This window comes from Corallococcus sicarius, assembly GCF_003611735.1.
GTDB classification, from domain to species: domain Bacteria; phylum Myxococcota; class Myxococcia; order Myxococcales; family Myxococcaceae; genus Corallococcus; species Corallococcus sicarius.
The window spans coordinates 1-49,908 of the sequence record NZ_RAWG01000034.1; the positions used below are offsets into that span (position 1 = coordinate 1).

The window sequence follows — 49,908 nt, forward strand, 5'->3', positions numbered from 1 at the left end:
GGGAGGGTTCGGGGGGAGGAGGTGGCGCCCGGTGCTGTTCGAGCAGGGATGAGAGGTGTTTCAGCAGCTCCCGGTCCCTTCCCTGGGCGCGCTGTCGCCGTGCTCGCTCCAGGGCGTCCCGGAAGCGCTGGTCGCCATAGGGCTTGAGCAGGTAGTCCAGGGCGTTCGCTTCGAAGGCGCGCACCGCGTACCGGTCGAAGGCCGTCACGAAGATGACGGGCGGCATCCGCTCCACGCCCACTTCGCGCAGGACGTCAAAGCCATCCACCTCCGGCATCTGCACGTCCAGGAACACCAGGTCCGGACGCTCGCGCAGGATGAAGTCCACGGCCTCGCGGCCTCCCTGGCATTCGTGTACGGCGGTGACTTCTGGCGCCTGGGCGAGCAGGTGTTTCACGCTGGCCCGGGCCAGTGGCTCGTCGTCCACCACCAGGACGCGCCAGCCTTCCCGACCGTCTGCCTCAAGCACGAGGACCTCGCGTCATGTCTGTCCTTCCCTCCACGAATGGCAACTCCACCCTGGCCAGCACGCCGCCCCCGGGCAGGTCCTCCAGCGTCAGGCCATAGCGGTCGCCGTAGAGCTGCCGGATGCGGGCGCGGGTGTTGGCCACGCCGATGCCCGTGCCTCCGGCGCCTCCCGCCCGCAGGCCCGGCCCGTCGTCCCTCACTTCGAGCAGCAGGCGGGTTCCCTCCCGCGCGGTGCTCACGTGCAGCCGGCCCCCGTCGGCGCGGCGGGCGAGGCCATGCTTGATGGCGTTCTCCACCAGCGGCTGGAGGATGAGGGCGGGCACCCGGGCCCGCAGCGTGTCCGGCGCGGGCGTCAGGTGGATCTCCAGGTGTCCGCCGAAGCGGAGCTGTTCGATGCCCAGGAAGCGCCGCACCAGCTCCAGCTCGTCCTCCAGGAGCACCTCGTGATCTCCCCGGCCTTCCAGGCTCACGCGCAGCAGGTGTCCCAGCTCCGCCAGGGCCTCCACCGCCTCCGGGTTGCGCTGCTGGCGGACCAGCCCCGCCACCGCGTTCAGCGTGTTGAAGAGGAAGTGCGGGTCCAGCTGCGCCCTCAGCGCCTGGAGCCGGGCCTCCGCGAGCTGGACCGCGAGGCGCGACTCCGCCAGCTCCCGCTCCCGCAGGCGCCGCGTCGTGCGCAGCGCGGACCAGGCGGCGAGGAAGAGCAGGTATTCGAAGTAGCCCAGCGCGCCGCGCTCGAGCAGCAGTCGCCACACGCCCTGCGTGAAGGACACGCCGTGCAGGCTCCATTGCTGGAGCGCCGCCAGGACTGGCGCGAGCAGCAGCAGGTGCAACTGGACGAAGCCGGCTCCCGCGACGAGTAGCACGCCCAGGTGACGTGCGAGGCGAGGGGGCTCCGGGGGAACGCGTTGGAAGACGGCGAGGACCAGCGGCCCGAGCAGGGCCCAGGCGCTGTAGGGCACCAACGCGAGGGCGAGCTTGAGGAGGAAGTCGCGAGGGTCTTCGGCGTAGGCGCGCAGGGCATGGGGGACCGCGCCCAGGAAGCCCGCGGCCATGCCCCACAGCCAGACCCGCCGCATCGAGGCCCGGTGTCCCACTGCCTCCAGCGCTCCCCTGTCCGGCATGGTGTTCCTGGTACCCCCTGGGTTCGCAGCGTAGCGGAGGAACCGGGGGCTGACGGGAAAGGGTGGGGCGCTTCGGCTAACGTCCCACCGCGCCGTGACCCGAAGCCCGCCGGGGCCTGACCCCGATGACGACCTGCCCGCCCGTCCGCCCGAGCCACGGGACGGCACGCTGTACGTGCAGGGCGAGGATGACGACGAGCCGTCCGCCGACGGTCGCGAGGCACGGGGGCGGCGTGCGTCCACGGTGCTCACCGCCCTGCTGGTCGCCGTGGGGCTCGCGCTGCCCGGTGTCGCGGTCTTCCTGCGCCGTCCGCCCGCTCCGCGAGTGCAGGCGGAACCGGCGCGGGGGGAGCTGCTCCCGGCTTCGCTCGCCGTGCAGGGGGGACCGGCAGGAGCGAATGCACGCCCTGGCTTGCCCACCGCGCAAGCCGCAGCCGAAGGCGCGCAGCCACGTGCTGGCTTACCGTCCGCACAGGCCGCAGCTGAAGGCGCGCCGCCACGTGCTGGCTTGCCCACCACGCAGGCCGCAACGGTGCGCCCTGTCTCGCTCTCCGCTCAGGCTGCATCCGAAGGCCTGACGGTGCGCCCTGTGTCGCCCTCGGTGCCGTCCCCACCCGCGCGGGCGGACGCGCGTCCGTTGCCTTCCCCGTCGCGAACACAGGGCGCCCTGGCGCGGGTGGATCCACGGCCCGTGGCCCTCGTGCGCCAGCCCCTGCCGACCCTGTCGGCCCCGGTCGAGCGACTGCGCGCGGTCATCAACGACGCGAGTCTCCCTCCCGCGGAGCGCTCCGCGGCGGCGCTCACGCTGCTCGATGCCCATTCCACCCGGGAGCGCTGGCGCTCGCTCGTTCGGGACGCGGACCTCGTCTCCGGACTGGACCTGCCCCGCCACGAGGGACGCCTTCCGGCCGAACACGCCGCGTGGTCGCGGCTCCAGGCCCTGCGGAACCTGGACCAGTGGGACGCCGTGCTGAGGGACGGCCCTGCCTTCCTGCGGACGTATCCGGACAGCGTCCTGGCGTCCTCGGTGGACATGCTCGTGCGGAGCACCGTCATCCGCCAGGCTTCGGAGGCGCAGGGCCGGCGGGCGATGCAGGCCCAGGTCCATGAGGCGGAAGAAGAGGCCGCGCGGGAGGTCGCCCGACTCGAAGGTCTTGGCCAGCCCACCGCGAAGGTCCGCCGGAGCCTCGACTTCCGGCGATGCGACCTGCCGGGAACCGGGAGGTTCTACCCGGAGGCACTCGCCCCCTGCCGTGCCTTCATCGCGAACTGGGGCGCGGGGACTACCTCCCAGGAACTCAATGAGTATCGGGACGCGCGCGGCCTGGAGATCATCTCCCTCGTCGCCCTGCGCCGCTACACCGAGGCCCGCGAAAAGCTGGCCGCCTTCCTCGCCTCCGACCCGGAGGGCGAACAGCGCACGAGCGCCCGCGCCGTCGTCCTGGGCATCCCCGCCGAAGCAGAGGAGTGACAGCGCGGCGGACCCCCGCCACCGCGCTGCCCTTCCGCTTCAACTCAAGGCGCCGGAAGCTTCGTCACGAACATGTCGTACTGCCCCACGAGCACGTTGCCGTCGAAGTTCCCCTCCGTATAGCCGCCCAGGTAGAGGTTGCCGTTGGACTCCCGGTTCACGCCATTGCTGTAGACGGGGGCCTGCCCTCCCGCCGCCAACACCGCCGGGTTCTGCTGGACCACCCACTGCCGGTTGCCCGCCGTGTCGAACTTCGCGACGTAGTTGTGCCCCTTGATGAACGTGGCGTTGGAGAGGTTGCCCACGTCTCCCTGCGCGCCGCCGCTCACATAGACACCCGTCGTATCGATGAAGATGCCCGAGGCCCAGATGCCATTCGCCGCGCTGAACTCCCGGGTCCACAGCCGGTTGCCCGAAGGGTCGTACTTGGCCAGGTAGACATCCCCTCCCGGGGTGGGATTCGGATTCCCATCCAGACCGCCGCCGCTCTGGCCCGTGAGATAGACATTGCCCGCCGCATCCGTCGCCGAGCCATACAGCCAGACGTTGTTGCCCGAGGACCCCAGCTGCCGGGTCCACTGTTTGGTGCCCGCGGCGTCGTACTTGATGACGAAGAAGTCCTGCGCGCCCATCCGCGTGTTCCCATCCAGCCCGCCGTAGGTCCAGCCGGAGACATAGACATTGCCGGCCGCGTCGGTGGCCGCCCGACGTCCATGCGTACTCTGGCCCGCGGCGCCCACCTGCCGGGTCCACTGCTTGTTGCCCGCGGCGTCGTACTTCGCCACGAAGGCGTCCCTGAGGCCGGTGAGCGTGTTCCCATCCAGGGCGCCCTCCACGGTGCCCACGAGGAAGGCATTGTCCGCGGTGTCGACCGCGACGTCATAGCCCTCCGTGGAGGCTCCTGCCGCGCCAAGCTGCCGGGTCCACTGCCGGACGCCGGTGTAGCGGTACTTCGTCACGAAGGCCTCCCGGACGCCGACCTTCGGCGTGCCGTCCATGGACCCATCCGTGAACCCGCCCACGTAGATCTCCTCCCAGGTCCGGTTCGTCGCGATGCCGTAACCCAGGGTGACGCTGCCCGGCGCGCCGAGCTGGAGCGACCAGATGCGGTTGCCGTTCCAGTCGCGCGCGTTGAGGAAGGCATCCATTCCTCCGATGAGCGCGTTGCCGTCCAGGCCGCCTGTCGTCATGCCGGTGACGTAGGAGCGTCCGGCCGGGTCTCCCACGAGGTCGTGCACGCGCACGGGGACCCCCGCCACGCCGGAGGTCCGCGTCCAGAGGGCCGTGACGGGGTTCGTGATTCCGTCGTTCACGCAGGTGATCAACTCCAGACGGTTGAGGGAGATGACGACCACGCCCGCGCGGGTGTCGTTGTCATCCGTCACGTTCAGGCGGTACTGGCTGTAGGACGCGGGCGCGGCCAGCGTGAACTCACGCCGCTCGAAACCGCCCCAGTTCGTCTGGTTCGTGCGCGTATCCAGCACCACCCAGGAGGAGCCGTTCCATCCCTGGAACGTCCAGTTCTTGGGCGCGCGGGTGACGAGGCTGGGGCCGTTGGCGAAGGCCAGGGCATAGCGGTGGATGGCGGCGGTGCCAGCGGGCACCTGATAGCCAATCCATGCGGGCGTCTGGTTCACCGCGGAGATCCACAGCGAGCCGTTGTTCGCGTCGAACGCCTGCCATGCCTCGTAGGAGGCGTTGTAGACCCCCGAACGCGTCACGCTGCCCGAAGGGGTCGTGGAGCCCGTCATGGCCGGCACCGCGATGGCGCAGGTGAGCGCCTGGGAGGTGGACTGGAGCTCATCCCCCGGCCCGGGGTCCGGGATGTCCTCGCCCTGGCAGCCGGGAAGGGACGTCAGGACGAGCGCGCTCGCAAGGAAGGTGCTTCGGACAGCGCTGAAGACTTTCACGGTGACTCCTCGGGAGTCGTGCGAAGGGCGCACGACGCACCCCGAGGAGTACCGGCACGCCCCGCCGTGACGGGGCGTTATGTGACGAAACCGCCGGGGCGCGGGACGAAAGCGGCAGGCGATGGGGTGACGCTCAGGAGCCCTTCTCCACCTCCAGCCGGTAGCCCACGCCGCGCACCGTCTGGAGGGAGAAGCGTGACGCGCTGGTCCACTTCAGCTTGCGCTTCAGGCTGGAGACGAAGTTGTCCACCGTGTGCGGATCCACCACCACGTCCGTGCCCCACACGGCATCCAGGATTTCATCGCGCCGCAGCGCCCGTTCGCGCTCGCGCACGAAGAAGGCCAGCAGGTCGAACTCCTTGCGCGTCAGGTCCACCTCCGCGCCCTCCGGCGTCTCCACCCGGCGCCGGTCCAGGTCCACGCTGTAGCCCGCGAAGCGCAACAGCTTCGAGGGCGGCGCCATGCCCGCGCGCTTCACCTGCGCCCCCACCCGCGCCAGCAGCTCGCGCAGCCGGTACGGCTTGCCCAGGTAGTCCTGCGCTCCCACTTCAAAGCCTCGCACCACGTCCTCCTCCAGCGTGCGCGCGGTGAGCATCAGCACCGGCACGCTCAGGCCCTCCTCGCGCAGCGCGCGGCACAGCGAGTAGCCGTCGCCGTCCGGGAGCATCACGTCCAGGAGGATGAGCTGGAAGTCGCGGCGGGCCAGGTGCTCGCGCGCCTCCTTCACCGTGGCGGCCTCCTCCACGGCGTAGCCGCCCTGGTGCTCCAGGTTGTCACGCAGCGCGAGCCGCAGGTTCGGGTCGTCCTCCACGACGAGGAGGGTGGGGGCGGTGGTGCTCATGCGGTGCTCCGACTCCGTGCTCCGGAGGGGTACTCGGGAAGGGTCAATTCGAAGGTGGTGCCCTCCGCGCTGGAGGCCACCACGCGCAGCGTGCCCCCGTGCAGCCGGGCGATGCGCCGACACAGCGCGAGCCCCAGCCCGCTGCCGGGCACCTCGCGGCCGCTGCGGCCGGACAGCCGATAGAACTCGCCGAAGACGCGCTCCCACTCGGCCTCCGGGATGCCGGTGCCGTTGTCGGTGAAGCGCACGCGCCCCTCCGGCAGCGTCGCCACGTGCAGGCGCACGGGGCTGCGGGTGTTGTAGGCGCAGGCGTTGCGCGCCAGGTTCGCCAGCAGCAGCTTCAAGAGCTGCGCGTCCGCGTTCAATTCGCGCTCGTCCACGTCCGCCGTCAGCTCCACCGGCACCGGGGCGCCGGACTCCAGGTCGCGGCGCAGCCCGGACACCAGCTCGTCCAGCCGCACGGGCGCGAGCCTGGGCACCCAGCGGCCCTTGTCGATGCGGTTGAAGGACAGCAGGTTCTCCACCAGGAAGCCCAGCCCGTCCGCCTCGCGGATGATGCGCGCCGGGTAGTCCTTCGCGTCCGCGCCCTCCGCCACCCGCCACTCCAGCGTCTCCGCGAGCAGGCGGATGGAGGCCAGCGGCGTGCGCAGCTCGTGCGACACCGTGGCCACGAAGTCGCTCTTCAGCTCCAGGAAGCGGTATTTGCGGTGCTGCGCCACGAAGGCCAGCGCCGCGATGGTGAGCGCCAGCGCCGCGCACAGGGCCAGCATCAGCGACTTGAGGCGGTAGCGGTTCGCCAGCGCCGCCTCGCCCCGCGCCCACGCGGGCGACTCCACCGAAACCGGCAGCGCCGCGAGCGACAACACCGGCGCGCTCCCCGGCAGTGTCACGTGCCCGTCCGCCTCCAGCAGTCCGCGCTCCCGCATCTCGCGGGTGAGCCCCTCCAACAGCCCCGGGAGATTCAACGCCACCCCGCGCACGCCGCGCGGCTCACCGGGCTCCAGGTACCAGCCGGAGCGCACCAGCACAGGCTCCGCGACGGTCTCCGGCAGCTCCAGCGGCGTGGCGGCCAGCTCCCGGGCCCGCGCCTCGAAGTCCGCTACCGGCACGCCCACGCGCAGGGAGAGCGCCGACACCCGTTCGCGCAGGAAGTCGAAGTCCTCGCGCGTGAAGCGGGAGCGCTTGAGCAGCACCCACCGCTGCATTCCCTCCAGCCGCCCACCGCCCTGACCGTCCAACAGGCCGTCGCGCACCAGCCCCCGCATCAGGTCCGGCACCACGTCACCCCGCGCGGCCACGTCCTCCAGCACCACCAGCAGCGACGGCAGGTCGCGCGTGGACGCGAGCACGAAGCGGGTGCGGTGCTGCAACAGCGCCATCAATGCGAGCAGGGTGCCCTTGCGGTCCTTCGCCGCCAGCGCCCGCTCCACGCCCTGCATCTGCTCCAGCCGATCCCTCCACGGCCCCTCGTCCTCGTCCGCGACCTCCGAGCCCGCGCGCAGCCTCGCGTAGCGGTCCTTCGCGGGCGAGTCCCCGGCCGTGTCGAAGAGGGCCAGCCGGGGCAGCAGTTGTTCCTCCTGCTCGCGCAGGTACAGCCCTGGCGCGGCCATCAGCGGATCCTCTTTCGCCGCCTCCAGGGTGGGGCGCGCGGCCTCCAATCCCTCGCGCAGCGCCTGTCCCAGTGCGACGCGGGCGTACTGCTCCAGGACCTCGCGCCGGGACTGGAGCGAGGCCCGGGCATCCTCGCGCTCGGCGGCGAAGATGCGGTGGAGCTGGCCCAGGCCGACCCCGAGCCCGGCAAGGCCGAGCACGAGGGCGACGAGGGTGGGCAGCAGCCTGCGGATCATTCGGGCGGGGGCCTTACTTGAGGGTGGGGACGCGGTCGGCGTCCATGGTGCGCACCGGCGCGATGGACTCGAAGCGGTCCGCGCGTCGGTCCAGCGTCTGGGCCGAACGGATGAGCTTCCCCAACTCCACCACGTCCGGCCGGCCCTTCAACGGCGCGCCCAGCCCCTCCCACAGCGACACGAGCGCATCGTAGGTGAGCGGCCGCGCCCAGTAGGACCCGCGCAGCTTCTCCGCGAAGGCGGCCGCGACGTAGGACAGGCGCGTGGGGGGCGCGGCCTGCGCATAGGCCGGACGCAGCAGCACGGAGGGCATCGCCTTCTCGATGAGCTGCGACTTGCCGCCCTCAGGCGTCTTGTAGCGGATGCGCAGCGTGCCGAAGGCGGGCTGGGACGGGTCGCGCAGCTTCACCTCGTAGAGGGCGGTGACGGCGTGGCCCGCGCCCACTTCGCCCGCGTCCACGGTGTCGTCCGCGAACTGCTGCTTGGTGAGCAGCCGGTTCTCATAGCCAATCAACCGGTAGCGCGACACCGTCTTGCGGTCGAACTCCACCTGGAACTTCACGTCCTTGGCCACCACCTGGAGCGTGCCGGTGAGGTTCTGCACGAAGATGCGGCGGGCCTCGTCCAGCCTGTCCACGTAGGCGTAGTTGCCCTCACCGACCTGGGCCAGCCGCTCCATCAGCACGTCGTTGTAGTTGCCCATGCCGAAGCCCACGGTGGACAGGGTGATGCCTGCCGCCGCCTGCGCCTTCACCCGGTCCCAGATGCCATCCGCCTGGGTGATGCCATTGTTCGCCACGCCGTCCGAGCAGAGGACGATGCGGTTGATGCCGCCCTCCACCATCTGGCTCGCCGCCAGCGCGTAGCCCATTTCAATACCGGCCTGCGCGTTGGTGGAGCCGTCCGTGTGGAGGCTGTCGATGGCCGCCAGCAGCTCCTGCTTCCGGGTGGCGTTGGTGGGGGCGAGCACCTGCCGGGCCTCGCTGCCATAGACCACGATGGACACGCGGTCCCGCTCATCCAGCGCCTCCACGAGCGGCCGCAGCGACTGCTTCACCAGCCCGAGCCGGTTCTCCATGTTCATGGAGCCGGACACGTCGATGACGAACACCAGGTGGCTGGGTTTGCGCTGGTCCCGCGACACCTCGCGCGCCTTCACGCCGATGTGCACCACGTGGTAGCCCTTGCGCGCGGGCGACGGGAAGCCCTCCACGTTCACGCTGAAGGGCGCATCCGGGGCGCTCGCGTAGCCGTAGTCGAAGCTGTTGACGAACTCCTCCACGCGCACCGCCTGCTCATCCGGCAGCGCGCCGCGCTCCAGGTAGGCCCGGGTCAGCGTGTACGAGGCCGTGTCCGTGTCCACGGAGAAGGTGGAGAAGCGCTCCTCCTCCGTGTCCACCGTGGGGTTCACGCCGTAGCCCTTGAAGTACATGTCGAAGAACTGCTTCCCCGCCGGAGCGACGACGCGCTCCGGCGCGGGCTGGGGCGTGGGCTCCGGCGGCGTGGGCGCGCGGTACACGGCCTGCGGCGTACCGTCCGGGACGACGATGTGCATGTACGGCAGGGCCCAGGCGGGAGCGCGCTGCCGGTCGCTGGTACCCGACCCGCGAGCGTTCACGCCGAAGGCCGGGTCGTTCGTGCTCAGGCCCTCCACGACATAGCCGCCCTCGGGTGAAGTCGTGCTGTTGATGGAAACGCCGTACCCATCGGACCGGGCGCCTGGGGCCAGCTCCGCCAGGGATTCGAAGGAGCGCGCCGCGCCACCCTTCCCCGCCGGGCGAGCCACCGCGATGCGCTTCATGAACTCCTGGTCCACGTTCACGCCGGCGTTCGAGGCACCGACGTCGATGGTGGGCGGCTTGGGGACACCGGCACCGGAGACCTCGACCGTGTAGAGAAGTGGGTCGTTCACCAGCTCGACGTTGACCCGGAGGGTCCGTTGCGCCTTGAGCTGGATGTCCCCGCGTGCGTACGGCTTGAGTCCCTCCTTCTCGAAGCGCAGCGTGTAGACGCCCGCGGGGAGCTGGGGGATGCGGTAGATCCCCAGCGCGTTCGTGACCACGGTCTGCTCTCCCTGCAGGGCGGGGGAGGTCGCGGTGATGACCACGTCGGACTGGGGCTGCTTCGTCTCGGCGGAGATGACCGTCCCGATGATGACCCCCATACCCGCGGTGCCCGCATCGGGCTGGGCGAGCACGGGCGCGGCGAACAGCATCAGGAGGGTGGGCAGGGCGCTGCGAAGGAGTGACTTCATCGTGGGCCACCTCGGTGCATCAGGGTGAGGCCATCATCCCGATGCACCCCGCATCGAACCGCACGGGGGGCTCGTCTCCTCATCATCGTTTCATCATGACGGGAACCGGGGCCCGGGTGCGAGCGTCCGGGGCCCCCACCCACATCCCACAGGAGGCACACACGGGAAGTCGTGCCGGTGTCGGGAGGCTTCGTTAAAAAGGGCGCCATGACGACGGCACTCGACGACCTCTTCCCCACCGACGCGCAGATTCCTCCTGGGGTGCGGCTCCCCGCGTATCTCGAGCAGCGCGAGTACCTGGTCGGAGGCGAGCTGCGCGTCTGGCCGGGCGACCTCAACCCGGTGCTGAGCCCGGTGTTCGTCCGGACCCCGGAGGGGCTGAAGCAGAAGGTCCTTGGCGCGACCCCGCTGCTCACCTCGCGCGAGTCCCTGGATGCGCTCGCCGCGGCGGTGAAGGCCTATGACCTGGGGCGCGGCGTGTGGCCGACCCTGCGGGTGGCCGAGCGCATCGAGCACGTGGAGCGCTTCCTGGTGGCGATGCGCGCCCAGCGCACGGCGGTGGTGAACCTCCTCATGTGGGAGATTGGCAAGACGCAGCCGGACTCGGAGAAGGAGTTCGACCGCACCGTCGACCTGATTGTCGAAACCATCCGCGCGCTCAAGGAGTTGGATCGCACCTCGTCCCGCTTCATCCAGGACCAGGGCATCATGGCGCAGATCCGCCGGGCGCCCATGGGCGTGGCGCTGTGCATGGGGCCGTACAACTACCCGCTCAACGAGACCTTCAGCACGCTGTTCCCCGCGCTGCTGATGGGCAACACGGTGGTGTTCAAGCCGGCGAAGTTCGGCGTGCTGCTGGTGCGCCCGCTGCTGGAGGCGTTCCGCGACTGCTTCCCGCCCGGCGTCATCAACATCATCTACGGCCGGGGCCGTGAGACGGTGGGCGCGCTGATGGAGAGCGGCAAGGTGGACCTGTTCGCCTTCATCGGCACCAACAAGGGAGCGAGCGAACTCAAGCGCATGCACCCGCGCCCGCACCGCCTGAAGTCGGTGCTGGGATTGGATGCGAAGAACCCGGCCATCATCCTGGAGGACGCGGACCTGGAGAACGCGGTGAAGGAGTGCGTCACCGGCACGCTGTCCTTCAACGGCCAGCGCTGCACGGCGCTCAAGCTGCTGGTGGTGCACCGGAACATCGTGGACGCGTTCCTGGAGAAGTTCACCGCCGCCGTGGACAAGCTCAAGCCCGGCATGCCGTGGGACCCGGGCGTCGCCGTCACGCCCCTGCCGGAGCCGGGCAAGGCGGCGTACCTCCAGGGGCTGGTGGACGACGCGGTGTCCAAGGGCGCCCGCGTGGTGAACACGACGGGCGGCCAGTCGTCGCGGTCGTTCTACGCGCCCACCGTGGTGTACCCGGTGACGAAGGACATGCGGCTCGCGAGCGAGGAGCAGTTCGGCCCGGTGGTGCCGGTGATGGTGTTCGACGAGGACGACGAAGCCGTGCGGCTGGTGGTGGAGTCGCAGTTCGGCCAGCAGCTCAGCCTCTTCGGGAAGGACTCGGCGCGCATCGGCCGGTTCATTGACGCGTTCTCCAACCAGGTGGGCCGCATCAACCTGAACTGCCAGTGCCAGCGCGGGCCGGACACCTTCCCGTTCAACGGCCGCAAGGACTCCGCGGAGGGCACCCTGTCCGTGGCGGACGCGCTGCGGGTGTTCTCCATCCGCACGCTGGTGGCGACGAAGACGACGCCGGACAACACCACCCTGGTGCAATCCATCCTCACCCGGCGTGAGTCGGACTTCCTCACCACCGACTTCCTCTTCTAAGAGGCGGCCATCAGGCACGTTGGCAGAGCGGGCCGCCGAGCGAGGGTGTCACCGGAATGCATCGACGACGTAGGCAGCAGCTACGGATCCGTCGAGAATCGCCATTCCAGGCTTTGACTCGGGCAGTTTCCGCATCTGGTCCCGGCTGAGCCGGGCCACCGCGCAGATGGGAACCTTGTCACTGTCCGGAGGGTGGGCCTCGTACCAGCGGATGACAACTTGTGGCCCGCTTGTCCAGACCTGCCCGTACAACCGGGTCGTCGCCTCGAGCGTGCCGAGGTCGTCCTTGAGAATGCTCTCGATGGGTCCGTCGTAAAGCGTGATGCGCCTCGCGTCGATCTGGTTCGCATCGAGTTCCGTCAGCGAGGCATCCCCAACACGCAGCTTCAAATACCGCATGACTTCGAGTGCCTTCGCCGAGCATTCCTGTGGACCTGGAGTGCCGTCCGGGCGCAGTGCCACACCTCCTGTCGTGGTGCAGCCGGAAGACGTACCAAGTACGACGATGGAGCTGAGCAGCAGCGCTTTGGTCGTGGGCATGAACGGCACTTCTACTGCCGAATCAGCGTGTGATCCATCGCGACGGCCACCTGTAGGAGCCCGTCCCCACGGAAGATCTGGAGGGCCAGATCGGTGAGCTGTCCGTCCTCGATCTGGAAGGCGCTCTTGTCCACAACGACCGCGATCTTTCCCGACTGACCGGGAACGATCACGGGGCGATCCATGCGAAGCGCGAAGGGTCGAGCCGTGTAGCTGGTGAAGTCGCGAGTCAGGTAGGCACCCTCGAACTTCCAGGACTCGTTGTAGTAGGCGTTCATCAAATGAATCACGACCGCCGCCTTGCTGGGGCCCGAGAAGACCTCGACCACCATGTCCATGTCCTCGTTCTTCGAGCGCCAGAACTTCGCACGCCGAAACGGCGTCTTTTTCGCCTGCCCATTGGCGAGAAGCGTGGCGTAGGCGTGATCGACTGAGTTCTCTTCCTTCTTGAACCGCTCGTTCTCCTCGCGCAATTCACGCTCGCGGTTGAGGGAGTCATGGAGGGATGAGAGGACCGCGTTGTAGCTGTCATGGTCCTTGAACACGTTGACCTGATAGTCGATCCAACCCCAGTCCTTGCGGCTCTTGGGCTTCACAAGGAACGTGAACGTCGTTCCATCAACGAGCGTCACGAGCAGGGGCAGCGCCTCGCCATCGTCAAGGTCACGCAGCGGCTCTAGAACCACCTTTTTGCCGCCTACGAGCGGGGTCTCGAAACGCCCCTCCCAGGCGAGGAACCGCGTCTTCGCGGGATCGACCTCGTTCTCGAAGTGAAGCACCGTCACCACCTGCCCGGAAACGTAGACGGACGGTGCCTCCTGGCCCGGATGGTCTGGCACTTTGAGGGTCCGAATCGTGAGCTTTTCTTCCATGTCCCTGGCCAGCGCCGGGGAAGCCATCAGGACGAGAAGCAGACCACACCTGATTATTCGGAGAGTGCGCATGGTGGGGCCAACGTAACAGGAGGGGTGTCAGGCATCCAATCCTGGTGCGCCTCGCCTGTAGGCTGCAGGAATGACGAAAGTCGAGTCTGAGGCGGTGCCTCGCGGCTCGTGTCAGCGACGGGTCAGGTCCATCTGGATGGCCTCGAATTGTTCCAGGGCGGCGCGCAGGTCTTCGACGATCTCTCCCGCGATGATGTCCGGATCCGGGAGGTTCGCCGAGTCCTCCATGCTTTCATCCCTGAGCCAGACTTGGGCACCTCCGTGCGGCCCGGGAAGATCTCCGTGAAGATCCGCTCCTTGAAGCTGCGCAGGGCGGTGCGGATCTGGTCCTCGGCCACCACCTCTCGAACGAGCACCGGGGCCGCGTAGACAAGTGCATCGTCCAATTGCTCCCAGCGGCGCTCGCGCGTGAGCCGGTCGCGCTTGTCCACGGACATCCCCGCCTCCACGCGGGAGCCCCGCTGGGAGATTTCGGTGAGGATCCGGTACACGTCGAAGTCCACGTTCACGCCGTCGGCGACCGCGTCCTCGTGCCCATACTCCATCACGAGGTTCTTGTTGAAGAAGCCGAGCGTCTGCTTCGAAGGCGTGGCCGTGAGCCCGACGAGGAACGCGTCGAAGTACTCCAGCACCTGGCGCCACAGGTTGTAGATTGAGCGGTGGCACTCGTCGGTGAAGATGACGTCGAAGGTCTCGATGGGAATGGACGGGTTGTAAGCAACGGGCGCCTGCGACGTAGACGACCCGAGGGTCGTGTCGAAGAGGGAGGGCTCCTCGGCTTCGGGGTCGAGGTCCGGCTCACCCTGGAGCATGAAATAGAGGCGCTGGATGAGACGGTAGATGGCGTTCACGGCCGTGAAGGTCTTGCCGCTGCCAGTAGCCATCTGGATGAGGGCCCGGGGACGGTCCTCCGCGAAAGAGGTTTCCAGGTTGCGGATGGCCTGCACCTGGGCGGGCCATAGCCCCTGTGTCGCCAGGGCGGGCAATTGCTGGAGGCGCCCCCTGAGGGAGGAGGGCGTGGAAGTGGATGACGGAGCGGCTGCGCGGCTCCGGGTCCAGCAGCGGACTTTCTTGAGGATAACGGAAGAACGCTGAAGGACGGAGGCGCGCGGCAAAGGGCGGCGGTAGGGCGTCGCGCATCCTGGGGCAGTTGGAGGGCAGGGGAGCGGGCGCGAGCGGGACGGCGGTGAGTGAACGGAGGGCGCCGGAGCGGTTCCGCTCCGTGCGCTCTTGGTGCTAAGCCCTGCGCCATCCCATGGCGCGCACAACGACCATCGAGCTGCACAAAGAAGAGATGAAGTTCTCCGCGGGGCACTTCACCATCTTCTCCGCCACCCACCGCGAGAACCTGCACGGCCACAACTTCACCGTCTATGTGGCGCTGACGGGCGAGGTGGGCGACGACGGCCTGATGGCGGACTACGGTCCGCTCAAGCAGGCGGTGATTGCCCGCTGCAAGGCCTGGAATGAGACCTTCTTCCTGCCCGAGCGCTCGCGGCACCTGCGCCTGGAGCGGGACGCGAACGGCAACCACCGGGCGTACTTCAACGGGGAGGAGCTGCACTTCCTCGCGCGCGACGTGACGCTGCTGCCCGCGGCCAACGTGACGCTGGAGGAGCTGGCGCGCGTCTTCGGCGAGGAGCTGGTGGGGGACGGCGCCGGGATGGCGCGCGACCACGTCACGCGGCTGGTGGTGAAGTGCGCTTCGGGCCCCGGACAGTGGGCCACCTGGGAGTGGAACGGCAATGGCTGACTGGGCCCTCATCACCGGCGCCAGCCGGGGCATTGGCTACGCGACGGCGGCGCGCTTCCGCGCGGAAGGTTGGCGCGTGATGAACGTGTCCCGCCACCCGTGCACGGTGCCGGACGTCGTGAACGTGGAAGTGGACCTGTCCGTCCCGGGGTGGGAGGCCACGTTCGCCCCCGCGCTGCGCGAAGGTCCCGGCCAGGGAGGCGGGCGCGTGTGCCTGGTGCACAACGCCGCCCGCTACGTGCATGACGAGGTGCTGGCGATGGACGCGGACCACTTCCGGCAGGTGCTGGAGGTCAACGTCGTCGCCCCCGCAGTGCTCAACCGCCTGGTGCGCCCGCTGCTCACGGATGGCTCGTCCATCCTCTACGTGGGCTCCACGCTGTCCGAGAAGGCCGTCAAGGGCATCGCGTCGTACGTGGTGACCAAGCACGCGCTCGTCGGGATGATGCGCTCGACCTGCCAGGAGCTCGTCGGGACGCAGATCCACACCGCCTGCGTCTGCCCGGGCTTCACCGACACGGAGATCCTCCGGGAGCACCTGGGCGGGGACGCGGCCGCCCGCGCGAGCGTGGCGGCGCGGACGACCTTCGGGCGCATCATCACGCCCGAGGAGATCGCGGACTTCCTCTACACCTGCGCCAACACCCCGGTGCTCAATGGCGCGGTCCTCCACGCCAACCTGGGGCAGGTGGAGACCTGACGCGTCAGCCCGGCGCCGGGAAGACGGTGCAGGACGACATGCACGTCTCCGCGACCTTGAGACGGGAGACGCGGGCGCCAGGGATGTCCAGGCGCTCGTAGATCCACGCGGCCAGCAGCTCGCTCGTGGGGTTCTCCAGGCCGGGCACGTCGTTGAGCAGCCGGTGGTCCAGCTGCTCGTTGAGCGGCTCCCAGGCCGCGTTCAGCTCCGCGAAATCGACGAGCCACCCGAGCTGCGGGTGGATGGGTCCCTGGAGGGTGATTTCAATGCGGTAGCTGTGGCCGTGCACGCGGGAGCACTTGTGCCCCTTCTCGACGTGGGGCAGGTGGTGCGCGGCCTCGAAGGTGTATTCCTTCGAGATTTCGGTGATGAGGGGGATCTTCTTCAAGGTACGGCCTCCTAGACGGCGGCCTTGTACCTGTGATCCCCACCCCCGTCCATCGGCCGGAGCTGGTGCCCCGGGGGGCCTGGACGCCGGGCCGCCTACTGGCGGAACGCGGTGAACGGGCTGGCCACGCTGCACTTCTCCGCCGCGTCCCGGCTGTGGAAGGAGAGCCAGCCTGAGTAGCGCAACGGCTGGGTGGCGGTCCGCGCCTCCTCTGAAAAATCGCCCGTGACGGTGATGGCAATCCCGGTGCCGTCCGGCGCCGTGGTCTCGGTCGAAAGCTGGAGGCTCGTGTTGGTCGACTCGTAGAGGGTGCCGGTCAGCCTGTGGTCGAGGAGTTGCCCGCTGACGTAGCCGCTGTTGCCCTCGCGCTCGATGACCAGCACCGAGGGCAGCGTCAGGCCCAGGTCCGAGCAGCTCCGCGGCACCGGGTTGTCCATCACGAAACTCAGGGCGTACGTGCCCTGGATGTTACAGCCTTCTTCGCAGTCCGGGACGCTGCTGCTCCCACATCCCGGGTTGCCCATCCCGCTCCCCATGGTCATCACGCCCACGGCCAGCAGCAGCGGGATGCGCAGGTGCTTGAAGGGGCGCGGGGGACGGACACTGCCGGTGGACACGTCGTGCATGGACGCAAGAATACCCGGAATCACATGTTTGGGCGTCATGGCCCTTTTCTCGTGGATGGCGGCGACACAGGCTGACGGCTCCTTCTTCTTGAGTGGAGTCCTGATGCGTCGTTTCTTTGTTTCACGTGCCCTGCTGGGCACGGTGGTGCTCGGCAGTCTGATGGCTTGCGGTCCTGCTTCGGAGCCTGTGGAGCCCGTGGAGTCCCAGGCGCCTGTCTCCCGTGCGCAGGGGCTGCTGACCTCGTCCAACGGGCTCGTCACGCTGGAGGCCGTGGGCACCGGCCGGCCCTACACCTTCGCCACTGCGCAGGTGGGCACGCAGCTCTACATCGACCGGGCGTACACCGTCACCGGCCTGTCCTCGCGGCTGCAGGGCGGGGTGCTGCTCCAGGCGGCGAATGACGACAAGCTCTACAGCGGCGCGTCGCAGGTGCAACTGCGGCTGAACTCCGCCGCCACCGTCTACGTGGCCATGGATCGGCGCAACACGGTGCTGCCAGCGTGGCTGGGCGACGGCACCTGGGCGCTCACCGACGAGGTGTTCGCCACCAACGACCCCTCCGCAACCACGACCAATTCCTCCACCCCGATGAAGGTGTACGTGAAGTCCGTGCCCACCGGGACGTTGGTGCTGGGCGGCGGCATGGCGTCCCCCGCGCAGGGCACCAACGCGCAGTACGCCGTCGTCATGAAGTTCGCCACGTCGGAGCCGGGCGTGGTGGCGCGCTACTTCCCCAACATCCGGATGCAGGGCGTGCCGGTGCTGCGCTACCTGTCCACCGTGAACCTGGATGCCGGGACGGCCGCGCCGGTGCCCGGCATCCCGGCGGACTTCTTCGGCGTGCGCATCGAGGGCTACGTCACGCCTGCCTTCACGCAGACGTACACCTTCCGCACCACCGCCAGCGGAGGGGCGCGCCTGTGGGTGAACGGCAAGCTCGTGGTGGATGACTGGTTCGAGCACGGCGCGGAGCAGCACACGGGCAGCATCCCGCTGGCGGCGGACATCCCCGTCAGCCTGGTGCTGGAGTTCTTCGACGCGGAGGCCGCGGCGGCGGCGCTGGTCCAGTGGCAGAGCCCGAGCCAGCCCTGGCAGACGATTCCCACGTCCCGGCTGCAGGCCCCGTCGCTGCCCCTGTCGCGCCCGCTGGGGGCCCACTGCACGGCGAGCACGCAGTGCCGCTCCAGCCTGTGCAGCGTGCACCCGGTGGGCAACGTCACCATCTGGAACGAAGGCGACGCGGTGTGCACGCCCGAGGTGCCCCAGGGGCAGCCCGGCGTGAAGGCCGAGTACTTCACCTCCGAGTTCCTCTACAACCGCGCCGTCGCGCGGCAGGAGAACTTCGTGGGGACCTTCTGGGGCGCCACGGCTCCAGCGCCCGGCGTGCCTGCGGACCGCTGGTCCGCGCGCTGGTCCGCCACCCTCACGGCGCCCGCCACCGGCACGTACACCCTGCGCACCAACACCGAGGACGGCGTGCGGCTGTGGCTGGACGGCGCGCTGCTCGTGGACGACTGGATGGAGGCGGAGGGCGGACAGACGCACGACGTCGCGGTGTCGCTGGGCGCCGGCAGCGCGCACTCGCTGGTGATGGAGTTCTTCGAAGGCTACGGCAACGCCCACGCCCAGCTGTCGTGGACGGGTCCGGGCATTCCCTGGCAGACCATCACCACGGCGCTCACCACGCCGCCGGACTTCACGTGCCGGCCGCTGGGCTCGCAGTGCCGCTCCAACGAGGACTGCTGCGGCGCCTATTGCTCCGTGTACCCGGTGGGCAACGTGACCATCTGGAACGAAGGCGCCACGGTGTGCAGCCCTCGGTAGGTCGCTGACGTTCGGCAAACATTGCCGACGATGGCAGGGATTGCCGTGGCGGGGACCGGCAGGCATTGCCGGCCCCACGTGCCTCCACGGGGAAGCGTGTCCTGGCACTCGCGTTGCTTTGTCGGGGCCCATGCCGAAGCCCCCTGTGCGCGTCCATCCCCTGCTGGGGCTTCGGGGAGGAAGTGCCTCCAGCCCACCGCCGGGCTGTCCCCCCCGGCGTGAACGTGACAGCATGGGAGGTCGTCTGATGTCCTCCCCCGTCCCCAACGCCCGTGACACGCGTCCTCTCGGAATGGGAGGGGCGGAGCCTCCAGACGCCGGTGCCGCCTACCTGCTGGTGATGGAAGGCGACTCCTCGTGGCGGTTCTCCCTGCCCGCCGAGGGCACGGTGCTGGTGGGCCGGGATGCGCCGGCGGACCTGCTCCTGAGGGATGAGAGCGTCTCCCGCCGGCATGCGCGCATCCTCGTCACGGAGGAGGGGGCGCGCGTGGTGGACCTGGGCAGCCACAACGGGACGCTCGTGAACGGCCGTCCGGTGGAGGGGGCACATCTGCTCTTGTCCGGAGACGTGCTGTCCTTCGGCGCGGTGCTGGCGGTGGTGCGCGCCCGCGTGCGCCCCGTGGCGGCCCGGCGCACGCTGGAGTCCGAGCGGTTGATGGCGCACCTGCGCGAGGAGGTGGACCGCGCGCTGCGCTACAGCCGACCGCTGTCGGTGCTGGTGCTGGCGCTGCCGGAGCCCCTCACCGGAGGCCGGGACGCGGTGGAGGCGCTGCTGACGGCGGAAGCGGAGCCGGCGGAGGCGATGGGGTGGCTGGATGCCGCCCACCTGCTGTGCGTGCTGCCGGAGGTGTCCAGCGAGCCGGGAGAGGACGGGCTCGGCGAGCGCGTGGAGGCGCTGCTGGCGGCGTACCCCCAGGCCCGGCTGGGCACCGCGGCCTGTCCCACGGACGGCTGTGACGCGGACACGCTGGTGGCCGTCGCTCGCACGGCGGCGCAGGTGGCGAAGCCGGGGCGTGCGGCGGCCGCGGCGGACGGGGCGACGCGGCTGGATCTGGCCGGGCGCATGGTGCTGGTGGCGGACCCCGCCATGTCCCAGCTCTACGCCCTGCTGCGCCGGCTGGCGGCCAGCGAGCTGCCGGTGCTGGTGTGTGGCGAGACGGGCGTGGGCAAGGAGAACGCGGCCTTCGCGGTGCACCACTGGTCGCGTCGCAGCGCCGGGCCATTCATCGCCGTGAACTGCGCCGCGCTCCCGGAAGGGCTCGTGGAGAGCGAGCTGTTCGGCAACGAGAAGGGGGCCTTCACCGGCGCCACCACGTCGCGCGCGGGCCTGCTGGAGAGCGCGCAGGGCGGCACCGTCTTCCTCGACGAGGTGGGCGAGCTGCCCCTGTCCGCGCAGGCGAAGCTGCTGCGTGCGCTGGAGGTGCGGCGCATCACCCGCGTGGGCGATACGCGCGAGCGGCCCATCGACCTGCGGGTGGTGGCCGCCACGCACCGCGACCTGGAGGCGGAGGTGGTGGCCGGGCGGTTCCGGCAGGACCTGTACTTCCGCCTGGGCGCGGCCACGGTGTTGCTGCCTCCGCTGCGGGAGCGGCCCCGGGAGGTACCCCTGCTCGCGCGCGACTTCCTGGCCCGTGCCTGTCAGGCGCTCGGCCGGACGGAGCTGGTGTTGGCGTCGGACACGTTGCAGGCGCTGTCGCGCGATGCGTGGCCCGGCAACGTGCGGGAGCTGCGCAACCTCATGGACTTCGTCGCCGCGGCCGTGGTGGGGGACGTGGTGGATCCGCACCACCTTCCTCCGCGCATGCAGGGGCGCAAGGGGGGCGCGACCGTGGCCAGGACGGAGGTCGCGCAGGAGAGTTCTTCGCCGGTGCTCGACGCGGAGGCTCCGGGCTCACGGTTGCCATTGGCGCAGGAGCTGCGGGAGCTGGAGCGCCGCCGCATGATGGAGGCGTTGGACGCGGAGGACGGCGTGCAGACGCGGGCCGCGGCGCGCATCGGCATGCCCATCCGGACGTTCTCGTTCAAGTTGAAGCAGCTCGGCGTGCAGGTCCGCCCCGGACGTCGGGGACCCACGCCCGAATGAGCCTTCCTCCCGGGCCGCGGCTGGAACCTCCTCGCGAGTTCGAGGAGTACCGATTGCTGCGCCCCCTGGGGCAAGGGGCCATGGGGCGGGTGTTCCTGGCGCACGACACGCTGTTGGATCGGCAGGTGGCGGTGAAGTTCATCGCCACGCCCTCGGGCGGGCTGCCGGACGCGACAGCCCGTGCGCGCTTCTTCCAGGAGGCGCGCGCCATCGCCCGGCTCCAGCACCCGAACGTGGTGGCCATCCACCGCGTGGGCGAGGTGCGCGGCCAGCCGTATCTCGTGTCGGAGCTGATCCGGGGCGAGTCGCTCGACCGGCTGTCTCGGCCCGTGGAAGGGGGACAGGTGCTGCGGCTTGGCATCGACCTGGCGCGAGGGCTTGCCGCAGCCCACCGGAGGGGCATCCTCCACCGCGACCTCAAGCCCGCCAACGCCGTGCTGTCGGAGGACGGCGAGGTGAAGCTGCTCGACTTCGGGCTCGCCGAGTGGAGCGTGGGGACGGAGCCCGCGGGGCCGCCGGAGATACTGCCGGAGATACTGGATGGGGCGTCCGTTGCCGGCACGGCGCGAGCCACCGCGGACGTCCGCCCGGTGGCCGCGGCGGCTGACACACGACCTCCTCACGTCGTGGCAGGGGCCCGCGCGACGCAAGACCTCCGGCCACGGCCCACCACGTCCTCCGCGCCCGGTGACGTGGAGCGCGCGCACGTCGGCGCCCGTGCAACCCGTGGCCATGACACTCCTGTTCCGGAGCACGTCGCGCTCGCGGGCACGCCGCTCTATCTGGCTCCGGAGCTCTGGCGCGGTGAAGCCGCGAGCCGCGCGAGTGACGTGTACGCGATGGGCGTGCTGCTCTACGAGCTGTGCGCGGGTGTCGCGCCCCACGAGGCTGTGCCCCTGGCGGACCTGGGCCGCGCGGTACGGGAGCAGCCTCCTCGTCCGCTCGCCGAGGTCGCGCCCTCGCTTCCTCCCGGGCTGGCCTCCGTGGTGGACCGGTGCCTGGCCGCGAACCCGGCCCACCGCTTCGCCTCCGGCGATGCGCTGCGGGAGGCCCTGGAAGCGCTGAGCCTCCCCGACCGTGCGGGCGCGCTGCCCACCGGCAATCCCTACCGCGGGCTCCAGCCCTTCGAGGCCGCGCACCGCGGTGTCTTCTTCGGCCGCGAGAGCGAAGTGCGCGAGGTGCTGGACCGCCTGCGGGGCGATGCCTTCGTCCTGCTCGCGGGGGACTCCGGCGTGGGCAAGTCGTCGCTGTGCCGCGCTGGCGTGCTGCCCGCCCTCGCCGCCGGAGCGGAGCCCGGGGAGCGCGGATCGTCTTGGGCCGTCGTCTCCTGCACGCCGGGCCGGCGCCCGCTGGAATCGCTGGTGGAGGCCCTGGCCCCGCTGCTCGACACGTCCGCGGAAGCCCTGCTCATCGCCGTGGAGACCGAGGAGAGCGGTGCCCTGGCGCGCGCCCTGCGCCGCCGTCCATCGAGCGCGCCCCAGGTGCTCCTCTTCGTGGATCAGCTCGAGGAACTCGTCACCTTCTCGGAGCCCGCCCAGGCGGCGCGTCTCTCGGAAGAGCTGGCCCTCGTGGTGCGCCGCGCTCCCCGGACGCGGGTGCTGGCCACCGCGCGCAGCGATTGTCTCACCCGGCTGGTGGCGCTGCCCGGCCTGGGCGAAGAGGTGCCCCGCGCGCTGCACCTGCTGCGGGCCCTGTCGGAGCAGGGGCTGCGCGAAGCGGTGGTCGGCCCGGCGCGCGCGCTCGGCGTGCGCTTCGAGTCGGCGGAGCTGGAGCAGTCGCTCGTCACCGCCGCGGCGCGCACGGACGGAGGCCTGCCGCTGTTGCAGTTCACGCTCGCCGCGCTCTGGGACGCCCGTGACCGGGAGCGGGCCCTCATCCCCGCCTCCGCGCTGGAGACCCTGGGCGGCGTCGAAGGCGCGCTGGCCCGTCACGCGGACGCGGTGGTCGCGCGGCTGCGGCCGGAGCAGCGCCCCCGCGCGCGTGAGCTGTTCCTGGAGCTCGTCACCCCTGAGGGCACGCGCCTGCGCCGCACCGTCACGGAGCTGCTGCGCGGCCCGGACGATGGCGCGGGCCGCGCGGTGCTGGAGGGGCTGGTCCAGGGCCGGCTCCTCACCGCGGGCGAGGCCGAGGGCGGCGAAGCCAGCTACACGCTCGCCCACGAAAGCCTGCTCACCGGCTGGGACACGCTGCGCGGGTGGATGGGCGAGGACGAACAACGGCGCGCCGTCCGTCACCGCCTGGAGCGCGCCGCCACCGAGTGGCAACGCCTGGGCCGACCCGTGGAGCTGCTCTACGCAGGGCCGCAGCTCGCCGAGGCCCACCACGCGGGGGCGCGGCCCGGAAGGTCGCAGGAGGCGGACTTCCTCGCCCGCTCGCGGCAGGTCGCCCGCCGTCGCCGCGCCGTGCGTTGGACGGGCGCCGTCGCGGTGCCCTTGGCCCTGCTGGGCGCGGTGGGCGTCACGCGCCTGCAGGCGAGGGCACAGCTGGAGGCGCGCATCACCCGCCAGCTCGCCGAGGCCCGAAGCCACGCCGACACCGCGCGCACGCAGGACGCGGAGGCGGAGCGGCTGCGCAAGGAGGCCTTCGCGCACTTCGACGCGCCCGGGCGCTCGAACCGGGAGGCCGCGGAGGGGGTCTGGTCCCGCGCCCTGGAGGTCGAGCGAAATGGGGAGGCGGACGCGCTGCGCGCCCTGGCCTCGCTGGAGACCGCGTGGGGCCTGGCCCCCGGCCGTGCCACCGTGAGGGACCACCTGGTGGACCTGCTCGCTTCGCGCGTGTCGCGAGCCACGCTCCACCAGCAGCCCGAGGTGCGCGAACAGTGGCTGACGCGCCTCGCCGCCTACGACGTCTCCGGGGCGCTCAGGGCAGGGCTGTCCGCGCCCGCGCGCATCCACCTCGTGGCCTCGGCGCCGGGGACGCGGGTGCGCCTGCTCGGCCCGGGACCGGAGGACGCGGCGTTGCCGGGACGCGAGCTGGGCACCGCGCCCCTGCGCGAGGCGGAGGTGCCTCCGGGCTCACACGTGCTCGTGTTGGAGGCCCCGGGCCACGCCCCCGTGCGCGCGCCCGTGATGTTGCGTCCCGGTGAAGTCCTCGCGTTGGACCTGAAGCTGCCGCCGTCTTCCGCGGTCCCCGAGGGCTTCGTCTACGTGCCGCCCGGCCGCTTCCTCCAGGGCGCATCGGAGAGTGAATACCTGCGACGGGCCTTCTTCTACGCGCCGCCCCTGCACGAGGTGGAGACGGGCGCCTACCTCATCGCCCGGCACGAGGTGACGTTCGGCGACTACATCGCCTTCCTCGCATCCCTGCCCGCGAAGGAGCGCTCCGAGCGCCGGCCCGGCAACCGCCACCGCATCACCGTGGTGGACCTGGTCGAGGAGCAGGACGGTCGCTGGCGTCTGGAGTTGAGCCCGGCCTCCGCGCACTACAGCGCGAAGGAAGGCGAGCCCGTGCGCTACGGGAAGCGCAACCGGCGCGCGGTGCAGGACTGGCGGCGCTTCCCCGTGTCCGCCATCTCCTACGACGACGCGCTGGCGTACGTGGCGTGGCTGGACCGCACCGGACGCGTGCCCGGCGCGCGCCTGTGCACGGAGCGCGAGTGGGAGCGCGCGGCCCGGGGCGCGGATGGACGCCGCTACCCTGGCGGTGACTGGCTGGGGCCGGACGACGCCAACGTCGACCTGACCTACGGCCGCGAACCCCTGGGCTTCGGCCCGGACGAGGTGGGCAGCCACCCGCGCTCGCGCAGCCCCTTCGGCGTGGACGACCTTGCCGGCAACGTCTGGGAGTGGACCCGCTCGGATGTGGTCCCCGACCAGCCCTCCGCGCAGGGCGGGAGCTGGTATCAGAGCGACCTGACCGCGCACGCCGCGAACCGGGACGTGGTGGAGCGCACCCTGCGCGAAGCGCTCCTGGGCCTGCGCGTCTGCGCGACGCCGCGCTTCTGACGAAGCACCCCCGCCCCACGGCAGCCCTTGCCAGCCCCCGGCAAGACTTGCCGGCCGGTCCTGCCAGCAAAGGCCCCCGCGGCGCTCGCCGGGCCTCCCTTCACGTCGTGAAGGCCGGGGGCGGGTCCTGGCACGCCGGCTGCTCTAGCGTCCTCCAACTCCATGAACGAGGTGCATCCCGTGAAGCTCGCTCCCCGCTTGTTCCCAGCGTGTCTCTCCGTCTGGTTCCTCGTCGCCTGCGGTGTCTCCGCTCCAGGGGATGACCTGCCGGAACCGCGGCTGACGACCCAGGACTTCGCCGACGGCAGTGACGGCTACCACTCGCAGGGCACGCTGCTGCACGGCACCTCCTACCTGGCCGCGTACCACGCGAACGCCACGGTGTTCTTCGGCGGTCGGCACCGGAGCGCGACCTCGCGGCTGGTCCGGGGGGAAATCGTCGCGGACATGCCGCTCCAGGTGGACGGCACCACCGCCAGCCTCCTGGCGTGCACGTCGTCGGACGGACAGGGCGCCACCCGCGCGTGTGGCCTGGTGGTGGAGGGGCAGGGCACCTGCACGCCGGGCACGTCGGTGACGTTGACCAGCGGTGGCAGCTGTCACCGCAACATCCCCGGGGCCTGCGCGGGCTCGCCGGTGATGCGGGTCTGCTCGGGCGAACAGCCCTGCGAGCACCAGGGCACGGGCTACCTTGTCACGGGAGCGCCGATGTGCGGCTTCTCCGCGTGCCCCTCCGCCGTCTTCACCTGCCCGGCCAGCGGCATCTACACCGTGCTCGCCGGAGCCTCCGCGCCGGGGGCCCCCTGGGGCCTGGACCTGGTCAGCAGCGTGGGCGTCTTCCCCGCGACGACCCGGGAGCTGCGCGCGGAGAAGCTCGTGGGCGCCCGGCTGCGGACGAACGACGGCACCAGCACGGGCCCGCTGCTGGAGGTGTCGGAGGTCACCAACGCCTCCACCGTCCCCATCACGGAGTCCCCGGGCACGTGGGACCCGAGCGGCAACACCTTCCTGTACTCGGTGAAGGTGCTGAACTCGGACTTCCAGCCGCTGGGCACGCTGTGTGGAAGCAACCCGGATCCGCACGCGGGCCCGGGCCTGGCCGTGCCGGTGCGAGGGCTCTACGACCTCCTGGGCAACCGCACGGAGAGCACCGCCGCCTTCACGTTCGGCTGTGATTACGCGGTCATCGCCAAGTGCTACCGCTGGGGCTACAAGCCCTGGCTGGACGGGGCACAGGACGGGCCCACGACGAAGGCGCACTGGAGCTGCACCCGCATGGCGCGCGCCGACTACTGCGGCAACGGCACCTCGTACACGCGTGACGGCACCCCCATCCGCCTGTGGGACGATCTGTATCCCACCATCAACGCGCCTCCCGCCAACCCCATCCCTCCGGCGGGGGTGGAGTTCGAGGCGGGGTGGAAGCCCACCGGCCCCGCGTGTCTGAGCCACTGGCGTTGGAAGTCATTGGACGCGAGCTGCACCAGCCTGTCCTGGCCCATCTATGACAGCACCGGGAAGGTCACCAACGACTGCCGTGACTTCCCGGAGGATGGCTGCGCGCCCATCTGCGACGACGCGAAGGAGGCCGCCCTGCTCTATGGCGCGAACGTCTTCAACGAGTCCTCCAGCCACTGACCCGACGGGGGGGCGGCGCGGAGCTCAGTCGAGCAGTTGTCGGCTGAACTCCGTGCGCCACAGCTTCGGGTCGGCGCCGGACTCCGGGCCCGCGACATAGACCTCCCAGAAGTCCTGGCCCGTCTTGAGGCCCTGGGCCTGGACCCAGGCATTGAACTCGCCCCAGGCGGCCCCCATGCCCTCATAGGGGCCCTGGTAGACGGTGCGAACCACCTTCATGACGGGCCACAGGCCGGGCCGGACGCGCCCCTTGGTCTGGACCGGCGCCGTGACGGGGACGCTGATCTCGAAGTCGAACACCTGCGGGTCGGTGCGCCGGTGGTGCGTGAACCAGGGGCCCGCGGGGGCGATGCCCTGGGCGGCCACCGTGGCCATCAATTCAGAGATGCCCGGGCCCATGACGGTCCGGATCTCGTTCCGGGCCACGGTCACGGGGATGACCGCGGTGAGCTGGGCAACGGTCTGGACGATGCGAGGGGTCTCAATCATGGGGCTGCTCCTCTGTCATTCCTGAAGGGCGTTGTAACCCGGGGCCCTGACCTTCTCCAGGCTGCCGGGGAGCACCCATTCGTGGGCCTCCGCGTCACGGCGGAACGCGCCGGGTGCGACGCCGAGACAGCGCTTGAACGCCCGGCTGAAGGCCGCCTCGGACTGGTAGCCCAGGCGGCTGGCCACGTCCGCCAGCCCGGCGTCTTCTTCCCGCAGCATCGACGCCGCGACCTGCATGCGCCAGTGCACCAGGTACTGCATCGCGGGCATCCCGACGCGCTGGGTGAAGCGCGCCGCGAAGGCGGAGCGTGACATGGCCGCCTCCTTCGCCAACGCCGCCAGCGTCCAGTCGCGCGCGGGGTCGCGGTGGATGAGGACGAGCGCGCGTCCCACCTGCGGATCCTGGAGCGCGCCGAGCCAGCCCGTCCTCGCCTCCGGCGCGTGCGCGAGCCAGGCGCGGATGGTCTGGATGACCAGGATGTCCGCCAGCCGGGTGACGACGGTCTCCCCACCGGGCCGGAGCGCCTCGGCCTCCGCCGCCATGAACCGGATGGTGCCGTGCAGCCACTCGGGGTTCGGCGCGTTGGAGGCGGCGACGCGGATGACCTCGGGCAGCAGGCCGACGAAGTGGCGCGCGGTCGGATGATCGAAGCGGACCGCGCCGCAGACCATCTTCGTCGCGGCGCCGGTGCCGCCGTGGCGCAGGATTTCGTAGCGGTCGCTGACGGCCTCGCGCGGCAGGTCGAACAGCGGGGCGGGCGTGGCGCCGGGTTCGCTCACCAGTTGGTGGCAGCTGCCCTGACGCACCAGCGCGAGGTCGCCGGGCTGGAGCAGGATGCGGTCGTGGCCCTCGACCTCGAGCCAGCACTGCCCCGACGTCACGACGTGGAACATCATGCACTCGGGGATGGCCGGCAGCGCGAGCCCGAAGGGCGCGGAGAGCTCCGAGCTGCAGCAGAACGCCCCGCGCATGCGCAGCAGGTGCAGCGCCTCTCCGAGCGGATCCACCGAGCGCCAGACGTCCCGTTCATCCATGCCGGTGAGTGTGGAGGACGCGGGCGCACAGCGTCCAGCGGGCTGGACGTTCGGGCATGAATCCTGGACCTGCTGTCATTGAGAGACACAGGCGACGCGCGGATATTGGACGGCATGCAAGTCACCCAATCACAGGGAGGTCGCGGAATGATTGCCGTCATGGGAGCCACCGGTCGCACCGGCAAGAAGGTCGTCGAGGGGCTGTTGCGCGCGGGTGAGAAGGTGCGCGCCATCGGACGTTCGGAGGCGTCGCTGGCCAATCTGGCCCGCGCGGGGGCGGAGGTCCGGGTCGGGGACTCCAGCGACGCGGGCTTCCTGACGGAGGCCTTCCGGGGCGCCAGCGCGGCCTACACCCTGTTGCCGTATGACCCGCGGGCGGCGGGCTACCGTGCGCAGCAGGCGCGGATGGGTGAGGCCGTCACCACCGCCATCCGGGAGAGCGGCGTGGGCCACGTCGTCGCGCTCAGCAGCGTGGGCGCGGACCGGGGGGTGGGCACGGGCCCCATCGACAGCATGCACGACCAGGAGGTGCGGCTGCGCAAGCTCACGGGGGTGAACGTGCTGGCGCTGCGGCCGGGTTCGTTCTTCGAGAACTTCTTCGACGTGCTGCCGGTCATCCGTCACCAGGGCCTCAACGCGGACGTCGTGGAGCCCGGGCGCCCCGTCCCGATGGTGGGGACGCGCGACATCGCCGACGCGGCCGTGGCGGCGCTGCGCGCGCGGGACTGGAAGGGCTTCGTGGTGCGCGAGCTGCTGGGGCCGCGTGACCTTACCTACGACGAGGCCACGCGCATCCTCGGGGAGCGCATCGGTCAGCCGGAGCTGCCGTATGTGAGGCTTCCCCCGGACGAGATGGCGGGGGCGCTCGTCCAGGGCGGCTTCTCCGAGGACATGGCGCGCCTCTACGTGGAGCTGGCCGAGGCCCTCAACGAAGGGCGCGTCCGCTCGGTGGAAGGACGCACGCCCGCGAACACCACGCCCACGCGCTTCGAGGACTTCGCCGACGAGCTGGCCCGCGCCTACGCGGCGATGTGAGGCGTCCTGGACGGCCCGCGGGGGGATGGAGGAGGCTCGCGTCCCATGAGCTGGTCCGCGTCGCAGTACACCCGCTTCGAGGATGAGCGGAACCGCCCCATCCAGGATCTGCTCGCGCGGATCCCCACGACGCAGGTGGGGACCGCGGTGGATATCGGCTGCGGGCCCGGCAACTCCACGGAGCTGCTGCGCCTGCGCTTTCCCAAGGCTGTCATCACCGGGATGGATGGTTCAGCGGACATGATTGAAGCCGCGCGCAAGCGGCTGCCGGACGTCCAGTTCGACATCGCTGACATCGCCACCTGGCGCCACCCCGGCCCCTTCGACGTCATCCTGGCGAACGCCGTGCTGCAGTGGGTGCCGGACCATGCCTCGCTGCTGCCGGCGCTCCTGGACAGGCTGGCGGCAGGAGGAAGCCTGGCCGTGCAGATGCCAGACAACCTGGATGAGCCCGCGCATCGCTTGATGCGTGAGCTTGCAGAAGACAGCGCGTGGTCCGCGAGGATGACGGGCGCCTTGAGCGCGCGCGTCCCCCGCCATGGCGCGGAGTGGTACTACCGGACGCTGCGCGATGCCGGCGCCACGGTGGACCTCTGGCGCACGACCTATTTCCACCCGCTGGCCGGGGGCGCGGCGGCGGTGGTGGAGTGGTTCAAGGGCTCGGGCCTTCGTCCCTTCCTGGAACCCCTCGACGAGACCGAGCGGGCGGACTTCCTCGCCCGGTATCAGGCGGCGCTGGCCCAGGCCCATCCAACGCTGCCTGATGGCACGGTGCTGTTGCCCTTCCCCCGGCTGTTCTTCGTCGCGACCCGCTGAGCAACGGAAAGTGGCGCGGGAGTTTCACCGTGACAGTGAATTCAGCTCGCGGTGGCGGCGCGTGGTTTCCGTGCTTCGTCGCCGTGGCGTCGACTAGCGTCACGCCGCATGAACACCCGCCTTGCCTGCTTGTTCCTCACGACCTGCATCGCTGTCTCCAGCGCGGAGGCGAAGCCGTACCGCGCCATGGTGACGCGCACCGCGACCACCACGAAGAGCGGCAACCTGGAGCTGGGCCTGCGCTACCAGGGCTTCTTCGCGCTGGACCTGGACGAGTCACAGCCCTACCAGCAGGTCTCCCCGAGCCTGCGCTTCGGCATCACCGACAACCTGGAGGCGAACCTCTACCTGGAGCTGCTCGCGCTGGGGCTCCCCGGTGACGAGGATTTCAAGGTCGCCTTCGGTGACATCCCGCTGGGATTGCAGTGGACGTTCCTGGAGACGAGCCAGGCGGCGCTGGCGGCGTACGGGCGTGTCACGCTGCCCACGGGCCCCAGCGACGAGGACGGCATCATCCCCAGCCTGTCCGACGGCACCTGGGACTGGGAGGGCACGCTCGTGGGCGAGCTGCGCGCGAGCAAGGACCTGCGCTTCATGCTCAACGCCGGCTACTTCCACCAGGGCACGCGAGACCGGGACCCCCGGCCCGACTTCGACGTCCCGGACGCAGTGCAGCTCGCGGTGGCGGGCACGTACAACCTGGACAAGTTCACGATGCTGGGGCTGGAGGTGGTGAGCCGCTTCTACTTCGAGGACGTCATCACCCCGGTCTGGCGGGACAATGCCAACCAGGTGGAGATCCTCCCGGTGGTGCGTCACGAGGCGTTCCCCGGGCTGGTGCTGGAGGCCGTGGCGGGCATCGCCGTCACCGAGAACCTGCGGGAGATCTACCAGTTCCGCCTGCTGCTCGGTGCCACCTACGAGTTCGACATGGCCTCCGGGCCGAAGCTGCCCAAGAGCCGGGATGAGCTCCGGCCGCCCGCCCGGCCCGCGCCCAAGCGCCGCCGCTAGAAGAGGGAGTCCAGGCCGGTCTTGACCCAGTTCTTCACGGCGTCGGCCTTGTCGCCCCAGCTGTTCCCGTGGGGTCCGGCGATGTCCACCATGCCGTTGACGCCGCGCTCGCGCAGGTCCTCGCCGGCCTTCACGGGATCCTTCGCCTCGCCCCACACGGAGACCGTGCCGGCGGGGAGGAAGGTCTGGATGGCCTCGTCGGTCAGCTTGTCGTGGCGCACCACGAAGGTGGCCGGTCCGCCCAGCTCCCGGGCCAGCGCGACCATCTTCGCCGCGTCGCCCGCCTTCACCTCTCCGCTGGTGGGCGGGTTGATGGCGAGGATGGCGTTCGGGAAGCGCTCGCGGATCTCCGGGCCCCACTTCTTCATGTCGTCGAAGCTGAGGTTGAGCATCAGCCGCTCTTCGGGGATGCCGACCTTCTCCAACTCGTCGAGGACGGCCGGCATCTGGTCGCCCTCCTTGATGTCCAGCTTGAGCCCGCGTCCGGACTCCTTCCCCATCGTCAGCCACTCGTGGAGGGTGAGGTTGTCCCCGTCCTCGTGACCCGAGTCGTGACGCATCTCCGGGGTGTCGCTGTTGATCTCCTTGCGGACGTCGCCCTCGAACCAGTTGGCGCCGCTGTCCAGCGCGGCCTGGAACTGTTCCTTGGTGTTGGTGCGGTGCGCGTTGCGCGCCTCGGAGAGCGGGAGGTCGCCGGTCCAGGTCGTCCCCACGGGACAGGCCGGGCCGGAGGCGCGCACGGCCGGGGTGGACTGGTAGCTGTCCACCCGGGAGTGGCCGGTGGGCGCGGCGGGCGCTGGAGCGACAGCCTTCGCGGCGGGCGACACTGGCTTGACGGTCGGCCTGGGGAGCGGGACGACCGGGGGGCGGATGCGACCGCCTTGTTCATAGGGCAAGGTGTGACCTCCAATTCGCATTATCGGCGCGAGGTCCCGGAAAGGTGTTTGTGGAGGCCTTGTCGGCAAAGCGCTGCCGCGAGAATCCTCGCAGCGCTTACTCTTGAGTGACGCGGCCGAGCAGAACCCCTGGGCGGACCGCACAAGGACGACGGCCATGCGCAGGCGGCTCATCGTGGTGGTGGCGGTCCTGGTCGGGTGTGGCCTTGCGCTGTTCTGGGGTCTGCGCTCCGGCGGGCCGGAGGCCTCGGAGGACAGTGCTGGAGCCGCCCTGGTGACGCGGGAGGGCCCGGTGGGTGCTCCCGTGCCGCAGCGCTCCGGAGGCGCCGAGGGCGTGGGCAGTACGCCGCCCCTGGCGCGGGCTCCCAGCGAGGCGGAGGGCGTCCTGGACGTGGAGGTGCTCGCGGGTGGGCGGCCTTCGGTCGGAGCCCAGGTGCGGCTCTACTGGCAGGACGGATCCGGGGAGCGCGAGTGGCGACTGGCGGGCTCCGGTGTCGCGGATGCGAAGGGGCACGTCCGGCTGGCGTCCGGGCCCGGGAGCTACCTGGTGGCCGTGCGCGCCGAAGGTCAGGCGCCGCTGCTGCGTGACGTGGTGCGCCCCTACGGAGAGCTGAGCACCGCGCTGCGTGTGTCGCTGGAGCCCGGGCAGACGCTCACGGGCCGCACGGTGGTGCACGGAACGAATGAACCGCTGCCGCTCGTGGAGCTCGTGCTCACGGCGCACGCCCGCGAGCTGGCGCCCTGGCAGCGCGCCGAGGCCCCTGACGAGGAGCGCGTGTATGCGACGAGCGATGCGCGCGGGAACTTCCGCGTGGAGGGGCTCGCGCCTGGGGCCTACCTGCTGGAGGCGCGGGCGCTCGGGCACGCGCGCGCGGTGGAGAGCCGCCTGCGGATCCCCCTGGTGGGGCCGCTGACGGTGGCGCTCCGGGTGGCGGGCGTCATCGAGGGCTTCGTCGTGGACGCGAAGGGGCTCCCGGCCGCGGACGCCGAGGTGCAGGTGGGCGGCAGTCCGGCGCAGGTGGTGACGACGGGCGCGCAGGGAGGCTTCTCCGTCGAGGTGGAGCCCGGCGCCCACACCGTGTCCGCGCGGCGCGGCGAGGAGTCCGGCGCGCTCGACAAGCCCGTCATCTCCACCGCGGGCAGCACCGTGCGCGACGTGCGGATCCGACTGGGGCCCGGTGCGGTGCTGGAGGGCCGCGTGGTGGAGAAGTCCTCGGGAGGGCCGGTGGTGGGGGCCCGCGTCGACGTCAGCTTCGCGGAGGGCGATGGGGATTCTGGCTTCGCCCTGTCGGACGCGGAGGGACACTTCGTGGTGCGGGGGCTCGCTCCTGGCAGCTACGACGCGAGGGTGAGCGCTCCGGGCTACTCGCCCACGGCGCGCAACGGGCTGACGGTGGGGCAGGGTGAGCGCTTCCCCGTGGACCTCGTGCTTTCACGGACTGGCGCGGTGGAGGGCCAGGTGCGCGACAGCGCTGGAGCGCCGGTGGCGAACGCCCGGGTGTCGAGCGTCGACAACTGGAGCAATGGTGTGGAGAGCGCTCCGGTGCAGGCGCGCACCGACGCCGCGGGACACTACCGGCTCGAAGGGCTCTCCACCGGACGCATGTATCTCACCGCGCAGCGTGAGGACTCGACGGTGGGCGTCCGCCAACAGGTGGACGTGGGAGAGAACGGCACGGCCCGCGCGGACTTCACGCTGGAGGGCACGGGCATCGTGGAGGGCGTGGTGCGCGCGGTCCGGGGCTCGCTTCCCGAAGGGCCGTTGGAGGTGACGGCGCTCGCGGAGGGAACGACCACGTCCGGTATCCCGGACGTGGGCCGGGTGGGCGTCGGAGCGGGGGGAGGCTTCCGGATGTCTCTTCCGCCGGGCGGCTACACCCTGCTGCTCACGGCGCGCCACCGCTTCTCCTCGGGTGCGCAGCGGCAGGTCCGCGTGGAGGAGGGGAGGACGGTCCACGTCGAGTTCACCTGGGAGGACACGCAGGACGAGAACGAGTACCGCGGCAGCGTCCTCGAACCGGATGGCACGCCCTCGCCGGGGGCTGCCATTACGCTCACGGCCGCGGAGGGACGGGGCATCCCGCTGATGATGGGATCCGCGGATGAAGAGGGCCGCTTCGCCATCTCGCTTTCCCGGAAGGCGGTCCCCGCCACACGCCGCGTGATGTTGAGCGCGCGCAATGGCGGACGCTCGAGTGACGCGGTGCCTGTGAATGCGGAGCAGGAGGTGGTGGTGAAGCTGCGACCCTCGGCCTCCCTGCGAGGCAGGGTGGTGCGCGACGGTGAGCCCGTGCGGGGTTTCACCCTGGCCCTCCAGCTCCAGAAGGGCTTCCTTACGCAGGGACAGGGGCCGTGGGAGTTCGCGGGCGAGCGCTTCGAGCTGCGGGACGTGCCGGCTGAGCCCATCCGGGTGGTGGCGAGGACGGCGGACGGTTCCAGCGGTGAGGTTTCGGTCTCGCCCGGCGTGGGCGCGGCGCTCGAAGTGGACATCCCCCTGAAGGCTTCAGCGACCGTGCGGGGCCGGGTGCTGGACGCAGCCACGAAGGCACCGATTCCCGATGCGTTCATCTTCATCGAGGGCGAACCGAACACGCCGCTGGGCATTGAAGTGGATGCGGAGGGGCGCTTCACCATCAGCGGCGTGCGCGTGGGCGAGCGCGTCCTCATCGTCATGGGCGGCCCGTCCCAGGGGCGCGTGCGGCGTGTGCTGAAGGTGAAGGAGGGCGAGGTGATTGACGTAGGCGACGTGACGCTGGGGACGGTGCCGCCGCCTCCGGATCCGCCCGCCCCCTGAGGTCAGCGCTCAGCCGCGCCCGCGCCGCCAGCCTGGAGGGCAGCCGTCGCGCAGCACCTCGGCCACGGCCACCGCGCAGGCGAAGCTGGTCGTCATGGGGGCCTGCATCCAGTGGCCTCCCATGTAGAGCTTCACCTCGCGCTCCTGCACGACATGGTCGACCTTCACGTCGGGGTGGGCCTGCTCCATGAGCGCGGGGTCGCCCACCGACACCACCGACTCCAGCTGCGCGGGCAGCGTGGGCACTCCCCCCGCGGCGCAGGCGATGACCGCTCCTCGCGCCACCGCGCGGTCGATGACCTCACGCATCGGCGTCTCCAGCGCGCGCAGCGTCGTGCCCAGGCTCAGGTTGAGCAGGTCCACGCCCACCTCGTCGAGCATCCACCCCAGCGCCTCCACGAGGCACAGCGAGTGCCCGCGCACTCCCTGGTCGAGGACGCGCGCCACGTACAGCTCCACGTCCGGCCAGGGACGGACCTGGTCGTAGAGGATGCTCAGGATGGCCGTGCCGTGCCCGTGCGTGTCCTCCAGGTCCAGCGTGCTCGCGCCCGCCCGCCACGCCTCCAGCTCCGGGCGCTCGTAGGCGCGCGTCTCCAGCACCTGCGCGTCCAGGTCGAGCGTGAAGCACGCCGCCCCCGTGAGAGCAATCGCATGCTCGCGCAGGAAGGCCACCTCCACGCCGCTGTCGATGATGCCCACCTTCTTCACGGGGCGCCTCCAGGCCCCGGGGGCCTCCCGTGCCCGAACTGCCGGAACACATACGTCCCCAGCGACACGGACTCCCTGCGCGGCGGGTCCTCCCCCGGCACGAGCACGGTCAACTGGACGAGCGATCCCGCCAGCAGCATCGCCACGCAGAGCCCCGCGACGAGCAGGAGCGTGAGGGTGCCAATCCGCCGCACGACGAAGAGGCCCGGGTGCTCCGGGTCCTCCACCAGGGGCAGGCGCGCGGGGAGCGGCGGGGGAGGGCGTGGAGGCTCATGCGTCATGACAGGTCACTCCCAGCGCCGCGTCACGCGGCATCCGCCTCGCCCACGCCCGCGCGGTACAGCCGCTGATAGGGAGCACAGCGCGCGAGCAGCTCCGCATGCGGGCCCCGGCCCACGAGCCTGCCTCCCGCGAGCATCCACACCTCGTCGGCCAGCGTCGCGTTGACCAGCCGGTGGGTGATGAACAGCACCGTCTGGCCCCGCTCCCGGGCCCGCGCGAGCAGCGCGTGGACGATGGCCGCCTCGGTCTCCACGTCGAGCTGGGACGTCGCCTCGTCCAGCAGCAGCACGGGCGCATCGCGCAGCACCGCCCGGGCCAATGCCAGCCTTTGTCTCTGTCCTCCGGAGAGGCTCGCCCCCGCCTCCGCCACCGGCGTGTCGTAGCCCCGGGGCAGCGCGTCGATGACGGGCTCCAGCCCGCACAGCCGCACCGCGTCCCGCAGGTTCTCGTCGGACACGCCGGGAAGTCCCAGCGTGAGGTTCTCGCGCAGCGTGCCGTGGTACAGCTCCACGTCCTGCCACACCACGGCGAGCTGCCGGCGCAGCTCGGAGAGCTCCAGCGTCCGCGCGTCGTGCCCGTCGTACAGCACGCGCCCCCGGCCCGGCTCCTCCAGCCGCGTCAGCAGCCGCGCGAGCGTCGTCTTCCCCGAACCGCTCGCCCCGACGATGGTCACCACCGCCCCGGGCTCCACGCGAGCGCTCACCTCGCGCAGCACGTCCTGATCCGCCGCGTAGCCGAAGGACACACCCTCCAGCTCCACCCCGCCGCCCAGCCGCCGCGCCACCGGAGCCGGCAGCCGCAGCGAGCCGTTCGGATCCTGCTCCGGCGTCTCGTGCAGGTACTCGAAGAAGCGCCGCAGGTGCACCCCGCGCTGGTGCATGCTGGTGACGAAGGCGATGACCTCGATGACCGGCCCGCGCAGGTACGCGGCATAGGCCACGAAGGCCACGAACCCTCCGAGCGTCAGCTTCCCCTGGAGGATGAGCCGCCAGCCCAGCCACGTGAAGAGGGCCGTCTGGGCCGCCTCCACGGTGCGCTCGAACATCCGCAGCCGCCCCTCCACCCCATGCGCCCGCAGGTGCGCGCGCAGCACCGACCGCATCAGCCCCGCCGCGCGCTGATAGACGAAGGGCTCCAGCGCCAGCACCTTCGTCGTGCGGCTCTGTCGCAACGTCTCCACCTGCAAGGCATTGAGCGAGCCGTGCACGCCCATCACCTCCTGCCACGCGCTCCCCATGGCGCGCCCCATGACGAGCGGCACCGCCACCACGAAGGGCAGCGTGGCCAGCGCCGCCAGCGCCAGCTCCCAGTGGAGGGACGCCAGGGTGAAGGGAATGACAATCACGAAGGTGAGCTGCGAGAAGACGAGCCGCAAGAGGCCCAGCACCAGCGACATGCCGGCCTTCGCGTCCTCGAAGCGGCTGGTCAGCTCCCCCACCTGCCGCCGGGAGAAGAAGCGGTCCGGCAGGTGTTGCAGGTGGTTGAAGAGGTAGAGCGCGGCGGAGCTCTCCAGCTTGATGTTCAGGTAGGACGAGTAGTAGCCCAGCAGCGCGTCCGCCAGCGCCGCCGCCACCGACGCTGCGAAGATGCTGACCACCAGGACGTGGAGCAGCTCCAGGTCCCTCAGGGACGAGACGTGGTCGAACAGCAGCCGCGTGAGGAAGGGCGGAATCAGGCAGAGCAGGGTGATGACGGGGCCCAGCAGCGCGCCCCGGGCCAGCGACCCCCACGCGGGCCGCAACAGCCGCAGCAGCGCGAGCAGGTAGCGCGCGGACTGCCGCAGCCCCGGCGGGGCCTCCTGCATCGCGCCATTGGGTTCCATCACGAGGCCATCACAGGTGCGTGAGCACGCCCTGCGCCAGCGCGTCCGCTTCCTCGGGGATGGCGTAGACGCGCAGCCCGGTCCGCTGCTCCATCCGCCGCCGCGCGTCCTCCAGCACCTCGTCGCGGACGCCCAGGAACCACGTCTCGGTCCACCGGCTGCCGAGCAGCTTGCGCCCGCCCATCATCGCCAGGCCCACCACCGTGCAGGGCACGCCGTGCTCGCGGGCCAGCGTCTCCAGGTATTCGCGTGTCGCGAGCACGTCCTCCGCCCGCGTGTCCACCGACACGCTCAACACCACCAGCCGCGGCAGGAACGTCTCATAGATGAGCGTGGAGGCATTGGTCCGGCGGTCCGCGCCGGCCGGCGAGTAGAGCAACCCGTTCTGCCCGCCGGTGATGACCAGGTCGCAGCCCTGGGCCAGCTCCGCCATCAGCCGCCGCTCGAACGCCAGCCGCTGCGGAGGCTCCACGCGCAGCACGCGCGAGTAGCCGGTGTCCGCGCCCAGCAGGATGCCCGTGGGCTCCGTGGCGTGGTGGCGCACGCGCACGTGCTTCGCCAGCGCCTCGCGCAGGTAGACCTGCGTGGTGAACTTGCCCTGCACCGTGTCCGTGCCGAAGACGCCCAGCAGGTTGCGCGGCCCGTAGTCCACCGGGCCCGGGTGCGCGAGCGCGTCCTGCTCCGGCACCGCCACCCGGAAGAAGAGGGACGGGTCCGGCTCCAGCCCGTCGAACAGGTCGTAATAGAGGATGTCGTCGTACAGCGACACCACCGGCAGGCGCCTGCGCGTGGCCACCTCCAGCAGCGCCCGGACGTGCGGGACCTCGGACTCGAAGTTGAGCGAGCAGGTGAAGATGACCGCGTCGAAGTCATGCTTCGCGATGTCCGCCGGATCGCTGCACACCGGCACGGACAGCGCCCCGGCCTGGATGTACGCGCCCGCATCGCTCAGCGACACCGTGTCGTCGAAGACGACCGACGCCGGCGCGAGGCTCTGGTCGCGGAAGCGCAAGAGCGCGTAGCCCTCCTTGTTGTATTTGAAGACGGCGGTCCGCTTCCCCGCGAGCACCTCCGTCACCCTCGCGCGCGTGTACAGGTGGCGGCTGCGCAGCGTGGGGGCCTGCTGGATGGGCAGGTACTGGTCGCCCTCCCAGATTTCACCCAGCTTCCGGTAGAGCACCTCCGGGTCGTACTTGGGATAGGTCCGGGTGTCCGGCGCGATGAGCAGCGGCACGCCGTAGTCCGGCATCTGGAAGGTGTGCTCGCGCCCGGAGCCCTCCACGCGCAGCGCATAGCGACCCTGCGGGTGCAGGAGGAAGTACTGGAAGCAGACGCGCAGCCCCGCGACGTCCACCACCTCGGGGTCGAGCGTGAGCTCCCGGCGCGCGTCTGTCTTTGAGCCCTCGCGGGACAGCCGGCGCAGGTGGAACGGCGGCGGCGTCTCCTCGCCGGGCTCGCCGGGCTTGCCGACGTGGACGAGCACGCACTTGAACGGGTCCACCGGGAAGGCCGTGAGCAGCTCGGGCGTGAAGGCCGGCAGGCGTGACACGACGTCCGCGAAGCGCGCCAGGAACAGCGCGCGCGCCCGCTCCCGCTGGGACGGGTCCGGCATCATGAAGAGCAGGTCGCTGCCGCTGAGCACCTCGAAGCGGCGCCAGGTCTCCCGCGTCTCGGCATCCACCGGCTCCGGGATGTGGGCCTCCGCGAGCTTGATGAGCGCGTACATCCAGCAGTTGCCCGGCGTCAGCCAGTGCTCGCTGTAGAAGTCCCGCCCCCACGTCGAATAGTAGAGCCGGGGCAGCGACGGGGGCGTGGGCGGCGACGACACGGTGACGGCCGTCTCACGGGGCTGCGCGGGCTGCATCACGCCGTCCAGCCACGCGATGCCCTCGTGCCACCAGTGGCCGAACAGCTCCGTGTCGAAGGCCAGCACGAACGTCTGCCCGTCCTGGACGAGCGAGCGGCGCGACTCCAGCAGGTCCCAGAACGCGCGCACGTGGTGGGGCACCTGGGCGCGGGCGGCCTCGCCGTCGTAGAGCCCCTTCTCGCCCAGCCCCACCTTCTGGCCGCTCACCGCGTGGTACTTGAGGCCCGTCCACACGTGCCCCCGCTTGTGGGCGGGCACGGGCACGCCCAGCTCCTCGAAGTACTCGGGCCTCACGTCGAAGCCCACGTCGCGGAAGAACTCGCGGTAGACGGGATGGGCCGGGAACGTGGAGTCGGGCGACTTCCACAGGTGCAGACCGATGCGGTAGTCGTGGACGAGCACCTCCAGGTCCTCGTGGCGGAACACGCCGCTCGGGTCCTGGGGTTGGGATGCGCCAATGCCATTGAGGCTGAGCGCGGTGCGGCGGATGCCGTGGCGCGTGAGCACGCGCTCGAGCCCCGGCTGGAAGGCACACTCGGGCAGCCAGAAGCCGTCCGGCTCGCGGCCGAAGACCTCCTGGAACGACTCCACGCCCCGCGCCACCAGCCGGTCCGCGGTGGCGGGCTCGAAGAAGGGCAGGAAGTTGTGCTGCGGCGAGGACGTCCACAGCTGCACGCCCGGCAGCCGCGAGCGCCCGAGCTGTGCGAACACGTCTCGCAGGCTGTGCTCCCTCAGGAACGCCAGGCTGTCCTCCACGCGCCGCAGGTACATGCCCGCGGTGTGGTGGACCCGGGCGAGCGCCTCGTCGGAGAGCGACTGCGGGAACTTCTCGTAGCGGTTGTAGAGCTCCAACCGCGACGTGCGCTCCAGCTCGCGCGTGGCGATGCGCCCGAGCAGGCGCAGGTAGCCCGTGTAGCGCTCCTCGCAGGCGAGGAGCTGATCCACGAGGCACGGGGTGAAGGACATCACCAGCGTGCCGTCGAAGCGCCGGGAGTCCCAGCGCTCCAGCATCCGGAACAGCGGGATGTACGTCTCCGTCAGCGCTTCGAAGAGCCAGTTCTCCGGCTCATCGAAGAGGGGGCCCTCGCCCAACACCTGCGGCATGTGGGTGTTGAGGATCAGGGTGAGGCGGGTATTCATGGTGGGACCGCGAGACGGATGAAGCGCAGGAGGCGGGGGAGGCGGAAGGCTAGGAGATGCCGCCGCTGCAGTCCTCGTAGGGGGACGTGGCGCCATCCTCCGAGCACAGCCGGTGGGCCGGGTTGTAGAGGTCCTGCCAGACCGTGCCCGGCCCCGACGCGACGAGCGTGTACGTGGTGGAGGAGAAGTTCGACGTGGCGAAGCCCGCGACGTCCGGCCCCCCGTTCACCTGCTCCAGCAGCTCCGAGACATCCTTGCGCGTGTAACGCATCCGTGGCCTCCGTGTGTGTGATTGCGGCCCTAGTAGCAGTGGAAGGTGGACGCGTCCTCGGCGGTGACGCGGCCCCCGTCCTCGCACACCCAGCGGGTGCCGTAGGTGTCCTGCCACACCTGTCCGCCGCCGAAGGACGGGACCAGGTTCCAGTAGGAGCCGCCAAAGTTCGACATGGAGAAGCCCGAGACATCCGGGCCGCCATTCACCGAGTCCAACAGCTCGCTGACGTTCTTGCGCGTGTATCGCATGGGGGACCTCGTGTGTGTGATTGGAGGGCGCTAGCAGCTGCCGCCAGCGTCCTCGCTGGGGATCTGGCCGCTGTCCTCACAGAGCCTGTGGCTGGGGTGGTAGATGTCCTGCCAGATCATCGCGCCAGCGGAGGGGACCAGGGTGTACGTGTAGCCGCCAATGTTCGACATGGCGAAGCCCGTGACGTCGGGGCTGCCCTGAACCGTGTCGAGCAGCTCGGAGATGTTCTTGCGCGTGTACCGCATGGATGGCTCTCGGGAGGTGGGGGGGGGGCCGCGAAAATCGGAATCCTAGGAAAGGGCGCGGAAGGGGGCAAGCCGGCGTTACTTCACGCCCCCGAGCCACGAGCCCCACCGGACGATCTTCGTGCCGCCCTCGGACTCGAGCTTGCCCCCGGCGACGACGCGCTCGGTGGTGTTGGAGAGCGGCTGGAAGCGCGCTTCGTAGGGCATGCCGGCGAGCGCCGGGGCCCACGGCTCGGCCGGGGAGGTCTCCGTGAAGACGCGCTGGGTGCCCTCCACGTCCTCGCGGCTCTGACGGGTGAGGGCGGGCACGGCGCGGTCCTGCACGGTGAAGGTGGTCCGGGTGGCGGGCGCGGCGGCGGAAGGCCCCTCCTCCGAGGTCAGCGCCTCCCAGGGCAGGCCCATCAGCAGCTCCTCGAGGGCCTCCGGCTCGGCCTCGGAGAAGTCGGTGCAGGGCGCCTCGTCGGTGTCGGGGTTGATGGGGGCTTCCGTGCGCAGGAAGTAGCCGCGCTCGGCGGCGAAGCACACGCGCTGCACCCCGGGCGCGGGGCCCACGTCCACGCGCCGCTCATAGAAGGCGCCCGGGCCCAGGGGCCGGTCCAGCGAAGGCACGGGGGCGTTGGCGCCCTCCGAGCCCTCGCGGAACTCGCGCAGCGTCAGCTTGAAGCCGCCGGGGATGTGGAAGCCCGCCGCCTCGGTGCTCGCCTCGAGCAGGCCGCGGGTGAGGTAGAGCGGGCCCGGCGCATTGGCATACACGCGCGCGCGCAGGGGGCCGTCCACGGGGCGCTGATCACTGACGTAGCGCAGGGCCTCCCAGGTGCGGCCCGCGTGGGTGGGGACCTCCGCGGAGGCCTCGCCCCCATGCGGCACGTCCAGTGGACGCGTCGTCTCAGCGCGCACGGGGACCAGCAGGTCCTGCGCCAGCCGCGGCTGCGGCAGCGGCTTGCCCGCGTCGTCCGTGAAGGCCGCGCGCACCCAGACCCACGGCTGCTTCACCGCCACCACCTCCAGCGTCAGCAGTCCGCCCACGGTGCGCGCGGTGCCGCCGCGGGGGTCGGGGCCCTGGGTCGCGGAGAAGGTGTAGGTGACGCGGTCGCCCACGCGGGCGCGCTTCCAGGCGTCCGCGTCCTGCACGGGCGCGGGCTGCTGGACCTGCGTGTCCGAAGGGGAGGGGCCGCGCGACTTCGCGCTCTCGCAGCCGGGGAGGAACGACAGGGCCGCGCCTAGCAGCACGGCGACAGGGAAGGGGGAGTGGCGCATGGGCATACGGGACGAGATACACCCGGAGTGCATTCATGCGATGGGTGACTGAGACCCCAGGGCAGGTGACTGATTCAAAGACACCACTGTCCGAATTTCGGGGCACCCCCTCACAGCGGGCAAAAATCCCGTCAGGGCAGCCACTTGGGACTCCAAGTGTCACGACTCTTTACAGTCTCGCCCTTCTGGCATGGAGTCTTGGGGCTCCACGCTAATCAACAATTGCCGGCTATTCCCCTCTGGATGCCTGAGTGGCCCGACAGTTGCTGAGTGGGCAGGCACGCGGTCCGCGGCTGACGGGAAGGTCAGGCGGCTGCGCATCCCCCGACTGAGTGGAGAAAAAGACATGTTCAAGAAAGCGGCAGTCCTCGTGGCGAGCTGTGGCGCGTTCCTGTCCGGCTGCGGTAGCGACCCGCAGGTCGAGAACCAGCAGATCGTCTCCAACCTCATCGAGGCTGGTTTCCCCGAGAACGACATCATGGTCGTCGACGACCAGGTGTACGTCGGCCGCGACGCGCACGTGACGCTCGAGGCGTCCGCGGAGATGCTCCAGACGGACCAGAGCACCCAGGAGCAGTACCGGACGACCAACCTCGTCGCCAGCAGCGTGACGAAGATCTGCATCAACCCCACCTCCGGGTTCAACAGCTACACCCGCCTCAGCCAGGGCCTGGACCTGGCCATTGCCAACTACAACGGCCTGGGGCTGTCCTTCACGATGGCGCGCGGCCCGACCACGGGTTGCAGCGCGAACATCACCGCGACGACCATGTCGGGCGCGGGCGGCTCCGCCGGCTTCCCCTCGGGCGGTCGTCCCTACGGGACCATCAACATCGGCACCGGCCTGAACACCTACAGCGTTGACGTGAACGAGCACGTCATCACCCACGAGCTCGGCCACGCGGTCGGCTTCCGTCACTCGGACTACTACAACCGCGCCATCAGCTGCGGCAGCGGCGGCAACGAGGGCACGGCGGGCGTGGGCGCCATCCTCATCCCCGGCACGCCGAGCACGGCGACGGTCGGCGGCTCGGTCATGAACTCCTGCTTCCGTTCGACCGAGTCCGGCGAGTGGACCAGCTCTGACCGCACCGCGCTGAACGCTCTCTACTAAGACATGGCAACAAGGCCCCCCGGTTTCTTCATGACGCTGCGGGGCCGCATCCTCGTGGGCACCGTCCTCCTTGGCCTCGCGGCCTGTGGGGAGACGGTGCCCGCGGTGCCGGAAGAGGAGGAGGATCCGCCCGTCTGTGGAACTCCGACCGTGCCGGAGGTGGGAAGCCTTTCGCAGTGCGGCCCCACCGCTGACTTCACCCCCATCAACAGCTACCAGGGCGAGCTCGCGGACGGCGTCCAGGCCACCGAAGACGCTGTCGTGCTGATTGAAGGGCGCTGCACCGGAACGCTGATTGGCGCGGGCGCGGGACCGGTCGTGGTGACCGCGGGCCACTGTGTCGGGCTGGGCGACCGGGTGCTGATGGTCTTCAACTTCGAGGACGCGTCGGACGGGGACCCGCTGGTGACCGAGGGCACCGTCATCGAGCAGGCGCTCGAACCCGACTACGCGCTCATCGCGCTGGACGTGCTCCCCGCCGTTAGGCCGGTGGTGCTGTCGGCGCGGTCCAGCGAGCGGCTGGCCATCATCCAGCACCCCCGGGGGCGGCCCAAGGTCGTCGCCGAAGGCGGATACCTGGATTCATGCCATCAGCTTGTCTATTACTCGGACCTGGACACCCTGGTCGGCAGCTCCGGCGCGGGCGTGCTCAACGCGCAGGGCCACCTGCTGGGCATCCACACCGACGGCGACTGTGACGAAAAGGGCCGCGGATCCAACCGGGGCTGGACCTCGGAGGCGATCGTGGAAGCGTCGCCCTACCTGCAGCCTGGCGACATCGTCGAACGCTGAGGACCCGCTGGCGCGACGCGAGGAGACGTCACGACCATGTGGCGTCGGTCGGCGTCGGAGCTCGAGCTGGGCATCCGCACGGGCCAGGGGCAGCCGCGTGTCTCCGGGAGCCTGCAGTTCGACCTGATCCCTGCGGTCGTGTACGCGGTGACCGCGAGCGGCGTGTACGGCGACCACTGAAGGCCGTTGTCAGCACTGACGCTCCCATGCCGGGAGCGTGGGAAGAACCGCATCACGAATCGGGGGAACGAACATGTTCAAGAAAGCGGCAGTCCTGGTGGTGAGCTGTGGCGCGGTGCTGTCCGGCTGCGGTACCGATGACCCGCGGATCGAGAACGAGCAGACCGTCTCCAACCTGGTCGAGGCCGGGTTCCCCGCCAGCGACATCCGCATCTTCGAGGACGCGGTGTACGTGGGGAACGACGCGCTCGTGTCGCTCCAGGCCTCCCAGGAGATGCTCCAGCCCGGCGAGGGGAGCCAGGAGCACTACCGGACGACCAATGTCGTCAGCAAGAGCCTGACGAAGATCTGCATCAACCCCACCTCCACGTTCAACAGCTACGCCCGGCTGAGCGAGGGGCTGAACCTGGCCATCGCCAACTACAATGCCCTGGGGCTGTGTTTCACCATGGTGCGGGGGCCCTCCACGGGCTGCAGCGCGACCATCACCGCGACGACCATGCCCGGCGTCAGTGGCTCGTCCGGGTTCCCTTCGGGGGGGCGTCCCTACGGGACCATCTCTATTGGCACCGGGCTGAACAGCTACAGCGCCGACATGAACGAGTACGTCATCACCCACGAGCTGGGCCATGCGTTCGGTCTGCGCCACTCGGACTTCTACTATCAGGCCGTCAGCTGCAACACCGGTGGCAATGAAGGCACCGCGGGCATCGGTGCCATCCACATCCCCGGGACGCCGACCACGGCCACGTATGGCGGGTCCATCATGAATGCCTGCCCCAGGAACCCAGAGACGGGCGAGTTCACCAGCACGGACATCATCGCGTTGACGTCCCTGTACAAGTGCTGATCCGCGGGTACTACTCCACCTGCGTGCGGGGTCGGTGAGCCCGCGCTGATCAGCCCCCAGGTGAATGACATGCCCTCCCTTCATGGACGCTTCTTCGCGGCCCGCGGTGTCCTCGCGGGCCTCCTGTTCGGAGCCCTGGCGGCCTGTGGTGGCGACACGGCTCCGGGCCCCGGCGGTCCCTCCGACGCGGGTGTGTCCAGGCCGGATGCGGGCGTGGATGCGGGCCTGCCGCCGCCGGAGATTGTTCCCATTCCCAGTGAGCAGGTGACGCTCTCCGGGCATGCCTACCGTGCGTACCAGCGCCCCGGTGACACCTTCCGCATCGTCTGCGAGGAGCCCTGTCCCATCGAGGAGAGGTACCTCTTCGCGCGCTACGCGGGCTTCCTGGCGGTGAAGGACGACCTGCTGTCGCTGACCGGGGTGGACGTGCCGTCGCGGCTGACGCCGGTGGACATCCACCTGACGGGTGACAGCCTCTGTGGGCCCCGGGTGGGAACCGTGGCCGGGTCGTCGTTCATGAACGTGACCGACCTCGCGCCGGGGCCCGGGTCGAACGTCTGTCTTTGGGAGCTGGAGGCCTCCCGGGCTCCGCTCCCGGAGGTCGCGCGACCCTTGACGGTGGAGAACGCCCTGGCGCGTGAGAACCAGGTGCTGCTGGCGCACGAGTATTCGCATGTCGTGCTCTTCCTTCGTCATGAGCTGTCCTACGAGTGGGTGGTGCGCGCCATCTCGTACCGGGTGGGAGGACAGGCGGACAGCTTCTGCTCCCCGATGAACCGGCAGTTCGCCCCCACCGCCTGGGAGCTCTGCCAGCGCAACGGAATGGACTACGCGCAGCTGGCTGAGAGCCTGCGGAGGCTGGACGCGCTGTGGGTCGCGGGCGAGGGGCTTGAAGACCTCTACCGGGACGTGCCACGCGCCACGTCGGCGTATCAGTACCGGCGCATCCTGGACGGGCTGGTGGGGAGCGACACGCTGGCGGCGTGCCTGGCGGGCGGTGAGCTGTGGGCGAACCAGTGCGGGGACGCCGCGAGGTTCACGCCCGCGGGGGGCACGGTCACGATGTATGGGGGCCTGGTGCACTGGGACCTGCCCGCGGGGGCGCTGAGCGCGGACGTCCAGGTCGAGCCGGGGACCTGGCGCAAGGGGATGGTCGTGCCGGAGCCGTGGTACCCCTTCATGTTTGCTCACGGCTATTCCTTCGAGCCGGCGTCCGTCACGTTCAATCAGCCGGTGCGGCTGACCGTGCGGTACGACCCGGCGCTCATGCCCGACGCCAGCGCGGAGTCGTCACTCACGCTCTACCTGCGGCCGGACGCCCAGCCGGCCCAGGCCGTTCCCGGTGCGGTGGTGGATCCGGTGGCCCATACCGTCAGTGCGCTCGTCACGAAGCTGGGGCGCTACGTCATCGCGCCCCGGTGAGAAGAGCAGGCGAGCGGACCCATGAGTCACGGGACTGACGGCTTTCCGCTGTCAGCTCCCGTCACTATGCTGGAGACCGGAAACCGGCACGAAACATCGGACCCCTTGTCGGTTCACCCTGAAAGGAAGGGTTGAGATGCGTCTCTCCGTCAAGAAGGCAGGCCGCGTGGTGCTCGCCATGCTCACGGGTGCCTCCATGTCGTTTGGTCTCACGCTGGCATTTTCCACGCCCGCGCAAGCGTCGCAGGTGGAGTGCGGTGCCACGGAGTGCAACCAGAGCTGTCAGAGCAAGGGCTTCCGGTTGGGCAAGTGCGTCAACGGAGCCTGCACCTGCTTCTGAGTGACCTGGTGTGAGAACCCCCTGAATGCGAGGCGAGGCCCGGACGCGCTGCCGGGCCTCGCTGGAAGAGAGGACTGCTCAGCTCTCGGCGGACGCGGTCTGCTCGGTGTCCGGGTGCGCGCCGCCGCAGACAGGCGCGGCGGCCTCGGACTGACGGGCCTCGCCTTCCGACACGGAGGCGGTCGTGACCTGTGATCCGGGGGCAGGCTCAAAGCAGTAGCCCGCCGCCTCACACGTGGTGCGATAGGTCCCCTCGTAACAGCCTGAATCGCAGGTCAACCACATGCAGGTCTCATCGCACTGCGGCGGATAGGCAAAGGCAATCGAGGGTGCGAGGGAAAGAACAGCCGAGACACTCATCAGGGATCTCATCAGCGTGCGCATGTGTGCTCCATGTGAGGGGGACTGCGTTGCGAGTGTGAGCCTCTTTGGGAATGGGGTAAATGCGCCATTTCGCATGAGCCACCGCGACACGGTGGAGTGTGTCTGACGACCCTGGGTCCATGGTTGTCACGAAGTAAATTTCTGCCGTGACGGTTGGCTGATTTTGATGTGCCGCAATGTGTAAAGCCGGCATTTGCGGTAATCCACTGAGGGTGATAGATGTCTTCACGCCGCGTCCCTGTTGGGCGTGCGCTCGTGGCAACCCCTGTTCATCCCCGTCCCTGGCCTCCCCACATGGAGAACGCATGACGTTCAAGTCGCTCATTGGTTCGCTGACGCTGGCCTCAATCCTGGTGGGAGGCACTTCCTTCGCGGCTGACAGCTACGAGCCGGTGCCTCCGCACGAGAACGAGCCCAAGCCCGACGGGGAGTCGAAGCTGGAGCGGGTTCCGCTCTCCTCGGTGCTGCGAGATGCGAAGCCGGAGGACCTGGAGAAGGAGCCCGAGGAAGGCTTCCTGCCGGACCTGCCCATCGAGGTGGACGGGGAGACGTACTCCGCCAAGGAACTCCAGGAGAAGGACATCCACCTGTCGCACTACGCGCTGGATGATCGCGCGGCCGAGCGCGGCGTGGTGCTGGGCTTCCGCAAGACGGAGGAGTTCAAGAAGTACCTGGAGGAGACCCAGCAGTTCCCCTCCGAGGAGAAGCCCAAGGGCCTCCAGACGGCCGCCTGCAATCCCTACTCGTACTTCTTCGAGCACGCCGGGTACTGGGGCAACTACTTCGCGGTGTACCCGGGCTACGGCTACAGCTACGTGGGCGGCTACTGGAACGATCGCATCTCCTCCCTCTGGAGCACCCAGTGCGGTCGCTGGACGGTCGTCACCGAGCACTCCAACTACAACGGCCACACGCTGTGGATCAGCCGCTCCTGGGCCCTGCCGAACCTGAGCAACTGGGGCTGGTACACCGGCTGGTGGCCGTTCCGTCGCTGGCACTCGTGGAACGACCGCATCTCGTCGGTCGTCGTCTACTGGTAGCCCCGGAGTGAAGGGGAGGGACCGGAGCCCGTCAGGGCTTCGGTCCCGCAGTCCCCCGCAGCTCCGGTCACTTGCGGCCGGACTCGGCATCACGTCGGCTCGGGATTCCATCGAGCCAGGTGCCTCCGCGGCGCATGAGCAGCGTGGGAAGCCTCCTCAAGGCCCAGGCCGCGGGACTCTCTACCCGCACCGCATCCTCGAACGGGAGGCGACGGGCGTATTTCACCTGGTCCGTCCACATCATCATCGCCTGTTGAGCGGCCTCGTCCTCAGGCCCCCAGACGTAGCAAGCCGTCGTCGACCCAAACCGGCAGAGCGCGCAGAGCTCCACTCCCAGGCCTCGCGCTCGCGCGCGCTCGAAGAGCGGGTGTGCAAGCTGCTCGTTTGACTCTCGCAGCGGCGCTCGAATCGCGATCCGCGGAGCGAAGCTCTCCCCGCCGTCTACGATGACGGGCTTCCGGCGCCTGATGAGCTGAAGGTCCTCTCGGAAGACCCAGGTGAGGTGCGTCGGATGCCCGTCTCGCGCCAGCGAATCACGCAAGGGCTCCACGGCTTCCTTGAATGGCGGAATCGCAGTCATGCGCGCAATCTAGCGCTTGCTGGCAACAGAAGCCCGGAGGTTGCGACGCTCAAGGACGAAGAGGGGCCCCGGCAACCTGCCCGTGCCCCTCCGGGCCTACCCGTGCTCCTGGGTCAGTTGGGGCAGCTCACGCTGCCCTTGAAGTTGCAGCAGTTGTTGCCCGGTCGCCAGGAGGCCGACGCTGCCGAGCACTGAAACACGTCGGTCTGGGTCGCTCCGGCACCGTCAATGACGTAGCAGAAGTCCGAGTACGCCGCCGGTTGCACGGCGCGGCAGGCGCCAATTCCTGGGGCCGCGTTCAGGGCTCCGGCGCGGGCGCTTGAGGAGCCGTGGGAACGGCATCCCCCATCTCCGCCTCCTTCGGGACCGGACGCATCACGATGGCGGCCCACAGTGCCAGGTGCCAGGGCAGCAGCAGGAGGCTGCCGGGGCCCATGGAGGCCGTGCCCGCGAGGCTCGCCAGTCCCCAGCCGACGAACAGCAACCACAGCCCCGCCGCGCCAACGACTTGCAGCCATCGCTTCCGCAGGCCGTGACCCAGGAAGGAGCACAGCGCGGGAAGCCACACCCCCACCATCCCGAGGATGAGGGATGGCCCGAGTGAGGAGCCCCAGTCGAACTGCACGGCGCCGGTGAACTCCGCGACCAGTCTGATGAGGCCCGTCTGGTGCAACGAGGACAGCAGCGTGATGACGACGCTTCCTGCCCCGGGGCCCGGTCCCGGACGTGGGCTGTCATTGACGGGGGGCGCGGACGGGTACGACTCCACCATTTCGGGCGGCAGCTCCAGCGCGTACGGATATCCCAGGGCCAGCAGGGCGGCCATGGCCGCCTGACGCACCGTCGTCCAGTTCTCCCCCCTGTACTTGCCCACGGGGTTGTCGCGCGACATCAGTCCCAGCAGCAGGTCCGCCCGCTCCCGGAGCGACGCGTCCGCGGCGGGGGCACGGCCCATTGCCGCGATGAGCGCGTCGATGTCCGCACGCACCATCCCAGGCGATTTCACCTCGGCCAGCAGGGCCGCGAGCGGGGGAAACGCCTCCGCCGTCTCCGCGGCCACGGGCTGGGGCGCGTCGGTCGTCTCGTCGGCGGTGGGCGGCGCGGGG

At 70.2% G+C, this 49,908-nt stretch carries 44 protein-coding genes; 19 read left to right on the forward strand and 25 right to left on the reverse strand.

Annotated features, from left to right (window positions below; translation table 11 throughout):
* Together D7X12_RS07600 and D7X12_RS07605 are read right to left on the reverse strand one after the other, a co-directional pair.
* Nucleotides 1-469 (reverse strand): LytR/AlgR family response regulator transcription factor (locus tag D7X12_RS07600; protein ID WP_120624592.1); only part of this gene is annotated, 469 nt, incomplete at its 3' end.
* Nucleotides 462-1,589 carry a sensor histidine kinase gene (locus D7X12_RS07605; protein ID WP_120624593.1) on the reverse strand — a complete coding sequence of 376 codons (1,128 nt, stop codon included), beginning with the start codon at nucleotides 1,587-1,589 and terminating at the stop codon, nucleotides 462-464. The genes D7X12_RS07605 and D7X12_RS07600, both read right to left, overlap by 8 nt.
* Before the next feature lie 691 nt (nucleotides 1,590-2,280).
* Between D7X12_RS07605 and D7X12_RS07610 the strand changes: the two genes are divergently transcribed.
* Nucleotides 2,281-3,060, forward strand: a complete 780-nt coding sequence (locus D7X12_RS07610; protein WP_120624594.1) for a hypothetical protein — start codon at nucleotides 2,281-2,283, stop codon at nucleotides 3,058-3,060.
* A gap of 44 nt (nucleotides 3,061-3,104) precedes the next feature.
* Here the strand turns inward: D7X12_RS07610 and D7X12_RS07615 are convergent, their stop codons facing one another.
* From D7X12_RS07615 to D7X12_RS07630, 4 genes are all read right to left on the reverse strand, one after another.
* On the reverse strand, nucleotides 3,105-4,970 hold the full coding sequence (locus tag D7X12_RS07615; protein WP_120624595.1) for an SBBP repeat-containing protein: 1,866 nt from the start codon (nucleotides 4,968-4,970) through the stop codon (nucleotides 3,105-3,107).
* A gap of 133 nt (nucleotides 4,971-5,103) precedes the next feature.
* Complete coding sequence (locus tag D7X12_RS07620) at nucleotides 5,104-5,811, reverse strand: response regulator transcription factor (protein WP_120624596.1); 708 nt, start codon at nucleotides 5,809-5,811, stop codon at nucleotides 5,104-5,106.
* The gene (locus D7X12_RS07625; RefSeq protein WP_120624597.1) at nucleotides 5,808-7,658 is read right to left on the reverse strand and encodes a sensor histidine kinase; all 1,851 of its coding nucleotides are present in this window, start codon (nucleotides 7,656-7,658) and stop codon (nucleotides 5,808-5,810) included. Before D7X12_RS07625 ends, D7X12_RS07620 begins: the two co-directional genes overlap by 4 nt.
* A gap of 13 nt (nucleotides 7,659-7,671) precedes the next feature.
* Complete coding sequence (locus D7X12_RS07630) at nucleotides 7,672-9,912, reverse strand: YfbK domain-containing protein (protein ID WP_120624598.1); 2,241 nt, start codon at nucleotides 9,910-9,912, stop codon at nucleotides 7,672-7,674.
* A gap of 207 nt (nucleotides 9,913-10,119) precedes the next feature.
* Between D7X12_RS07630 and D7X12_RS07635 the strand changes: the two genes are divergently transcribed.
* Nucleotides 10,120-11,739 (forward strand): NADP-dependent glyceraldehyde-3-phosphate dehydrogenase, encoded by a 1,620-nt coding sequence (locus tag D7X12_RS07635; protein ID WP_120624599.1) that lies wholly within the window; start codon nucleotides 10,120-10,122, stop codon nucleotides 11,737-11,739.
* Between the two features lie 48 nt (nucleotides 11,740-11,787).
* Here the strand turns inward: D7X12_RS07635 and D7X12_RS07640 are convergent, their stop codons facing one another.
* The 3 genes from D7X12_RS07640 to D7X12_RS07650 all read right to left on the reverse strand — a co-directional run bounded on the left by D7X12_RS07640 (nucleotide 11,788) and on the right by D7X12_RS07650 (nucleotide 14,209).
* Nucleotides 11,788-12,279, reverse strand: coding sequence for a serine/threonine protein kinase (locus tag D7X12_RS07640; RefSeq protein ID WP_120624600.1), 492 nt, complete (start codon nucleotides 12,277-12,279; stop codon nucleotides 11,788-11,790).
* An 11-nt stretch (nucleotides 12,280-12,290) separates the two neighbouring features.
* Nucleotides 12,291-13,223 (reverse strand): DUF2381 family protein, encoded by a 933-nt coding sequence (locus D7X12_RS07645; RefSeq protein WP_167508980.1) that lies wholly within the window; start codon nucleotides 13,221-13,223, stop codon nucleotides 12,291-12,293.
* A gap of 122 nt (nucleotides 13,224-13,345) precedes the next feature.
* Nucleotides 13,346-14,209, reverse strand: a complete 864-nt coding sequence (locus D7X12_RS07650) for a DEAD/DEAH box helicase family protein (RefSeq protein ID WP_208718871.1) — start codon at nucleotides 14,207-14,209, stop codon at nucleotides 13,346-13,348.
* Between the two features lie 269 nt (nucleotides 14,210-14,478).
* Between D7X12_RS07650 and D7X12_RS07655 the strand changes: the two genes are divergently transcribed.
* Complete coding sequence (locus D7X12_RS07655) at nucleotides 14,479-14,976, forward strand: 6-pyruvoyl trahydropterin synthase family protein (protein ID WP_120624602.1); 498 nt, start codon at nucleotides 14,479-14,481, stop codon at nucleotides 14,974-14,976.
* Nucleotides 14,969-15,676 carry an SDR family oxidoreductase gene (locus D7X12_RS07660; RefSeq protein WP_120624603.1) on the forward strand — a complete coding sequence of 236 codons (708 nt, stop codon included), beginning with the start codon at nucleotides 14,969-14,971 and terminating at the stop codon, nucleotides 15,674-15,676. Before D7X12_RS07655 ends, D7X12_RS07660 begins: the two co-directional genes overlap by 8 nt.
* Nucleotides 15,677-15,680: 4 nt before the next feature.
* Here D7X12_RS07660 and queD read toward each other — a convergent pair whose 3' ends face one another.
* The gene (gene queD / locus D7X12_RS07665; protein WP_120608734.1) at nucleotides 15,681-16,064 is read right to left on the reverse strand and encodes a 6-carboxytetrahydropterin synthase QueD; all 384 of its coding nucleotides are present in this window, start codon (nucleotides 16,062-16,064) and stop codon (nucleotides 15,681-15,683) included.
* Nucleotides 16,065-16,159: 95 nt separating this feature from the next.
* Nucleotides 16,160-16,729, reverse strand: a complete 570-nt coding sequence (locus D7X12_RS42840) for a hypothetical protein (RefSeq protein WP_158619993.1) — start codon at nucleotides 16,727-16,729, stop codon at nucleotides 16,160-16,162.
* 64 nt (nucleotides 16,730-16,793) lie between these two features.
* Between D7X12_RS42840 and D7X12_RS07675 the strand changes: the two genes are divergently transcribed.
* The 4 genes from D7X12_RS07675 to D7X12_RS07690 all read left to right on the forward strand — a co-directional run bounded on the left by D7X12_RS07675 (nucleotide 16,794) and on the right by D7X12_RS07690 (nucleotide 26,180).
* Entirely contained in the window at nucleotides 16,794-18,515 is a 1,722-nt protein-coding gene (locus D7X12_RS07675) for a PA14 domain-containing protein (protein WP_158619994.1), read from the forward strand.
* Between the two features lie 247 nt (nucleotides 18,516-18,762).
* Nucleotides 18,763-20,598, forward strand: a complete 1,836-nt coding sequence (locus tag D7X12_RS07680; protein ID WP_208718873.1) for a sigma 54-interacting transcriptional regulator — start codon at nucleotides 18,763-18,765, stop codon at nucleotides 20,596-20,598.
* Complete coding sequence (locus D7X12_RS07685) at nucleotides 20,595-24,542, forward strand: nSTAND1 domain-containing NTPase (protein ID WP_120624606.1); 3,948 nt, start codon at nucleotides 20,595-20,597, stop codon at nucleotides 24,540-24,542. Before D7X12_RS07680 ends, D7X12_RS07685 begins: the two co-directional genes overlap by 4 nt.
* Nucleotides 24,543-24,722: 180 nt before the next feature.
* Complete coding sequence (locus tag D7X12_RS07690) at nucleotides 24,723-26,180, forward strand: ADYC domain-containing protein (RefSeq protein ID WP_244224422.1); 1,458 nt, start codon at nucleotides 24,723-24,725, stop codon at nucleotides 26,178-26,180.
* Between the two features lie 24 nt (nucleotides 26,181-26,204).
* Here the strand turns inward: D7X12_RS07690 and D7X12_RS07695 are convergent, their stop codons facing one another.
* Together D7X12_RS07695 and D7X12_RS07700 are read right to left on the reverse strand one after the other, a co-directional pair.
* The gene (locus D7X12_RS07695; RefSeq protein WP_120624608.1) at nucleotides 26,205-26,669 is read right to left on the reverse strand and encodes a GyrI-like domain-containing protein; all 465 of its coding nucleotides are present in this window, start codon (nucleotides 26,667-26,669) and stop codon (nucleotides 26,205-26,207) included.
* Between the two features lie 15 nt (nucleotides 26,670-26,684).
* Complete coding sequence (locus tag D7X12_RS07700) at nucleotides 26,685-27,704, reverse strand: AraC family transcriptional regulator (RefSeq protein ID WP_120624609.1); 1,020 nt, start codon at nucleotides 27,702-27,704, stop codon at nucleotides 26,685-26,687.
* A gap of 159 nt (nucleotides 27,705-27,863) precedes the next feature.
* On the opposite strand from D7X12_RS07700, the gene D7X12_RS07705 reads away from it, so the two are divergent.
* The 3 genes from D7X12_RS07705 to D7X12_RS07715 all read left to right on the forward strand — a co-directional run bounded on the left by D7X12_RS07705 (nucleotide 27,864) and on the right by D7X12_RS07715 (nucleotide 30,566).
* The gene (locus D7X12_RS07705; protein ID WP_244224423.1) at nucleotides 27,864-28,739 is read left to right on the forward strand and encodes an NmrA family NAD(P)-binding protein; all 876 of its coding nucleotides are present in this window, start codon (nucleotides 27,864-27,866) and stop codon (nucleotides 28,737-28,739) included.
* Nucleotides 28,740-28,784: 45 nt separating this feature from the next.
* Nucleotides 28,785-29,555: a trans-aconitate 2-methyltransferase gene (gene tam / locus D7X12_RS07710; RefSeq protein ID WP_120624611.1), complete on the forward strand. Its 771-nt coding sequence runs from the start codon at nucleotides 28,785-28,787 to the stop codon at nucleotides 29,553-29,555.
* A gap of 108 nt (nucleotides 29,556-29,663) precedes the next feature.
* On the forward strand, nucleotides 29,664-30,566 hold the full coding sequence (locus tag D7X12_RS07715) for a hypothetical protein (RefSeq protein ID WP_147443565.1): 903 nt from the start codon (nucleotides 29,664-29,666) through the stop codon (nucleotides 30,564-30,566).
* Here D7X12_RS07715 and D7X12_RS07720 read toward each other — a convergent pair.
* Nucleotides 30,563-31,462, reverse strand: coding sequence for an FAM151A/B family protein (locus D7X12_RS07720; RefSeq protein WP_147443566.1), 900 nt, complete (start codon nucleotides 31,460-31,462; stop codon nucleotides 30,563-30,565). The two genes, D7X12_RS07715 and D7X12_RS07720, sit on opposite strands and share 4 nt — an antisense overlap.
* A gap of 157 nt (nucleotides 31,463-31,619) precedes the next feature.
* On the opposite strand from D7X12_RS07720, the gene D7X12_RS07725 reads away from it, so the two are divergent.
* Nucleotides 31,620-34,256, forward strand: coding sequence for a carboxypeptidase regulatory-like domain-containing protein (locus tag D7X12_RS07725; protein WP_120624614.1), 2,637 nt, complete (start codon nucleotides 31,620-31,622; stop codon nucleotides 34,254-34,256).
* A gap of 9 nt (nucleotides 34,257-34,265) precedes the next feature.
* Here the strand turns inward: D7X12_RS07725 and D7X12_RS07730 are convergent, their stop codons facing one another.
* The 8 genes from D7X12_RS07730 to D7X12_RS07765 form a co-directional block, all read right to left on the reverse strand.
* A complete protein-coding gene (locus D7X12_RS07730) occupies nucleotides 34,266-34,964 on the reverse strand; it encodes a S8 family serine peptidase (RefSeq protein WP_120624615.1) in 699 nt (232 codons plus the stop codon).
* The gene (locus tag D7X12_RS07735) at nucleotides 34,961-35,245 is read right to left on the reverse strand and encodes a hypothetical protein (RefSeq protein ID WP_120624616.1); all 285 of its coding nucleotides are present in this window, start codon (nucleotides 35,243-35,245) and stop codon (nucleotides 34,961-34,963) included. The genes D7X12_RS07730 and D7X12_RS07735 overlap by 4 nt, the downstream gene beginning before the upstream one ends.
* Before the next feature lie 23 nt (nucleotides 35,246-35,268).
* On the reverse strand, nucleotides 35,269-37,068 hold the full coding sequence (locus D7X12_RS07740) for a peptidase domain-containing ABC transporter (protein ID WP_147443567.1): 1,800 nt from the start codon (nucleotides 37,066-37,068) through the stop codon (nucleotides 35,269-35,271).
* 10 nt (nucleotides 37,069-37,078) lie between these two features.
* The gene (locus D7X12_RS07745) at nucleotides 37,079-40,075 is read right to left on the reverse strand and encodes a DUF1611 domain-containing protein (protein ID WP_158619995.1); all 2,997 of its coding nucleotides are present in this window, start codon (nucleotides 40,073-40,075) and stop codon (nucleotides 37,079-37,081) included.
* 49 nt (nucleotides 40,076-40,124) lie between these two features.
* On the reverse strand, nucleotides 40,125-40,346 hold the full coding sequence (locus D7X12_RS07750; protein ID WP_120624619.1) for a hypothetical protein: 222 nt from the start codon (nucleotides 40,344-40,346) through the stop codon (nucleotides 40,125-40,127).
* Between the two features lie 29 nt (nucleotides 40,347-40,375).
* Nucleotides 40,376-40,597 carry a hypothetical protein gene (locus D7X12_RS07755; protein ID WP_120624620.1) on the reverse strand — a complete coding sequence of 74 codons (222 nt, stop codon included), beginning with the start codon at nucleotides 40,595-40,597 and terminating at the stop codon, nucleotides 40,376-40,378.
* A 30-nt stretch (nucleotides 40,598-40,627) separates the two neighbouring features.
* Nucleotides 40,628-40,843 carry a hypothetical protein gene (locus D7X12_RS07760; RefSeq protein ID WP_120624621.1) on the reverse strand — a complete coding sequence of 72 codons (216 nt, stop codon included), beginning with the start codon at nucleotides 40,841-40,843 and terminating at the stop codon, nucleotides 40,628-40,630.
* Nucleotides 40,844-40,921: 78 nt separating this feature from the next.
* On the reverse strand, nucleotides 40,922-42,100 hold the full coding sequence (locus tag D7X12_RS07765) for a DUF6068 family protein (RefSeq protein ID WP_279637156.1): 1,179 nt from the start codon (nucleotides 42,098-42,100) through the stop codon (nucleotides 40,922-40,924).
* Between the two features lie 346 nt (nucleotides 42,101-42,446).
* Here D7X12_RS07765 and D7X12_RS07770 point away from each other — a divergent pair, with 346 nt between their 5' ends.
* From D7X12_RS07770 to D7X12_RS07790, 6 genes are all read left to right on the forward strand, one after another.
* Nucleotides 42,447-43,214, forward strand: coding sequence for a zinc-dependent metalloprotease (locus tag D7X12_RS07770; RefSeq protein WP_120624623.1), 768 nt, complete (start codon nucleotides 42,447-42,449; stop codon nucleotides 43,212-43,214).
* Between the two features lie 3 nt (nucleotides 43,215-43,217).
* Nucleotides 43,218-44,006 carry a trypsin-like serine peptidase gene (locus D7X12_RS07775; RefSeq protein ID WP_120624624.1) on the forward strand — a complete coding sequence of 263 codons (789 nt, stop codon included), beginning with the start codon at nucleotides 43,218-43,220 and terminating at the stop codon, nucleotides 44,004-44,006.
* A gap of 36 nt (nucleotides 44,007-44,042) precedes the next feature.
* Entirely contained in the window at nucleotides 44,043-44,186 is a 144-nt protein-coding gene (locus tag D7X12_RS42845) for a hypothetical protein (RefSeq protein ID WP_158619996.1), read from the forward strand.
* Between the two features lie 73 nt (nucleotides 44,187-44,259).
* Nucleotides 44,260-45,036, forward strand: coding sequence for a M57 family metalloprotease (locus D7X12_RS07780; RefSeq protein ID WP_120624625.1), 777 nt, complete (start codon nucleotides 44,260-44,262; stop codon nucleotides 45,034-45,036).
* Between the two features lie 69 nt (nucleotides 45,037-45,105).
* Nucleotides 45,106-46,458 carry a hypothetical protein gene (locus D7X12_RS07785; RefSeq protein ID WP_120624626.1) on the forward strand — a complete coding sequence of 451 codons (1,353 nt, stop codon included), beginning with the start codon at nucleotides 45,106-45,108 and terminating at the stop codon, nucleotides 46,456-46,458.
* A 136-nt stretch (nucleotides 46,459-46,594) separates the two neighbouring features.
* On the forward strand, nucleotides 46,595-46,798 hold the full coding sequence (locus tag D7X12_RS07790) for a hypothetical protein (RefSeq protein ID WP_120624627.1): 204 nt from the start codon (nucleotides 46,595-46,597) through the stop codon (nucleotides 46,796-46,798).
* A gap of 78 nt (nucleotides 46,799-46,876) precedes the next feature.
* Here the strand turns inward: D7X12_RS07790 and D7X12_RS07795 are convergent, their stop codons facing one another.
* Complete coding sequence (locus D7X12_RS07795) at nucleotides 46,877-47,182, reverse strand: hypothetical protein (protein WP_120624628.1); 306 nt, start codon at nucleotides 47,180-47,182, stop codon at nucleotides 46,877-46,879.
* Between the two features lie 305 nt (nucleotides 47,183-47,487).
* Between D7X12_RS07795 and D7X12_RS07800 the strand changes: the two genes are divergently transcribed.
* A complete protein-coding gene (locus tag D7X12_RS07800) occupies nucleotides 47,488-48,222 on the forward strand; it encodes a hypothetical protein (protein WP_120624629.1) in 735 nt (244 codons plus the stop codon).
* Between the two features lie 67 nt (nucleotides 48,223-48,289).
* Here D7X12_RS07800 and D7X12_RS07805 read toward each other — a convergent pair whose 3' ends face one another.
* Both D7X12_RS07805 and D7X12_RS42850 read right to left on the reverse strand, forming a co-directional pair.
* Complete coding sequence (locus D7X12_RS07805) at nucleotides 48,290-48,802, reverse strand: hypothetical protein (RefSeq protein WP_147443568.1); 513 nt, start codon at nucleotides 48,800-48,802, stop codon at nucleotides 48,290-48,292.
* Nucleotides 48,803-49,100: 298 nt separating this feature from the next.
* Nucleotides 49,101-49,908: hypothetical protein (locus D7X12_RS42850; protein ID WP_120624631.1), on the reverse strand; the 808-nt coding region annotated here is incomplete at its 5' end.

Excerpts from the sequence above, each read along its gene's own strand:
- D7X12_RS07605 (WP_120624593.1), bottom strand. The coding sequence starts at position 1,589 with ATGCCGGACAGGGGAGCGCTGGAGGCAGTGGGACACCGGGCCTCGATG.
- D7X12_RS07620 (WP_120624596.1), bottom strand. The coding sequence starts at position 5,811 with ATGAGCACCACCGCCCCCACCCTCCTCGTCGTGGAGGACGACCCGAAC.
- D7X12_RS07625 (WP_120624597.1), bottom strand. The coding sequence starts at position 7,658 with ATGATCCGCAGGCTGCTGCCCACCCTCGTCGCCCTCGTGCTCGGCCTT.
- D7X12_RS07630 (WP_120624598.1), bottom strand. The coding sequence starts at position 9,912 with ATGAAGTCACTCCTTCGCAGCGCCCTGCCCACCCTCCTGATGCTGTTC.
- D7X12_RS07635 (WP_120624599.1), top strand. The coding sequence starts at position 10,120 with ATGACGACGGCACTCGACGACCTCTTCCCCACCGACGCGCAGATTCCT.
- D7X12_RS07640 (WP_120624600.1), bottom strand. The coding sequence starts at position 12,279 with ATGCCCACGACCAAAGCGCTGCTGCTCAGCTCCATCGTCGTACTTGGT.
- D7X12_RS07645 (WP_167508980.1), bottom strand. The coding sequence starts at position 13,223 with ATGCGCACTCTCCGAATAATCAGGTGTGGTCTGCTTCTCGTCCTGATG.
- D7X12_RS07655 (WP_120624602.1), top strand. The coding sequence starts at position 14,479 with ATGGCGCGCACAACGACCATCGAGCTGCACAAAGAAGAGATGAAGTTC.
- D7X12_RS07660 (WP_120624603.1), top strand. The coding sequence starts at position 14,969 with ATGGCTGACTGGGCCCTCATCACCGGCGCCAGCCGGGGCATTGGCTAC.
- D7X12_RS42840 (WP_158619993.1), bottom strand. The coding sequence starts at position 16,729 with ATGACGCCCAAACATGTGATTCCGGGTATTCTTGCGTCCATGCACGAC.
- D7X12_RS07675 (WP_158619994.1), top strand. The coding sequence starts at position 16,794 with ATGCGTCGTTTCTTTGTTTCACGTGCCCTGCTGGGCACGGTGGTGCTC.
- D7X12_RS07680 (WP_208718873.1), top strand. The coding sequence starts at position 18,763 with ATGTCCTCCCCCGTCCCCAACGCCCGTGACACGCGTCCTCTCGGAATG.
- D7X12_RS07685 (WP_120624606.1), top strand. The coding sequence starts at position 20,595 with ATGAGCCTTCCTCCCGGGCCGCGGCTGGAACCTCCTCGCGAGTTCGAG.
- D7X12_RS07695 (WP_120624608.1), bottom strand. The coding sequence starts at position 26,669 with ATGATTGAGACCCCTCGCATCGTCCAGACCGTTGCCCAGCTCACCGCG.
- D7X12_RS07700 (WP_120624609.1), bottom strand. The coding sequence starts at position 27,704 with ATGGATGAACGGGACGTCTGGCGCTCGGTGGATCCGCTCGGAGAGGCG.
- D7X12_RS07705 (WP_244224423.1), top strand. The coding sequence starts at position 27,864 with ATGGGAGCCACCGGTCGCACCGGCAAGAAGGTCGTCGAGGGGCTGTTG.
- tam (WP_120624611.1), top strand. The coding sequence starts at position 28,785 with ATGAGCTGGTCCGCGTCGCAGTACACCCGCTTCGAGGATGAGCGGAAC.
- D7X12_RS07715 (WP_147443565.1), top strand. The coding sequence starts at position 29,664 with ATGAACACCCGCCTTGCCTGCTTGTTCCTCACGACCTGCATCGCTGTC.
- D7X12_RS07725 (WP_120624614.1), top strand. The coding sequence starts at position 31,620 with ATGCGCAGGCGGCTCATCGTGGTGGTGGCGGTCCTGGTCGGGTGTGGC.
- D7X12_RS07735 (WP_120624616.1), bottom strand. The coding sequence starts at position 35,245 with ATGACGCATGAGCCTCCACGCCCTCCCCCGCCGCTCCCCGCGCGCCTG.
- D7X12_RS07740 (WP_147443567.1), bottom strand. The coding sequence starts at position 37,068 with ATGGAACCCAATGGCGCGATGCAGGAGGCCCCGCCGGGGCTGCGGCAG.
- D7X12_RS07745 (WP_158619995.1), bottom strand. The coding sequence starts at position 40,075 with ATGAATACCCGCCTCACCCTGATCCTCAACACCCACATGCCGCAGGTG.
- D7X12_RS07750 (WP_120624619.1), bottom strand. The coding sequence starts at position 40,346 with ATGCGTTACACGCGCAAGGATGTCTCGGAGCTGCTGGAGCAGGTGAAC.
- D7X12_RS07755 (WP_120624620.1), bottom strand. The coding sequence starts at position 40,597 with ATGCGATACACGCGCAAGAACGTCAGCGAGCTGTTGGACTCGGTGAAT.
- D7X12_RS07760 (WP_120624621.1), bottom strand. The coding sequence starts at position 40,843 with ATGCGGTACACGCGCAAGAACATCTCCGAGCTGCTCGACACGGTTCAG.
- D7X12_RS07765 (WP_279637156.1), bottom strand. The coding sequence starts at position 42,100 with ATGCGCCACTCCCCCTTCCCTGTCGCCGTGCTGCTAGGCGCGGCCCTG.
- D7X12_RS07770 (WP_120624623.1), top strand. The coding sequence starts at position 42,447 with ATGTTCAAGAAAGCGGCAGTCCTCGTGGCGAGCTGTGGCGCGTTCCTG.
- D7X12_RS07775 (WP_120624624.1), top strand. The coding sequence starts at position 43,218 with ATGGCAACAAGGCCCCCCGGTTTCTTCATGACGCTGCGGGGCCGCATC.
- D7X12_RS42845 (WP_158619996.1), top strand. The coding sequence starts at position 44,043 with ATGTGGCGTCGGTCGGCGTCGGAGCTCGAGCTGGGCATCCGCACGGGC.
- D7X12_RS07780 (WP_120624625.1), top strand. The coding sequence starts at position 44,260 with ATGTTCAAGAAAGCGGCAGTCCTGGTGGTGAGCTGTGGCGCGGTGCTG.
- D7X12_RS07785 (WP_120624626.1), top strand. The coding sequence starts at position 45,106 with ATGCCCTCCCTTCATGGACGCTTCTTCGCGGCCCGCGGTGTCCTCGCG.
- D7X12_RS07790 (WP_120624627.1), top strand. The coding sequence starts at position 46,595 with ATGCGTCTCTCCGTCAAGAAGGCAGGCCGCGTGGTGCTCGCCATGCTC.
- D7X12_RS07795 (WP_120624628.1), bottom strand. The coding sequence starts at position 47,182 with ATGCGCACGCTGATGAGATCCCTGATGAGTGTCTCGGCTGTTCTTTCC.
- D7X12_RS07800 (WP_120624629.1), top strand. The coding sequence starts at position 47,488 with ATGACGTTCAAGTCGCTCATTGGTTCGCTGACGCTGGCCTCAATCCTG.
- D7X12_RS07805 (WP_147443568.1), bottom strand. The coding sequence starts at position 48,802 with ATGACTGCGATTCCGCCATTCAAGGAAGCCGTGGAGCCCTTGCGTGAT.